Annotated in this window: 44 protein-coding genes; 14 read left to right on the top strand and 30 right to left on the bottom strand. The window is 71.3% G+C overall.

What is annotated here, in order from left to right; all coding sequences use genetic code 11:
- Positions 1-97: 97 nt before the first annotated feature.
- From AB0E14_RS29490 to AB0E14_RS29470, 5 genes are all read right to left on the bottom strand, one after another.
- Positions 98-1,294: a glycosyltransferase gene (locus tag AB0E14_RS29490; RefSeq protein ID WP_362424750.1), complete on the bottom strand. Its 1,197-nt coding sequence runs from the start codon at positions 1,292-1,294 to the stop codon at positions 98-100.
- Positions 1,295-1,361: 67 nt separating this feature from the next.
- Positions 1,362-2,036, bottom strand: coding sequence for a response regulator transcription factor (locus AB0E14_RS29485; protein WP_362424747.1), 675 nt, complete (start codon positions 2,034-2,036; stop codon positions 1,362-1,364).
- Positions 2,033-3,310, bottom strand: coding sequence for a histidine kinase (locus AB0E14_RS29480; RefSeq protein WP_362424742.1), 1,278 nt, complete (start codon positions 3,308-3,310; stop codon positions 2,033-2,035). The genes AB0E14_RS29485 and AB0E14_RS29480 overlap by 4 nt, the downstream gene beginning before the upstream one ends.
- A 10-nt stretch (positions 3,311-3,320) precedes the next feature.
- Entirely contained in the window at positions 3,321-4,106 is a 786-nt protein-coding gene (locus AB0E14_RS29475; protein ID WP_362424740.1) for an ABC transporter permease, read from the bottom strand.
- Complete coding sequence (locus AB0E14_RS29470; RefSeq protein WP_362424736.1) at positions 4,103-5,005, bottom strand: ABC transporter ATP-binding protein; 903 nt, start codon at positions 5,003-5,005, stop codon at positions 4,103-4,105. Before AB0E14_RS29470 ends, AB0E14_RS29475 begins: the two co-directional genes overlap by 4 nt.
- 246 nt (positions 5,006-5,251) lie before the next feature.
- Here AB0E14_RS29470 and AB0E14_RS29465 point away from each other — a divergent pair, with 246 nt between their 5' ends.
- Positions 5,252-5,812 (top strand): GNAT family N-acetyltransferase, encoded by a 561-nt coding sequence (locus AB0E14_RS29465; RefSeq protein ID WP_362424733.1) that lies wholly within the window; start codon positions 5,252-5,254, stop codon positions 5,810-5,812.
- A gap of 128 nt (positions 5,813-5,940) precedes the next feature.
- Positions 5,941-7,407: a serine/threonine-protein kinase gene (locus AB0E14_RS29460; protein WP_362424730.1), complete on the top strand. Its 1,467-nt coding sequence runs from the start codon at positions 5,941-5,943 to the stop codon at positions 7,405-7,407.
- Between the two features lie 31 nt (positions 7,408-7,438).
- Here the strand turns inward: AB0E14_RS29460 and AB0E14_RS29455 are convergent, their stop codons facing one another.
- The 7 genes from AB0E14_RS29455 to AB0E14_RS29425 all read right to left on the bottom strand — a co-directional run bounded on the left by AB0E14_RS29455 (position 7,439) and on the right by AB0E14_RS29425 (position 15,415).
- Positions 7,439-9,001, bottom strand: a complete 1,563-nt coding sequence (locus tag AB0E14_RS29455; protein ID WP_362424727.1) for a type VI secretion protein — start codon at positions 8,999-9,001, stop codon at positions 7,439-7,441.
- A gap of 2 nt (positions 9,002-9,003) precedes the next feature.
- Positions 9,004-10,407: an ATP-binding protein gene (locus tag AB0E14_RS29450; RefSeq protein WP_362424724.1), complete on the bottom strand. Its 1,404-nt coding sequence runs from the start codon at positions 10,405-10,407 to the stop codon at positions 9,004-9,006.
- 55 nt (positions 10,408-10,462) lie between these two features.
- Positions 10,463-12,016, bottom strand: coding sequence for an SCO6880 family protein (locus AB0E14_RS29445; RefSeq protein WP_362424721.1), 1,554 nt, complete (start codon positions 12,014-12,016; stop codon positions 10,463-10,465).
- Positions 12,013-13,362 carry a hypothetical protein gene (locus tag AB0E14_RS29440; protein WP_362424718.1) on the bottom strand — a complete coding sequence of 450 codons (1,350 nt, stop codon included), beginning with the start codon at positions 13,360-13,362 and terminating at the stop codon, positions 12,013-12,015. The genes AB0E14_RS29445 and AB0E14_RS29440 overlap by 4 nt, the downstream gene beginning before the upstream one ends.
- Positions 13,352-14,197 carry a hypothetical protein gene (locus AB0E14_RS29435; RefSeq protein ID WP_362424757.1) on the bottom strand — a complete coding sequence of 282 codons (846 nt, stop codon included), beginning with the start codon at positions 14,195-14,197 and terminating at the stop codon, positions 13,352-13,354. The genes AB0E14_RS29440 and AB0E14_RS29435 overlap by 11 nt, the downstream gene beginning before the upstream one ends.
- A gap of 62 nt (positions 14,198-14,259) precedes the next feature.
- Positions 14,260-14,568, bottom strand: a complete 309-nt coding sequence (locus AB0E14_RS29430) for a hypothetical protein (RefSeq protein WP_260230621.1) — start codon at positions 14,566-14,568, stop codon at positions 14,260-14,262.
- Between the two features lie 268 nt (positions 14,569-14,836).
- Positions 14,837-15,415 (bottom strand): TetR/AcrR family transcriptional regulator, encoded by a 579-nt coding sequence (locus tag AB0E14_RS29425; RefSeq protein ID WP_362424715.1) that lies wholly within the window; start codon positions 15,413-15,415, stop codon positions 14,837-14,839.
- Between the two features lie 105 nt (positions 15,416-15,520).
- On the opposite strand from AB0E14_RS29425, the gene AB0E14_RS29420 reads away from it, so the two are divergent.
- From AB0E14_RS29420 to AB0E14_RS29400, 5 genes are all read left to right on the top strand, one after another.
- Positions 15,521-16,420: an NAD(P)-binding domain-containing protein gene (locus tag AB0E14_RS29420; RefSeq protein ID WP_362424712.1), complete on the top strand. Its 900-nt coding sequence runs from the start codon at positions 15,521-15,523 to the stop codon at positions 16,418-16,420.
- Between the two features lie 160 nt (positions 16,421-16,580).
- Positions 16,581-17,561, top strand: coding sequence for a bifunctional lytic transglycosylase/C40 family peptidase (locus tag AB0E14_RS29415; RefSeq protein WP_362424753.1), 981 nt, complete (start codon positions 16,581-16,583; stop codon positions 17,559-17,561).
- 157 nt (positions 17,562-17,718) lie between these two features.
- Positions 17,719-18,432 carry a phosphatase PAP2 family protein gene (locus AB0E14_RS29410; RefSeq protein WP_362424709.1) on the top strand — a complete coding sequence of 238 codons (714 nt, stop codon included), beginning with the start codon at positions 17,719-17,721 and terminating at the stop codon, positions 18,430-18,432.
- A gap of 282 nt (positions 18,433-18,714) precedes the next feature.
- Positions 18,715-19,527, top strand: a complete 813-nt coding sequence (locus AB0E14_RS29405; protein WP_362424706.1) for a hypothetical protein — start codon at positions 18,715-18,717, stop codon at positions 19,525-19,527.
- 133 nt (positions 19,528-19,660) lie between these two features.
- Positions 19,661-19,834, top strand: a complete 174-nt coding sequence (locus AB0E14_RS29400) for a hypothetical protein (RefSeq protein WP_362424703.1) — start codon at positions 19,661-19,663, stop codon at positions 19,832-19,834.
- A 36-nt stretch (positions 19,835-19,870) separates the two neighbouring features.
- On the opposite strand, the gene AB0E14_RS29395 is transcribed toward AB0E14_RS29400, so the two are convergent.
- Positions 19,871-20,233: a metal-sensitive transcriptional regulator gene (locus AB0E14_RS29395; RefSeq protein WP_362424700.1), complete on the bottom strand. Its 363-nt coding sequence runs from the start codon at positions 20,231-20,233 to the stop codon at positions 19,871-19,873.
- Positions 20,234-20,426: 193 nt separating this feature from the next.
- Between AB0E14_RS29395 and AB0E14_RS29390 the strand changes: the two genes are divergently transcribed.
- A complete protein-coding gene (locus AB0E14_RS29390) occupies positions 20,427-21,047 on the top strand; it encodes a DUF47 family protein (protein ID WP_030495503.1) in 621 nt (206 codons plus the stop codon).
- Positions 21,048-21,053: 6 nt separating this feature from the next.
- Entirely contained in the window at positions 21,054-22,052 is a 999-nt protein-coding gene (locus tag AB0E14_RS29385; RefSeq protein WP_362424695.1) for an inorganic phosphate transporter, read from the top strand.
- 275 nt (positions 22,053-22,327) lie between these two features.
- Here AB0E14_RS29385 and pstB read toward each other — a convergent pair whose 3' ends face one another.
- The 12 genes from pstB to AB0E14_RS29325 all read right to left on the bottom strand — a co-directional run bounded on the left by pstB (position 22,328) and on the right by AB0E14_RS29325 (position 35,788).
- Positions 22,328-23,104 (bottom strand): phosphate ABC transporter ATP-binding protein PstB, encoded by a 777-nt coding sequence (gene pstB / locus AB0E14_RS29380; protein WP_362424692.1) that lies wholly within the window; start codon positions 23,102-23,104, stop codon positions 22,328-22,330.
- A 28-nt stretch (positions 23,105-23,132) separates the two neighbouring features.
- Positions 23,133-24,212 carry a phosphate ABC transporter permease PstA gene (pstA, locus tag AB0E14_RS29375; RefSeq protein WP_362424689.1) on the bottom strand — a complete coding sequence of 360 codons (1,080 nt, stop codon included), beginning with the start codon at positions 24,210-24,212 and terminating at the stop codon, positions 23,133-23,135.
- A complete protein-coding gene (pstC, locus tag AB0E14_RS29370) occupies positions 24,209-25,186 on the bottom strand; it encodes a phosphate ABC transporter permease subunit PstC (protein WP_362424686.1) in 978 nt (325 codons plus the stop codon). The genes pstA and pstC overlap by 4 nt, the downstream gene beginning before the upstream one ends.
- Positions 25,187-25,296: 110 nt before the next feature.
- Positions 25,297-26,433, bottom strand: a complete 1,137-nt coding sequence (pstS, locus tag AB0E14_RS29365; RefSeq protein ID WP_362424683.1) for a phosphate ABC transporter substrate-binding protein PstS — start codon at positions 26,431-26,433, stop codon at positions 25,297-25,299.
- 652 nt (positions 26,434-27,085) lie between these two features.
- On the bottom strand, positions 27,086-27,505 hold the full coding sequence (locus tag AB0E14_RS29360) for an NUDIX hydrolase (RefSeq protein WP_362424680.1): 420 nt from the start codon (positions 27,503-27,505) through the stop codon (positions 27,086-27,088).
- The gene (locus tag AB0E14_RS29355) at positions 27,502-28,548 is read right to left on the bottom strand and encodes a CHAD domain-containing protein (RefSeq protein WP_362424677.1); all 1,047 of its coding nucleotides are present in this window, start codon (positions 28,546-28,548) and stop codon (positions 27,502-27,504) included. The genes AB0E14_RS29360 and AB0E14_RS29355 overlap by 4 nt, the downstream gene beginning before the upstream one ends.
- A complete protein-coding gene (locus AB0E14_RS29350) occupies positions 28,535-30,886 on the bottom strand; it encodes an RNA degradosome polyphosphate kinase (RefSeq protein ID WP_362424674.1) in 2,352 nt (783 codons plus the stop codon). Before AB0E14_RS29350 ends, AB0E14_RS29355 begins: the two co-directional genes overlap by 14 nt.
- Before the next feature lie 368 nt (positions 30,887-31,254).
- Positions 31,255-32,184: an ABC transporter permease subunit gene (locus AB0E14_RS29345; RefSeq protein ID WP_362424671.1), complete on the bottom strand. Its 930-nt coding sequence runs from the start codon at positions 32,182-32,184 to the stop codon at positions 31,255-31,257.
- A complete protein-coding gene (locus AB0E14_RS29340) occupies positions 32,181-33,071 on the bottom strand; it encodes an ABC transporter ATP-binding protein (RefSeq protein ID WP_362424667.1) in 891 nt (296 codons plus the stop codon). The genes AB0E14_RS29345 and AB0E14_RS29340 overlap by 4 nt, the downstream gene beginning before the upstream one ends.
- A complete protein-coding gene (locus tag AB0E14_RS29335; RefSeq protein ID WP_362424664.1) occupies positions 33,068-33,451 on the bottom strand; it encodes a GntR family transcriptional regulator in 384 nt (127 codons plus the stop codon). The genes AB0E14_RS29340 and AB0E14_RS29335 overlap by 4 nt, the downstream gene beginning before the upstream one ends.
- 109 nt (positions 33,452-33,560) lie before the next feature.
- Positions 33,561-34,487, bottom strand: a complete 927-nt coding sequence (mshD, locus tag AB0E14_RS29330) for a mycothiol synthase (RefSeq protein ID WP_362424661.1) — start codon at positions 34,485-34,487, stop codon at positions 33,561-33,563.
- Complete coding sequence (locus tag AB0E14_RS29325) at positions 34,484-35,788, bottom strand: transposase (protein ID WP_362424658.1); 1,305 nt, start codon at positions 35,786-35,788, stop codon at positions 34,484-34,486. The genes mshD and AB0E14_RS29325 overlap by 4 nt, the downstream gene beginning before the upstream one ends.
- Positions 35,789-36,014: 226 nt before the next feature.
- On the opposite strand from AB0E14_RS29325, the gene AB0E14_RS29320 reads away from it, so the two are divergent.
- Together AB0E14_RS29320 and AB0E14_RS29315 are read left to right on the top strand one after the other, a co-directional pair.
- Positions 36,015-37,838: a bifunctional metallophosphatase/5'-nucleotidase gene (locus tag AB0E14_RS29320; protein WP_362424655.1), complete on the top strand. Its 1,824-nt coding sequence runs from the start codon at positions 36,015-36,017 to the stop codon at positions 37,836-37,838.
- 104 nt (positions 37,839-37,942) lie between these two features.
- Entirely contained in the window at positions 37,943-38,794 is an 852-nt protein-coding gene (locus AB0E14_RS29315) for a phosphatidylinositol-specific phospholipase C (RefSeq protein ID WP_362424652.1), read from the top strand.
- On the opposite strand, the gene AB0E14_RS29310 is transcribed toward AB0E14_RS29315, so the two are convergent.
- From AB0E14_RS29310 to AB0E14_RS29290, 5 genes are all read right to left on the bottom strand, one after another.
- Positions 38,759-40,177 (bottom strand): HAMP domain-containing sensor histidine kinase, encoded by a 1,419-nt coding sequence (locus tag AB0E14_RS29310; RefSeq protein WP_362424649.1) that lies wholly within the window; start codon positions 40,175-40,177, stop codon positions 38,759-38,761. The genes AB0E14_RS29315 and AB0E14_RS29310 overlap by 36 nt on opposite strands.
- 8 nt (positions 40,178-40,185) lie before the next feature.
- Entirely contained in the window at positions 40,186-40,914 is a 729-nt protein-coding gene (locus AB0E14_RS29305; RefSeq protein WP_362424646.1) for a response regulator transcription factor, read from the bottom strand.
- A gap of 20 nt (positions 40,915-40,934) precedes the next feature.
- Positions 40,935-41,987 (bottom strand): trypsin-like peptidase domain-containing protein, encoded by a 1,053-nt coding sequence (locus AB0E14_RS29300; RefSeq protein WP_362424643.1) that lies wholly within the window; start codon positions 41,985-41,987, stop codon positions 40,935-40,937.
- Positions 41,988-42,102: 115 nt separating this feature from the next.
- Complete coding sequence (locus tag AB0E14_RS29295; RefSeq protein ID WP_362007758.1) at positions 42,103-43,131, bottom strand: LacI family DNA-binding transcriptional regulator; 1,029 nt, start codon at positions 43,129-43,131, stop codon at positions 42,103-42,105.
- Positions 43,132-43,155: 24 nt separating this feature from the next.
- A complete protein-coding gene (locus tag AB0E14_RS29290; protein WP_362424640.1) occupies positions 43,156-43,953 on the bottom strand; it encodes a response regulator transcription factor in 798 nt (265 codons plus the stop codon).
- Between the two features lie 254 nt (positions 43,954-44,207).
- Here AB0E14_RS29290 and AB0E14_RS29285 point away from each other — a divergent pair, with 254 nt between their 5' ends.
- From AB0E14_RS29285 to AB0E14_RS29275, 3 genes are all read left to right on the top strand, one after another.
- Positions 44,208-45,011: an alpha/beta fold hydrolase gene (locus AB0E14_RS29285; RefSeq protein WP_362424637.1), complete on the top strand. Its 804-nt coding sequence runs from the start codon at positions 44,208-44,210 to the stop codon at positions 45,009-45,011.
- A 45-nt stretch (positions 45,012-45,056) separates the two neighbouring features.
- Entirely contained in the window at positions 45,057-45,311 is a 255-nt protein-coding gene (locus tag AB0E14_RS29280) for a MoaD/ThiS family protein (RefSeq protein ID WP_315896192.1), read from the top strand.
- Between the two features lie 10 nt (positions 45,312-45,321).
- On the top strand, positions 45,322-46,248 hold a 927-nt coding region (locus tag AB0E14_RS29275), incomplete at its 3' end, for a hypothetical protein (protein WP_362424633.1).

The raw sequence follows: 46,248 nt of genomic DNA, 5'->3' as shown, positions 1-46,248 counted from the left end.
CAGGGGGGACCCTGTGGGAGAGTAGGACGCCGCCGAACAATCATTGTGGGAAAGCCCCGCACCATCTGGTGCGGGGCTTTTCTGCGTTCACGGCCGATTATCGGGAAGCCGCTATCAGCATGTTCGCCGCCACCGTGGCGCCGTCCGTGGGGATCAGGGCGGCCACCGCCTTCGCCCGTGCGCTGGTTTCGGGGGCCAGGGCCGTTCTGAGGGCGGTTGTCAGTGAGTCGACGGTCGGGGTGGGGCCGTCGTGGGCGGCGCCGGCGCCGAGCTGAGCGATCCGGGCCGCGAAGTACGGCTGGTCGACGAACTGGGGGACGATCACCTGAGGGGCGCCTGCCCTGGCGGCCGTTGTCGTCGTGCCCGCGCCGCCGTGGTGGACGACGGCGGCGACCCGGCCGAAGAGCGCCTGCTGGTTGACCTCGCCGACGACGAAGCAGTCGCCGTCCGTGTCGATCACGTCCAGGTCCGCCCAGCCCCGGGCCATCAGGACCCGGCGGCCCTGGGAACGGACGGCCTCGACGGCCACGCGGGCGATGTCCTGGGCGCCCAGCATGGGCATGCTGCCGAAGCCGACGTACACCGGTGGTGTGCCGGCGTCGAGAAACTCCACGAGCTCGGGCGGGAGGGGGCGTTCGTCGTGGTGGATCCACGCGCCGGTCTGCACGACCTGGAGGTCGGCGGGCAGCTCCCAGGGGCTCAGGACCGGGTCGGCGGCGAGCCACGGGCGATCGGTGAAGACGTGGTCGCGGACCCGGTCCACGGGCGGGAGACCGTGGGCGGCGCGGTGGGTGTTGAGGGGCGGGCCGTACAGCGCGTTCACGCTCTCCGCGTCCAGCTCCCACAGGACCCGGTTGTCGGTCTCGTCCGGCGGGAGGGGGTGACCCGGGCGCGCGGCGGGGGTGTAGTGCGGTGAGGGCAGGGTCACCGGCTGGAAGGCGGCGTAGACATAGGGGATGCCGAGCATCTCCGCGACGGAACGGCAGCCGGTCGGCATCGCGCCCGTCGCCAGGAGGACATCGCACCCCTCCGCGGCCCTGGCGATGGTGCTGAAGTGTTCGGCGACGAGCTCGGCCGCACGCTGGGGTACGCCTCCGGGCGCGTGCGGCACCTCGCCCCTGACGAGTGCACGGACCGGCCAGCCGAACGGCACCGTTTCGGCGCCGGTTCCTGCCAGCAGTTCGGCGAACTCGGTGTCCGGCGGCGCGCACACGCGTGCCTCGGCGCCGAGTCTCCGCAGAGCCACCGCGAGGCCCGCCAGCGGTTCGATGTCGCCGCGGGACCCGTATGACATGAGCAATGCGCGCACTTCGTGACTCTCAATTCCGTTGGTTCCGGCTGGAGTCGACGATTGTGCCGGGTCAGCGCTCCGGGGTCACGAGGCGGGCGTCGTAGGCCAGGATCACCGCTTGGACGCGGTCGCGGGCTCCGGTCTTGGCGAGGACGCGGCTGATGTGGGTCTTCACGGTCGACTCCGCGAGGTGGAGGCGTTCGGCGATCTCCGTGTTCGTCCAGCCCTGGCCGATGACGGTGAGGATCTCGCGTTCCCGGTCCGTGAGGGACGTCAGGCGCGTGTCCTCGCGTGGTTCGGCCGGTGTGTCGGTGGCCGAGGGGAGGTGGTGGATGTACGCGTCCAGGAGGCGGCGGGTCAGGCTCGGGGCGACCACCGCGTCCCCGCTCGCGACCGCGCGGATGCCGGCGAGCAGCTCCTCGGGCTGGGCGTCCTTGACGAGGAAGCCGCTGGCGCCGGCGCGCAGGCCCTCGTAGGCGTACTCGTCCAGGTCGAAGGTGGTGACGATGAGGACGCGGGTGCGGGCGCCGGCGGCGACGATGCGGCGGGTGGCCTCGATGCCGTCCAGGCCGGGCATGCGGATGTCCATCAGGACGACGTCCGGGTGGTGCCGGTCGACGAGGCGGATCGCCTCCGTGCCGTTCTGCGCCTCGCCGACGACCGTCATGTCGTCCTGGCTCTCCAACAGCATGCGGAAGCCGAAGCGTTGCATGGCCTGGTCGTCCGCGATCAGCACCGTCGTCACGAGGGGGAGTCCTCCAGGGGGAGTCGGAGTCGTACGCGCCAGCCGCCGCCGTGCGGGAGCGGTCCGGCTTCGAGTGTGCCGTCGTAGAGCTTGGCGCGCTCGCGCATTCCTGTGATGCCTTGGCCGGGGGCCTTGTTCGCTTCCGTGGGGTGGTGGGTCGTGTTCGTTACGTCTGTCGTCACCTCTGTCTCGGTGTACGCGAGGCGGACCGTCGACTCCGCGCCCTGCCCCGCGTGCTTGAGCGTGTTCGTCAGGGCTTCCTGGACGACTCGGTAGATCGTCAGTTGAGTGCCGGCGGGGAGGGGTGGCGTGGTGCCCTTGGTCTCCACGTGTACCGGCAGGCCCGCCTTCCGTACGCCGGCGATCAGGGTGTCCAGGTCGTCGAGGGTGGGCTGGGGGTCGCGTACCGCCTCGCCCCGGAGGAGGCGGCGGAGTTCGGCGAGGGCCTGGCGGCTGGTGGTGCCGATGGCGTCGAGGGCCTCGGCGGCGCGCTGGGGGTTCTTGGCCGCCGCGTAGCGTCCGCCGTCGGCGAGACCGGTGATGACGGAGAGGTTGTGGCCGATGATGTCGTGCATCTCGCGGGCGATCCGGTTGCGTTCGGCGGCCGCGGCGAGTTGGGCCTGCTGGTCCCGCTCGATCTCCAGGCGGTGGGCGCGGTCGACGAGTGCGGCGGTGTAGTCCTGGCGGGAGCGGACGGCGATGCCGAGGAGGGCGACCATCGCGTACGCCCACAGGGCGGGGACGATCTGCTGGTCCCAACTGCCCTGCGGGAAGCGGATCGCCCCCATGACCAGGGGCGGCGCGAGGAGGGCGAGGGTCCACAGGAGGGTGCGCGGGGGGCGGCGGAGCGCGATGTGGAAGACCACGATCATCTGGAGGAGGCCGGCCTGGAGGAAGGCGCCCGTCCAGTTGCTGACGAGCGCCGCGCCCGCCATCACCGCGAGGGCGGTGAGGGGGCGGCGGCGGCGCCAGAGGAGGGGGAGGGCGAAGGTCAGGCTCAGGGCCAGGACGAGGCCGACCGGCACGGACGGGTCCCGGGCGATGTTCCGCCAGCCGCCCGACGCGTCGACCAGCGCCGCCGCCGTCCAGAAGGCGGTGAGCAGCCCGTCCCAGACCCGGGGGCGGCGCGCGTCGAAGGCCCGTACGCGCTGGGCCTGGCGCTGGAGGTAGCGGCTGAGCCGTTCGGTCTGCGGTTCCGTTGGCGGTTCCGTTTGCGGTTCTGAGTGTGGGGCTGTCCCTGGGGCTGTCCGTGGTGCGTCGGTGTACGGGCTCACCTGCTCATCCTCATACGTCCCGTCGCCGCAGCAACAGGGCCGGAACGATCAGCGCCGCGGCCGCCCACAGGCACAGGGCGAGGAGCGCGGCGCCCGGGGAGGCCGCGTTCGGCATCGGGGTGGCGGAGCCGAGGGCGCCGGCCGCCTGGGTGGGGAAGTACCGGATCGCCGTCTCCATGGCGTCGTACGGGAGCATCCCGAGGACCTCCGGGAGCACCATGACGCCACCGATGAAGGCGCCGATGCCGCCCGGCACGGAGCGGAGCGCGGCGCCGAGGCCGAGGGCGACGAGGCCGAGCAGCGTGACGCCCGCGGCGTTGCCCGCGATGGCGGCGAGGACGGCGTCGTCGGTGAGGGAGGCGGCCTGGTCGGTGTCGGAGAGGAAGATCTGCGCGACGAGGAAGGTGAGCAGGGCGGTCACGAGGGAGATCGTGAAGACGGCTGCCGTGAAGACGGTGGCCTTCGCCCAGAGGACGGGAGTCCGGCGCGGTACGGCGGTGAGGGAGGCTCTGATCAGACCGGTGGAGTATTCGCCCGCGGTGACCAGGATGCCGAGGACGGCGAGGCAGATGGCGCCGAGCTGGGAGCCGTAGAGGGTGAGGACGACGGTGTCGACGTCGGAGTCGCCGCCGTCCGAGGTGTACGTGGCGCCCATGAGGATGCCGACGCCGAGGAGGAAGGCGACGGCGGTGAGGACGGTGATCCAGGTGGAGCGGACCGTCCACAGCTTGTGCCATTCGGAGCGGAGGACGCGGGTGGGGGTGACGCGGTACGCGGGGGTGGTTGCCGTGGTCATGCTGCTGCTCCCTGGTATTCGACCGAGTCGTGGGTGAGGTCCATGAACGCCTGCTCCAGGGAGGCGGTCTGGGGGGTGAGTTCGAGGAGCGGTACGCCGTGGGCGGCGGCGGTGCGTCCGATGTCCGCCGCCTCCATGCCGGTGACGCGGAGGGTGTCGGTGGCCTCGGTGACGATCCGGGCCTGCGGCAGGAGGGCGCTGAGGCGGTCCGCTTCGGGGGTGACGACCTTGACCGAGGCGCCGCCGGACTCCCGTACGAGCGCGTCGACGGTGGTGTCCGCGAGGAGCCGGCCCTTGCCGATGACGACGAGGTGGTCGGCGGTCAGGGCCATCTCGCTCATGAGGTGGGAGGAGACCAGGACCGTACGGCCTTCGGCGGCGAGGGACCTGAGCAGCGTACGGACCCACAGGACGCCCTCGGGGTCGAGGCCGTTCACGGGCTCGTCGAGGACGACCGTCTCGGGGTCGCCGAGGAGGGCGGCGGCGATGCCGAGTCGCTGGCCCATGCCGAGCGAGAAGCCCTTGACGCGTCGGCGGGCGACCTCGGTGAGGCCGGTGAGGCCGAGGACGTGCTCGACGCGGGAGCGCGGGATGCCGTGGGTGTGGGCGAGCGCCATGAGGTGGTGGTGGGCAGAGCGGCCGGGGTGGAGGGAGCGGGCTTCGAGGAGCGCGCCGACCTGGGTGAGGGGCGCGGGGTGTGCGGCGTAGGCGCGGCCGCCGATGGTGGCGCGGCCGCGGGTGGGGGCGTCGAGGCCGAGGAGCATGCGGAGGGTGGTGGACTTGCCGGCGCCGTTGGGGCCGAGGAAGCCGGTGACGGTGCCGGGGTGGACGGTGAAGCTGAGGTCCTGGACGACGGTCCTGGTCCCGTACCGCTTGGTGAGTTCGTCAGCTCGGATCATGTCCACGACGCTACGGAGCGGGCCGCGGGGGATCGTCCGACCGGGGTGGGGCGTGGGGGGAGGGGCGTAGTACCGGGGTACGACGGTCCGGGCGTTGCGACGGGGCGGGAGGGGGCGGGACGGGGCGGGGCGGTCCGGAGTGCGAGGGCCTGGGGTGCAGCGGTTCCGGCGTTCGACGGTCGTGCGGCGGCCGCGGCGCGCGAAAGGAGTTGTCGGGGGTGGGCGGCTGCGCGGAAGATCGGGGGCATGCGCTATCTGATACGTACGATCCGTGCCGACGAGTGGGAGCGGTGCCGTGAGATCCGGCTCGCGTCCCTGCAGGACCCGGTGGCGAAGATCGCTTTTCTCGACACGTACGAGGACGCCGTGCAGCGGCCGGACGCCTTCTGGCAGGAGCGGGCGGAGGGCGCGTCCGAGAGCGGGACGAGCGTCCGGCAGTTCGTGGCCGAGGCCCCGGACGGGAGCTGGGCGGGCACGATCACGCTGCTCGTGGAGCGACCGACGGACGAGGTTCGCTTCGGGGAGCCGGCGAAGAGCGACCAGACGCACATCGTGGGCGTCTACGTGCGGCCGGAGGCGCGCGGTACGGGCGTGATCGACGCGCTGTTCCGGGCGGGTGTGGAGTGGTCCTGGTCGCTGGCGGAGCCGGAGATCGGGCGGGTGCGGCTGTACGTGCACGAGGACAACGCGCGGGCCGCCGCGTTCTACCGGCGGTTCGGGTTCGTCGCGACGGGCGAGGTCGTGGCGGTGCCGGGGGACGACGTGGCGCGTGAGGTGGAGTACGAGGTACTGCGGCCGGTGGGTTAGGGCAGCTGGGGTCGGCGCTGGGGTAGGGGCCCCGGTGGGCTGGGGTCGGTTCGGGTGGGCTGGTCCTGCGGGGTGCGCCCTGGGAAGCTGGTGGCTCCAGCGAACTCGGGGGAAGCCTGCAGGAGTTGATGCCGGGCGACCCGGCGGCGATCGGTCCGTACCGGCTGACGGCGCGGCTCGGGGCCGGCGGGATGGGGCAGGTCTTCCTGGGCCATTCGGTCAGCGGGCGGCGGGTGGCCGTGAAGGTGGTGCGGCCGGAGCTGGCGGCGGATCCGGGGTTCCGGCTGCGGTTCCGGCGCGAGATCGACGCGGCGCGTACGGTGGGCGGCTTCTGGACGGCGCCGGTCGTGGACGCCGATCCGGAGGCCGCGGCGCCGTGGGTGGCCAGTGCGTACATCGAGGCGCCCGACCTGGGGAGGCTCGTCGAGGACGAGGGACCCTTGGGGGAGGGGGCGTTACGGGGGCTTGCCACGGGGCTCGCGGAGGCGCTTGAGGCGATCCACCGGGCGGGGCTCGTGCACCGGGACCTGAAGCCGTCGAACGTCCTCGTCACGGGGGACGGGCCGCGGGTCATCGACTTCGGCATCTCGAAGGCCCTGGAGGGCGGGATGACGCTCACCGGGACCGGTCTCGTGGTCGGCACGCCGGGGTTCATGTCGCCGGAACAGGCGACGGGGGAGCGGGTGGGGGAGCCGAGCGACATCTTCTCGCTGGGCGCGGTCCTGGCCTACGCGGCGACGGGCGACGGGCCGTTCGGGGTCGGCAGCGTGCCCGCGCTGCTGTACCGGGTGGTGCACGACGTGCCCCGGCTCGACGGTGTTCCGGACGGGCTGCGGGGTGTGGTGGCGCGCTGCCTGGAGAAGCGGGCGGAGGCGCGGCCGACGGCGGGTCAGCTCCTGGACCTGCTGGGCGAGGTGGCGGCGGAGCCCGTCGTCGCGCCTACGGCGGTCCTTGGCGCGGAGGACGCGGTGCCCGTACCGTCCGTTGCCCACGAGCGGGCGGGGCGGGCCGGGCAGGACCCGGGCGCAGGGCAGGCCGGGCGGACCGAGCGTGTCGGGCGGGAGGCGGACGGTGGTCCGCAGGCAGTGGTGAAGGCCACCACGCACACCCTGACGGCGAAGAACTGGCTGCTCCTCGGCGCGTCGCCGATGATCCTCGGGCTTGCGGCGCTCCCCGTCTTCGAGGCGGGCTTCGCGGCCGGGGGCATCGCCGGTGTGGTGGCCGCGGTGGGGGCGGTGGTGCTCGGGCTGCGGAGGCAGGAGCGGGAGGTCCAGGTGCGGGCGGACGCACGGGGGCTCGTGGTGATCCGTGACGGGGTGCGGTGGAGCGACGCGTGGGACCGGGTCGACTTCGTCACCCTGGTGCCCCGGGGTGGTGCGGGGCACGAATGGTCCCTGCTGGCAGCTGCCCGCGGCGGCGGTGGCAGGCCCGTACCGGCGGCCCTGAAAGGCGGGGCCGAGGCGGGCTCGCTCCGGATCGACCTGACGTTCCCCGACGTGAGGACGGCGCGGGCACGGATCCGATCGCTCCACCTGGCCCTCGAGCGGTTCGCGGGGGCCGCCTACGAGGCCGACCGGGCGGTCCTGAGTCGTTGAACGGGCGGCCCGTCGGGGCCCGTCGGCGCGACTACGGCGTGAGGAGCCGCTCCGGCCAGCGGGTGCGGGCCTGTTCCTGGGAGCGGAGGAGCGCCAGGGTGGGCATGCCGGTGTCCTCGCCGTCGGCCAGGAGCCCGGGGAGCTGGGGGAGTGGTGCCACGGCCGCGGCGTCGTCGAGGACGAGGGTCAGTGGTGGGTCGAGCCGACCGTCGGATGACCGTGCGGCCATGCGGCGGCCGTGCTCGACCACGCTTGCGGTGAGGGCGGTGAGCAGCGGCATCGCGCCGGGGCGGCTGCGCGGGTCCTCGATCGGCTCACCGACCACATAGAGCGTGCCCCCTTCGGCGACGAAAGATTCCAGCGTCAGCGAATCAGTTCGATTCGGGGTGCAGGCGTCCCTGATGTGGATCGAGGAGAGTGCGGAGAGCGCCCGCGCGGTCAATTCCTGGGCGATCTCGCGCCGTTCCGGGTGCGCGGTGAGGGCGGACTCCAGGAGGCCGGCGTGTCCGGCGGCGGCCTTGGGGTGGGTGCGGAGGATCCGTACGGGCTCGTGGGCGCCGGTGCCCTGGGCCCAGCGGTGGACCTGCTTGAAGGGGCGGTCGTCCAGGGCGGCGGCGTGCAGCCAGCAGCGCAGGAGCGTTTCCGCGGTGTCGGCCACGGCGGCGTCCAGGCGGGACGGCGGGCGTACGGGGGCGAGGAGGGCGATCGCCCGTTCCTGGGCCCTGGCCGGGTCCTCGCAGCCGGCGGACGGGGACCAGTGGAGGCGGGCGGGGGTGTCGCAGAGGTGACCGGGGTCGTAGACGAGGACGGGGCCGAGCTTGCCGCGGGCGTCCTTGGTGTCGGCCCACAGGTCCGGGTCGGAGGTGACGACGAGAACAGCGCCCTCCGCGTCCTGGAGGGCCTGCAGGGCGGCGGGCCGGCGGGTTGCGGGGGTGCCGTAGACGAGGCCGGTGCGTGGGGACGCGGGGGGGACCACGGCGGGCGGGGCGGTGGCCGCGTCAGCGGTCATCGCCGCACGGGCGGTCAACGCCGCGTCGGCGGTCGCCTCCCGCACCTGCGGCTCGTCCAGGGGCTGCCTGGGCGCGGGCGCCACGACCTCCGTACGTTCCGTACGTCCAGACCGTCGCGGGGTCGGCGTCTTGGCGACCGCCCGCGCGTCCGCGTCCCTCTCCGCCTCCCTCGCGCCGTACTCGCCGTACTCGCCGTACTCGCCGTGCGCCCCGCGTCGCCTGTCCGCCCGTACCGCCCTCCAGCGGGCCAGCGTCCCCACCAAGAACACCGTGAGGACCACAAGCACCATCAGCTCGCCGATGAGCAGGCCCCAGAAGAGCCCGTACCCCGACAGCTCGCCGGCCGGGGTGTCCGGCCAGGCGGCTGCCAGGTCCTGCGGTCGGCCGAGCAGCGAGCGGACGGCCATCGGGGTGCGGGTGAAGGTGACCCCGTCCGGCCAGGCGCCCTTCGCGAGAAGGGCCGCCAGACCCGTCGCCGTCCAGGCCAGCACCGTCAGGCCGACAGGGACCCCGACCAGGGCCAGGACCAGGCCGTCCGGGACTCCGCCCTGCTGCCGCTCCTGCGGCCCCTTCGGCGTCCGCACGCTCACGCCACCCCGGACCTGGAGGGGTCGTTCAGCTGCTGCTCCATGAGGGCCGCGCGCTGTTCCGTCTCCCACTCCAGCTCCTGGTCGACGGCCGGGCGGTCGGACGACTCGGTCATGGCGCGGTCGGTGTAGACGAGCGGGCGTTCCTTCTCGGTGATGAGGTGTTTGACCACCTGCACATTGCCGTTGACGTCCCAGACGGCGATGCCGGGGGTGAGGGTCGGGATGATCTCGACCGCCCACCGGGGCAGGCCGAGGACCCGTCCCGTCGCCCGCGCCTCGTCGGCTTTCTGGGCATAAATGGTGCGGGTGGAGGCCATCTTGAGGATCGCCGCGGCCTCCCGGGCCGCCGCGCCGTCGACGACGTCCGAGAGATGGTGGACGACGGCGACGAACGACAGACCGAGCCGTCGGCCGAACTTGAGCAGCCGCTGGAACAGCTGCGCCACGAACGGGCTGTTGATGATGTGCCAGGCCTCCTCGACCAGGAAGATGCGCTTCTTCCGGTCGGGGCGGATCCAGGTGTGCTCCAGCCACACGCCGACGATCGCCATGAGGATCGGCATGGCGATGGAGTTGCGGTCGATGTGGGACAGGTCGAAGACGATGAGCGGCGCGTCGAGGTCGATGCCGACGGTGGTCGGGCCGTCGAACATGCCGCGCAGGTCGCCGTCGACCAGCCGGTCCAGGACGAGCGCGACGTCCAGGCCCCAGGCGCGGACATCGTCTATGTCGACGTTCATCGCCTCCGCCGACTCCGCCTCCGGGTGCCGGAGCTGCTCGACGATGTCGGTGAGGATGGGCTGGCGGTCGGTGATGTGCTCGTTGACGTAGGCGTGGGCGACCTTGAGCGCGAAGCCGGAGCGCTCGTCGAGGCCGTGGCCCATCGCGACCTCGATGATCGTACGGAGCAGGGCCAGCTGCCCGGTCGTGGTGATCGACGGGTCGAGCGGGTTGAGCCGGATGCCGGCGTCGACGGCGACCATCGGGTCGAGGCGGATGGGAGTTATCCCCAGCTCCTGGGCGATGAGGTTCCACTCGCCGACGCCGTCCTCGCCCTGGGCGTCGAGGACGACGACCTGCCGGTCGCGGAACCGCAACTGCCGCAGGACGTACGTCTTCTCCAGCGCCGACTTGCCGTTGCCGGACTCGCCGAGGACGAGCCAGTGGGGGGCGGGGAGCTGCTGGCCGTACAGCTGGAAGGGGTCGTAGATGTACCCCTTGCCGCTGTAGACCTCGCGGCCGATGATCACGCCGGAGTCGCCGAGGCCGGGGGCGGCCGTCGGCAGGTAGACGGCCTGGGCCTGGCCGGTCGAGGTGCGGACGGGCAGGCGGGTCGTCTCCACCTTCCCGAAGAGGAAGGAGGTGAAGGCTTCGGTGAGGGCGGAGAGTGGATCTCGCATGTGCACGGGCCCCTTAGCGGCTGGCGTGGCGTGGCTGGCGGCTAGTGGCGGGTGGCTAGCGGCGGATGCCGGTCGCGAACGGCAGGGTGTTCACAAAGGCCCGGTGGTGCTCGCGGTCGCACCATTCCAGCTTCAGGTACGACTTGCCCGCGGAGGCCCTGATCGTGCGCTTGTCCCTGGCCAGGGCTTCGGGGGAGCGCGACGACACAGTGATGTACCCGACGAGGTTGACTCCTGCCGCGCCGCTGGCGAGATCTTCACCCCGCTGGTCGAGCCGGCCGTGGGCGGCGATGTCGCGCGGGTCGACCGTGCGGTTCATCTTGGCCTGGCGGGAGGCCTCGGCCTCGTCGTTGGTCTTCTCGGTGAGCATGCGCTCGATGGCGACCTCGGTGGGTTCGAGGTCCATCGTCACCGCGACCGTACGGATCACGTCCGGGGTGTGGACGAGGAGCGGTGCGAGGAAGTTGACGCCGACGGGGGTCATCGGCCACTCCTTCACCCAGGCGGTGGCGTGGCACCAGGGGGCGCGGGTGGAGGACTCGCGGGTCTTGGCCTGGAGGTAGGTGGGCTCCATGGCGTCGAGTTCGGCGGGCCAAGCGTTTCGTTTCGTCATGGCCTGGATGTGGTCGATGGGGTGGTCCGGGTCGTACATGGAGTGCACGAGGGACGCGAGCCGGGACTGGCCGAGGGGCTGTCGTACGCGGATGTCGGCCTCGGCGAGCCGGGCGCAGATGTCGGTGAGCTCGCGGGCCATGACGACGGCGAGGCCGGCGTCGCGGTCGAGCCGGCGGGCGCCGGAGGTGTGGCGGGCGGCGCGGGCCATGGCGTTGGCCTCGGCGGCGAGTTCGCGGGTGTAGTGCATGCACGCGACGAGGTAGGCGCGGTGCTGCTCGCTGGAGGTGGAGACCATCGACTGGAGCTGTTCGTACGACTCCTGGAGCCAGCCCGGGGCCTGGGCGTCGCCGCGCAGGGCGACGTCCTTGGCGTGCGCGTCGGGGTCGGCGGGGAGCGTACGGGCGAGCATCTGGAGGCGGGTGACGAATCCGTCCCCGTTGGCGACGTGCTTGAGCAGCGTGCCGAAACGGTCCACCAGGGCTTCCTGGTCCTCGCTGTCGCGCAGGCCGACGCCGGGGCCCTCGATCTCGATGGCGGCGGTGACGGTGCGGCGGTCGGCGTGCAGGAGGACGGCGATCTCGTCGGGCCCGAAGGGCGCGGAGAGCCAGTTGATCCGGCCGATGCCGGGGGGCGGGCCGATCTCGACCTCGCGGCCGTCGAGGCGTACGCCGGCCTCGGCGGCGGCGGAGCGGTAGGCGGTGCCGCGCTTGAGGGACCGCTTGTAACTGCGGTTGATCTCGAACCACTTGTAGAAGGTGCGGTGCTTGTACGGGACGTACACGGCGGCGAGCGCGAGGACGGGGAAGCCGACGAGCAGCACGATCCGCAGGGTGAGGGCGGGGACGAGGAGTCCGCTCATCATGCCGAGGAAGGCGCCGGCGATGATGAGGGCGATCTCGCCGGTCTCGCGGTTCTTGCCGACGATCGCGTTCGGCCGGGCTCGGCCGATGAGATACGTACGGCGGGGCGCGACCGGCTGGGACTGGGTCGTCAACGCCCTCCACCTCCTGTGCTTCCTGTGGATCCGGTGTTCCTGCGGCTGCTGTGCGGGGTGCCCGCGGTGGGGCTGCTGCTACGCGGCGGGGGTGCGGCGGAGGGGACAGGTCCGCCGCCGCCCCCGGCGTTACCGGCGCTGCCGCGGCTGCTGTGCGCGGCGACTCCGCCGGAGAGCGGGTTGGCGGGGCGCGGGGCGCCGCCGCTGTTCTGGTTGCCGCCTCCGCCGTCGCGGGTGCTGTGGGTCTTGATGCCCTGCGAGACGAGGGAGGCGGGGGAGGAGAGGACGGCCGCGGCGGCGTTCTCGCCGGCGCGGTGGATGCGGTTGTTGCGGGAGGCGACGATCTCGTCGCCGAATCCGGGGACGAAGCGGTAGATCATCGCGGAGGCGAAGATCGCCAGGAGGATGATCGCGAGTCCGGAGACGACGGCGGAGAAGGAGTCGGGGCCGGTGCCGGAGGAGAGCGCGCCGGCGAGGCCGAGGACGATCACGATGACCGGCTTGACCAGGATGATCGCGATCATGATCCCGGCCCAGCGGCGGACGTGGCCCCACATGTTCTTGTCGACGAGGCCGGAGTAGACGACGACGCCGAGGAGGGCGCCGACGTAGAGCATGACGGCGCGCAGGAAGAGTTCGAGGTAGAGGACGCCGGCGGCGAGGATGCTGACGAGCGAGACGATGATCAGCATGATCGGCCCGCCGCCGATCTGATCGCCCTTCTGGAGGGCCTCCTTGAAGCTGCCGAAGAAGACGTCGGTCTGCTGACCGGTGCCGGCGGCGATGACTTCGGTGACGGCGTCGGTGGCGTTGACGACGGTGTAGAGGATCAGCGGGGTGAAGGCGGAGGCGAGGACGGTCAGCCAGAGGAAGCCGATCGCCTCGGAGAGCGCGGTGGTGAGGGGCACGCCGCGCATGGCCCGCTTGGCGACGGCGAGGAGCCAGAGGAGGAGGGTGAGGAAGGTGGCGGCGGCGAAGACGATGGCGTAGCGGCCGAGGAACTCGAGGTTGGTGAAGTCGACGTCGGCGGTCTCTTTGACGGCCTTGGAGAGCGCGTCGACGATCGACACGGCGGCGTCGGCGCATCCGCGGGCGAGGGAGGCGAGGGGGTCGAGGGAGGCGGTGGGGTCGGGGGCGGTACGGCCACCACCGGTGCCGGGTTCGCCGTTCTCGCAGTAGTCGCGGGCGGGGCCGCGGATCAGGTCGCAGGGGTTGTTGCTGGGGCTGGGCGTGGGGGTGGGCGTCGGATCTGCGAAGGCGCGGCTGGACCACACGATGGCGATCGTCTGGACGGAGCCCGCTACCGCGGCGACGGTGAGGGCTCGGCTGGAACGCTCAACGGGCATAGGTGAACCCTCCGAACTGGTCGACGGCGTCCGCCATCTCCTCCGCGCTGGACGCCGTTTGGTCGCGGCCGACCGGCACGGGCCCGTCCTTCTGCTCGAAGTCCATGACCTTCCAGTCGCCGCCGACCCACCGGAGCTGGTACGTCGTCGTGTACCAGCTCTCGCTCACGGGGTTCTGCGAACCCTCGCCCGCGAGGCCGAACAGCGAGGAGTACCAGACGGCGACGGTCGCCCGGTCACCGTCGAAGCTCTCGATCTTCGAGCCGACGGGGATGACACGAGAGATGAACGTGAGCCCGTTGGGCGCCTTCCCGTCCTCCTGGAGGCCGATACGCGTCAGGAACCCCTTGTCGGCGTACACCTTGTCGAGGGCGCCCTGCCGCGAGGCGGCGATGTCCGGGGCGTACACCGCGTCGACGATCTCGTGGCGGCGAGCGGTGTCGAACATGTCGGCGGAGCCGAGAGGAATCGCATAGTTCGACGCCGCGCTCTGCGCCCCCTGTTCGTCCCGGGCGAACCCCGTCGGGATCGTGCCGTTCTTGCCGGTGACCGGGGGGACGCCGGTCGCGGCTGTGGGGGCCTGTTTGCCCGGGGTGTTGGAGGAGCCGGAGGTGTTGTCCGTGCCCGCCTCGCCGTCGCCTCTGTTCGCGAAGGCGATCGCGGCGATCAGCAGGACCACCACGCCGACCGCCGTGATCAGTGAGCGTGAGCCGCGCGGGCGGCGTGCGGGGGCGTACGGGTCGCCCGTGCCGCCCTCGGGGAGGCGTGTGCGGGTCTGGCCGGAGCCGCCCATGCCGCTGCTGCCGAAGCCGTCGTTGTCGTCGCCGAGGCTCATGGCGAGCACGCCCTCTCAACCCTGTGGTGACTGGACATCAGGTAAGGAACCGACCTCGGAAGTCAGACGGCCATCCCGTACACGATCGTGAAGAGCGTCCCCAGCGAGCCGATGATGAAGACGCCGGTCAGGCCGGCCACGATGAGGCCCTTGCCCTGTTCGGCGCTGAAGGTGTCGCGGAGTGCGGTCGCGCCGATGCGCTGCTTGGCCGCTCCCCAGATGGCGATGCCGAGGCAGAGCAGGATGGCCACGGCCATCACGACCTCGATCATCACCTTGGCTTCATTGCCGAGGCTCCCGAAAGGCCCCCAGTTCGGGGCGATTCCACCGATGATGGTGGTGATGTCGCCCTCTTCGGCCGCCAGGTACATGTAACTCACCGCCCCTGTTGGGTAGTTCGTCGACCCTGCCCGATGGCATGGGTCATCGCCCTATCTTCGCTGATGAAACCGCTCGCGTGTGACGGCTTGACGGCTCTCTTTACCCGATCCCCGCACATCTGACCGATCCGACCGTCTTGACCTGCGGCGGCGTGGCCGGTTTCTATGCGAGGAAGCGTATGGTCACTCTGTGTATCACGGAGGGTGACTCCGGGCAATGACTGTCGTTGTTGCACTCTTGGGGTGGTGGCGCGGCAGGTCAGGCGTACGACGCGACCAGGCGCGAGAGGTGACGGCCCGCCAGGAGCAGCGGGGTCTCCGAGTGGGTGACCTGTGCGGTGACCTCGGCGCCTTCCAGGGTGTTGATGACCGTCTGTGCGAGGTCGCGGGCCTCGGGGTCGGGGAAGCCGCAGCCGAGGAGCTTGTCGGCGACGACGCGCTGCCAGGCCAGGAACGCCTCGGCGCAGGCGCGTTGGATGGCGTTGTCCGTGCCCAGGGTCTCCAGGGCGGCCGCGGTGACCGGGCAGCCGTCGATCCAGCCGGAGTCGCGGAGCTCGCGGGCCAGGAGGCGGGCGCAGGCGTCGACCGCGGCGGCGGGGTCGTCCTCGCCGTCGAGCGCGGTGCGCAGCAGCGCGGCGAACTCCTCCTGGCTGTGCGTGAGCGCCTCGACCGCCACGGCCTCCTTGCCGCCGGGGAAGAAGTGGTACACGGAGCCGAGGGTGGCCTCGGCCTCCTGGGCGATCTGCTTGATGCCCGTGCCGACGTAGCCCTGGCGCTGGATGAGGCGGGCGGCGGTGACGACGATCCGCTCGCGGGTGCCGGTCGTGCTGGTCTGCATGCGGTGATTCTAGCGAGGTCCGCTCGATAAGTAGAGCGTTCGTTTTAGAGGTGTGCTAGCGTCCCGTCTCGTTGCTGGATAGAGCGTTCGTTCTAGGGAGCTTTCATGCGTCAGAACTCCGTCACCGTCATCGGCCTCGGCCCCATGGGGCGCGCCATGGCCGGCACGTACCTCGACCAGGGGTACGACGTCACCCTGTGGAACCGCACCCCCTCCCGCGCCGACGAACTCGTGCGCCGGGGCGCCGTGCTCGCGGCCACGCCCGCCGACGCCGTCGCCGCCAACGAGGTCGTCCTGCTCAGCCTCACCGACTACCAGGCCCTGTACGACGTGCTCGGCGGCGTGGACCCGGCGCTCCTCGCCGGGCGCGTCCTCGTCAACCTCAGCTCCGACACCCCGGACCGGGCGCGCGAGGCCGCGGACTGGGCACGCGAGCGCGGGGCCGTCCAGCTCACCGGCGGGGTCCTCGTGCCGCCGTCCGGGATCGGCAGCCCCGGCTCCTCCACCCTCTACAGCGGCCCGAAGGACGTCTTCGAGGCCCACCGCGCCACCCTCGAAGTCCTCACGGAGGCCGACCACCGCGGCGAGGACCCCGGGCTCGCCGCGCTGTACTACCAGCTCAACATGGTCATGTTCTGGACCTCCCTCAGCGGTTACTGGCAGGCCCTCGCCCTCGCGGACGCGTACGGCATCACGGCCAAGGACCTCCAGCCGTACGCCCTGCGCGCGCTCGACCTGCAGCAGTTCGTGGAGTTCTACGGGTCCCGCGTCGACGCCGGGGACCACGCGGGAGACGTCGACCGCCTCGCGATGGGACTCGCCAGCGCCGAACACGTCGTGCACACCGTCGCCGACGCCGGCGCCGACACGGCGCTCCCCGCCGCCGTCGCCGAGCTCTTCCGGCGCGGCGTCGACGCCGGATACGGGGATGCCAGCAGCTCCAGCCTCGTGGAGCTGCTCAAGGGCAAGGGCAAGGGCAAGGGCCGGGAGGGGGACGCCGCCTGACATTTGTCCGAAACGGGTGACCGGCGGCCCGTCCACCGGGCGGGTGCCGCACCTAGACTTGTCGCTCGATGGGCTGGTCCATGGACTGCCAAGACCCCAGGGGTGGTTGACGGTGCGTAAGGCGCGCAAGGCCTGGCTGCTGGCCGGTGGGGTCTTCGGCATGTGCCTCGGCTTCGTCGCGCTGCTCGTCGTCGGCACGTACTCCGCGGCCGCCGGGCTCATCGGCGGCGCGGGGGACGCCAAGAACGGCACCGTCGCCCTGGCCAAGGGCGCCGTGCCCGCCGCGTACCAGGGGCTCGTCCAGCAGTGGGGGAACCTCTGCCCGGCCATCAACCCGGCCCTGCTCGCCGCCCAGCTCTACCAGGAGAGCGGCTGGAACCCGAGGGTCGTCTCGCCCGCCAACGCCATGGGCATCGCCCAGTTCATCCCCGGCACCTGGGCCGGGCACGGCATCGACGGGGACGGCGACGGCGACCGGGACGTCTGGGATCCCAAGGACGCGATCCCCTCCGCCGCCAGCTACGACTGCGAGCTCGCCGGCTATGTGAAGAACGTGCCGGGCGACCCGACGAACAACATGCTCGCCGCGTACAACGCGGGCGCCTACCGGGTCATCAAGTCCGGCGGTGTGCCGCGGATCAGCGAGACCCAGAACTACGTCCGCATCATCCGGTCCCTGGAGAAGAGCTTCGCCCGGCCCGTCGGCCGCGTCGAGCCCTCGCGGCAGGCCGCGGGCGCGATCTACTTCGCCCAGCAGAAGCTCGGCACCCTCTATCTCTGGGGCGGCACCGGCACGGCGGCGCAGAATGGCCGATTCGACTGCTCCGGGCTGACTCAGGCCGCGTACGAGTCCGTCGGGATCCAGCTGCCGCGCGTCGCCAACGACCAGTACAACGCGGGCCCCCACCCCTCCCGCGACGAGCTGCTCCCCGGTGACCTGGTCTTCTTCTCCGACGACCTCACCAACTCCCGCGCCATCAGGCACGTCGGCATCTACGTCGGCGGTGGCTACATGATCGACGCCCCGCGCACGGGAGCCGTCATCCGCTTCGACAAGATCGACACGCCTGACTATTTTGGTGCCACCAGGGTGACGAAGGACGGCGCCGCGGCGCTTCCCACTCATCTGCCGCAGGCCTGACGGACCGTAGGCCCCTGGCCGGAACTCTCCGTTAAGCACAGGCCCTGAGCTGCGACGACGTATCACTCTTCGGTAACGTCAGGGCGATCATCGACGGTGAGCGGAACGCACGCGTCAGACGGTTCGTTCGATTCACGTGACAAGGCAAGGGGCAGCAGTGGCTGAACTCGCATCGGACGGTTCCAACCCCGATGTCAGCCTGCTCTACGACATCAACGGGCTGGCGCGGGACGCCCCGCCCTGGTTCGACCGTGTCATGGGCTTCGTGGGCGAGTACGGAATCATGCTCGCCCTCGTCCTCGTCGCGCTCTGGTGCTGGTGGAGCGTCCGCCGCAGGGACACTCTCGGCGACTCCGTGAGCGGCGTCGCCTCGCTCCTCTGGGCCCCGCTCGCCGCCGCCGTCGCCGTCCTCGTGAACGTCCCGATCCGCGGCTTCGTCGAGCGGCCCCGGCCCTTCAACGACCACCAGGGCCTAGAAGTCCTCGTCTCCGGCAAGACCGACTACTCCTTCGTCAGCGACCACGCCACGCTCGCGATGGCCATCGCCGTCGGGATCTTCATCGCGCACCGCAAGCTCGGCCTCCTCGCGATCGCGCTGGCCTTCGCCGAGGGCTTCTGCCGGGTCTACATGGGCGTCCACTACCCCACCGACGTCATCGGCGGCTTCGCCCTCGGTACGGCCGTGGCGCTGCTGCTCGCCCCCGTCGCCCACGCCCTGCTGAACCCGCTCGTCTCCGCGATCGCCCGCTCCCGGCACGGCGCGCGCCTGGTCCGCTCCCGCAGCGCCGCCCGCTCCGCCGTCCCCGAGGCCCTCGACATCCCCGAGCCCCGGATCGGCTCCGGGCCCGAGGAGAACGACCTCGCCGCCTAGGCGCCCCCGAGGAGGGCCCGCCTAGGCCGACTGCCCCGCCGACTCCGCGTGGGCCGACGCGTCCGTCCGGGCCTTGTCCCGTGATCTTCGCGCCGGGCCCGCCCAGCCGCAGCTGCACCGGGCGACTGCGAAAGAGCCGCGCTCCGTCGTGGTGGCGTGATGCGGGGCCTGCTGCTCGTGCACGCATCCACGGTACTGCGCGTGACGGGTGGCCCGAGCCGTCGTTATGCGGATCGGGCGGTCCCGGACAGGCAGCGGTAAGGCGTTGGGGGTTGGCAGGCGATGGTGGTGCGGCGGCGGTACGGGCACAGAGGCGGGGCGTGGGCCGTCGCCGCCGCGCTGATGGCCGGCGGATGCGCCGGACCCGAGGACCCCGCGCCCCCCGGCGGCGACCCGACCGAGACCGTGCGGGGCGCGGCCGAGGTGCTCACCCGGGTGGGCACCGCCAAGACGAGCACCAGCATGGAGATGGCCACCGGCGGGACCCGGGTCACCATCCGCGGCGAGGGCGGTTACGACTTCCGGCGCCGTACCGGACGGCTCCAGGTCGTCCTGCCCAAGGACGCCGCAGGAGCGGACGAGCACCGGCCCGTCACCGAACTCCTCGTCCCCGGCGCGCTCTACATGAAGAACCGTGGCGCGGGCGTCCCGGCCGACAAGTGGGTCCGGGTGGACACCACCACGCTGGACGACGGCAACCTCGTCACCGGCGGGGCCACCGACCCGGGCGCCGCCGCCGAGCTGCTGCGCGGCGCGCAGACCGTGACGTACGTCGGCCAGGTCGACCTGGCAGGGGTGAAAGTCAGCCACTACCGCGGTGTCGCCGATCTCGCGGCGGCCGCACGGGCCGCCTCGCCGCAGGTGCGCGGCTCGCTCGCCGCGGCGGCGAAAGGGTTCGCCAAGGACACGGTGCCCTTCGACGCGTACCTCGACGCGGAGGGCCGGCTGCGGAAGGTCCGGCACCAGTTCAGCTTCGCCAACAAGGACCGTACGGTCGGGGTCGCGTCGACGACGCTGCTGTACGGGTTCGGCACCCCCGTCGACGTACGGCTGCCGAGTCGCGCGGACATCTACGCCGGGAAGATCGAGGTGTAGCGAGGGCGGCCGCAAGCCGTCCGCAGGCCATGGGCAAGCAGGCCATGGGCAAATGGTCCGGACGAGTCATGCGCGGTGCGTGGCGCGCTCCCTACGCTGGGAGACCGACGCCGGCAGGAAGAGGTGAACGCGCGTGGCCCCGCCCAGTACCGCGACCGTGCCCACGGAACAGGACCGCGTCGCTCTCGCCGAGATCGAGCTGTGCGGTGAGCTGATCATCGCCGCGTCGGCGGCCGACGGGGAGCGGCTCAGCGCGGACCGTATCGACGAGGTGCTGCGGGTCGCGGAGCGGGCGACCCCTTCCTGATCGGCCGGATCCTGATCGGCCGGCCGCCCCTGACCGTCAGGTGCGCAGCATCCGCGCGATGGCCTTGGTGGCTTCCTCGACCTTGGCGTCGATCTCGTCGCCGCCCTTGGTCGCGGCGTCGGCGACGCAGTGCCGCAGGTGCTCCTCCAGGAGCTGGAGGGCGAAGGACTGGAGGGCCTTCGTGGAGGCCGAGACCTGGGTGAGTATGTCGATGCAGTACGTGTCCTCGTCGACCATCCGCTGCAGACCGCGGATCTGGCCCTCGATCCGGCGCAGCCGCTTGAGGTGCTCGTCCTTCTGCTTGTGGTACCCGTGCACGCCGTGATCGTGGTCGGTCATGGGTGCCGTGGCGGGTGCGGTGCCGTCGGGGGTGACCTCGGCCGCCTCGGTGGTCGTCATCGCGTCCTCCCGTTGTCCAGAAAGGGTGTGTATACCCCTCGTGGGTATATGGTACCGATCCCCGCCGATCCGGGCGGGGGCCCGTGCAGATCACTGTGCCTGATGGGCGACACTGAAGGGACGCCGGTTAGCCGTGGCCGGATGATGCGCCTAGCATCAGCCTGACCGAAACCCAGCACCCCGAGGACCCCACGTGCGATTTCGTCTGACCCCCAGGGAGACGAGCTTCTATGACATGTTCGCCGCGTCCGCGGACAACATCGTCACGGGCTCGAAGCTCCTGATGGAACTGCTCGGAGCGGAGCCTTCCGCCCGGGCCGAGATCGCGGAGCGGATGCGGGCGGCGGAGCACGCGGGTGACGATGCTACCCATGCGATCTTCCACCAGTTGAACTCCTCGTTCATCACGCCCTTCGACCGTGAGGACATCTACTCCCTCGCGTCCTCCCTCGACGACATCATGGACTTCATGGAGGAGGCCGTCGACCTGGTCGTCCTCTACAACATCGAAGAGCTCCCCAAGGGTGTCGAGCAGCAGATCGAGGTTCTCGCGCGGGCGGCGGAGCTGACCGCGGAGGCGATGCCGAACCTGCGGACGATGGACAACCTCACCGAGTACTGGATCGAGGTCAACCGGCTGGAGAACCAGGCCGACCAGATCCACCGCAAGCTGCTCGCCCACCTGTTCAACGGCAAGTACGACGCCATCGAGGTGCTCAAGCTCAAGCAGGTCGTGGACGTCCTGGAAGAGGCGGCCGATGCGTTCGAGCACGTGGCGAACACGGTGGAGACCATCGCGGTCAAGGAGTCCTGAGGCTTCGTGGACACCTTCGCGCTGATCGTGACCATCGGTGTCGCGCTCGGCTTCACTTATACGAACGGCTTCCACGACTCGGCGAACGCCATCGCCACCTCGGTCTCGACCCGGGCGTTGACCCCGCGGGCGGCCCTGGCGATGGCCGCCGTGATGAACCTCGCCGGCGCGTTCCTCGGCAGCGGGGTCGCCAAGACCGTCAGTGAGGGCCTGATCGAGACGCCGCACGGCGACAAGGGGATGGGCATCCTCTTCGCCGCGCTCGTCGGCGCGATCATCTGGAACCTGGTCACCTGGTACTTCGGTCTGCCGTCCTCCTCCTCGCACGCGCTGTTCGGCGGCATGGTGGGCGCGGCGCTCGCGGGCGGTACGGAGGTGATCTGGTCGGGCGTGCTCGACAAGGTCGTCATCCCGATGTTCATCTCGCCGGTCGTCGGTCTCATCGCCGGTTACCTGGTGATGTGCCTGATCCTGTGGATGTTCCGGAAGGCCAACCCGCACAAGGCGAAGCGCGGTTTCCGCATCGCTCAGACGGTGTCGGCGGCGGGCATGGCCCTCGGCCACGGTCTGCAGGACGCCCAGAAGACGATGGGCATCGTGGTGATGGCCCTGGTCATCGCCGATGTGCAGCAGGCCGGCGACGACATCCCGGTGTGGGTGAAGATCGCGTGTGCCGTGATGCTCTCGCTGGGTACGTACGCGGGTGGCTGGCGGATCATGCGGACGCTCGGCCGGAAGATCATCGAGCTGGACCCGCCGCAGGGGTTCGCGGCGGAGACCACGGGCGCGACGATCATGTTCGGCTCCGCGTTCCTCTTCCACGCGCCGATCTCCACGACGCACGTCATCACGTCCGCGATCATGGGCGTGGGTGCGACGAAGCGGGTGAACGCGGTGCGGTGGGGTGTCGCGAAGAACATCATCCTGGGCTGGTTCATCACGATGCCGGCCGCTGCGATCGTCGCTGCGCTCAGCTTCTATGTGGTGCAGCTGTTCTTCGGCTGACGGGCACAGGCGCGGGGCCTTGGGGTGGACGGCCTTGGTGGCGTGCACCGGTCACGTGGCGTTGTGCCCACCCGTTCCGCCCTGCGGAACGACTGCCCACAACGGGGCGTACGAAATGGTTGGGCCCGGCTCTCCTGTTGGAGAGCCGGGCCCATTCGTCTTGCGGTGGCACCGCCATGCAGCACCGCAGGACGTGTTGTCCGGAGCCGTGGTGACCCTGTGCCGGGGGCGTCGGTGGTTGCCCCCGGTGGTGGGTTACACGGGCCGGAGCCTGTTTATCCGAAGCGGCCGGAGATGTAGTCCTCGGTCGCCTGGACGCTCGGGTTGGAGAAGATGCGCTCCGTGTCATCCAGCTCGATGAGCTTGCCCGGCTGGCCCACGGCCGCCAGGTTGAAGAAGGCCGTGCGGTCCGAGACGCGGGCGGCCTGCTGCATGTTGTGCGTGACGATGACGATCGTGAAGCGTTCCTTCAGCTCGCCGATCAGGTCCTCGATCGCGAGGGTCGAGATCGGGTCGAGGGCCGAGCACGGCTCGTCCATCAGCAGGACCTCGGGCTCGACCGCGATCGCGCGGGCGATGCACAGACGCTGCTGCTGACCACCGGAGAGGCCGGAGCCCGGCTTGTTCAGCCGGTCCTTGACCTCGTTCCAGAGGTTCGCGCCCTTGAGGGAGCGCTCGACGATCTCGTTGAGCTCGGACTTCTTGTAGCTGCCGTTGAGGCGCAGGCCCGCGGCCACGTTGTCGAAGATCGACATGGTGGGGAACGGGTTCGGGCGCTGGAACACCATGCCGACCGTGCGGCGCACGGCGACCGGGTCGACCCCGGCGCCGTACAGGTCCTGGTCGTCCAGGAGGACCTTGCCCTCGACACGGCCGCCCGGGGTGACCTCGTGCATGCGGTTGAGGGTGCGGAGGAACGTGGACTTGCCGCAGCCGGAGGGGCCGATGAAGGCCGTCACCGAGCGGGGCTCCACGGTCATGGAGATGTCGTCGATCGCCTTGTGGGCGCCGTAGTACGCGGAGAGGCCGCTGACGTCGATTCGCTTGGCCATATCAATTCACTTCCAGGGGTGGCCGCGGTCAGCGGCTGGTCTTGGGGGCCTTCCAGCGGGCGATGCCGCGGGCCACCAGGTTGAGGATCATGACGAAGGCGATCAGGACGAGCGCGGCGGCCCAGGCGCGGGCCACGGCGGCGTCGGTGCCGACCGCGTACTGCTCGTACACGTAGAGCGGCAGCGAGGACTGGGCGCCTTCGAAGGGGTTCGGGTTGATGAGCTTCGTACCGAACACGAGGAGCAGGACGGGGGCCGTCTCACCGGTGATACGGGCGACCGCGAGCATGACGCCCGTGGTGATGCCGCCGATCGCGGTGGGCAGGACCACCTTCAGGATCGTGCGCCACTTCGGGATGCCGAGGGCCAGGGAGGCCTCGCGCAGCTCGTTCGGGACGAGCTTGAGCATCTCCTCGGTGGAGCGGACGACGACCGGCATCATCAGGATCGCGAGGGCCATCGCGCCGGCGAATCCGGAGGGCCCGAAGCCCAGCATCAGATTCCAGGTGGCGAGGATGAACAGACCCGCGACGATCGACGGGATGCCCGTCATGACGTCGACGAAGAAGGTGACGGCCCGGGCGAGCTGCCCCTTGCCGTACTCGACCAGGTAGACCGCGGTCAGCAGGCCGATCGGCGCGGCGATCAGCGTCGCGATGGCGACCTGCTCGATGGTGCCGAGCAGTGCGTGGTAGACACCGCCGCCGGCCTCGGCGTCGAGGACGCCGTTCATCGAGTGGCTGAGGAAGTACGGGTCGAGGACCTCGAGACCCTTGCTGATCGTGACCCAGGCCAGCGAGAGCAGCGGGACGACGGCCAGGATGAAGCAGACCCAGACGAGGCTGGTGGCGACGCGGTCCTTGGCCTGGCGGCTGCCCTCGACCTTGGAGGTGACGGCGTACGTGCCGAGGACGAAGAACAGCGCGGCGATCAGGCCCCACTGGATGCGGCTGTGCCAGCCGGCCGCGAGGCCGAGGCCGACCGCGGCGGCGATCGAGCCGACCGCGATGGCGAACGGGGTCCACTTGGGGAGCCGGGAGTGGCTGAGCGGATCGCGCTTGACGGTGACCTTCACGGGCGGGCGATCCTGTATGGCGTTGTGGCTCATGCGTTGGCCCCCGAGTACTCCTTGCGGCGACCGATGATCCACCGGGCGGCGCCGTTGACCAGCAGCGTGATGACGAAGAGGACCAGGCCGGAGGCGATCAGCGCGTCACGGCCGAAGGTGTCGGCCTCGTTGAACTTCGCCGCGATGTTCTGGGCGAAGGTGCCGCCGCCCGGGTCGAGGAGGTGGCCCGAGAGGAGGAAGCTCGGGGAGAGGACGACGGCGACGGCCATCGTCTCGCCGAGGGCGCGGCCGAGGCCGAGCATCGAGGCGGAGATGATGCCGGAGCGGCCGAAGGGCAGCACCGACATCCGGATGACCTCCCAGCGCGTGGCGCCGAGGGCGAGGGCGGCCTCTTCCTGCATCTGCGGGACCTGGAGGAAGACCTCACGGGTGACGTTGGTGATGATCGGCAGGATCATGATCGCCAGCAGGATGCCCACGGTGAAGAGGTTGCGGGCGGGGCCGTCGCTGGCCTTGTCGAAGATGTAGGTCCAGCCGAAGTACTGGTCGAGCCACTTGTTGAGGCCGTCGAGGTAGGGGACCAGGAAGATCGCGCCCCACAGGCCGTAGATGATGCTGGGCACGGCGGCGAGCAGGTCGACCACGTACGCGAGCGGCTTGGCCAGCTTGCGTGGGGCGTAGTGCGAGATGAACAGCGCGATGCCGATCGCGACCGGCACGGCGATGAGCATCGCGATGATCGACGAGACGATCGTGCCGAAGGCGAGGACCGCGATGCCGAACACCGGCGGGTTGCCCGACGGGTTCCACTCGAAGGTGGTGAAGAAGTTCGTGGAGTCCTTGGAGATGGCAAGGATGGCGCGGTAGGTGAGGAAGCCCGCGATCGCGGCCATGATCACCAGGAGGGTGATGCCGGATCCTCGGGACAGTCCGAGGAAGATCTTGTCTCCCGCGCGCGTCGCGCTCTTGGCGCGGCGGCTGTTTCGTATGGGTGGCGTGGTTGTCGTAACCATCGGTCTCTCCGGTCTGCGGAGCCGTGACTGCGTACGGCTCCTGGCGGCGGTGCACCGGATGCCGGGGCCGGTCCGTCACCCGTGGGTGGTGGACCGGCCCCGGCCGGGGATCAGGACAGGGTGGGGACGATCTCGCGGACCTTGGCCGCGATGTCGGCCGGGAGCGGGGCGTAACCGGCGTCGGAGAGGATCTTCTGACCCTCCTCGGAGACGGTGTAGTTCAGGAACGCCTTCAGGGTCGGCAGGGTCTCCGCCTTGTTGCCCTTGTCGCAGGCGATCTCGTAGGTGACGAGGATCAGCGGGTAGGCACCCTCGGCCTTGGTGGCGTAGTCGAGGGAGAGCGCCATGTCGGAGCCCGTGCCCTTGACCTTGGCGGCGGCGATGGCCTTGGAGGCGTTCTCCGAGGTGGCCGCGACCGGGGCAGCGGCGCCGGTGTTCAGGCTGACCGTGCTGATCTTGTTGGCGGTGGCGTAGGAGAGCTCGAAGTAGCCGATGGCGCCCTCGGTGTCCTTGACCGCGGTGGCGACACCGGAGGAGCCGTTGGCGGCCTGGCCACCCTGGGCCGGCCACGACTTCGACTTCGGGTCGTGCTTCCAGTCGGCGGCGGCGGCCGTCGAGAGGTACTTGCCCAGGTTCTGGGTGGTGCCGGACTCGTCCGAGCGGTGGAAGGCCTGGATCGTGCTGTCGGGCAGCTTGGCGCCCGGGTTCAGCTTGGCGATCGCCGGGTCGTTCCACTTGGTGATCTTGTTGTCGAAGATCTTGGCGAGGGTGGAGGCGTCGAGGACCAGGTTGTCCACACCGTCCAGCTTGTAACCGATGGCGATGGGGCCACCGACCATCGGGAGGTTGACGCCCTTGCCGGTCTTGCAGATCTTCGCGGACTCGGCGACCTCCTCCTCCTTCAGCGCGGAGTCGGAGCCGGCGAACGCGACCTGGCCCTGGTTGAACTTGGTGATACCGCCGCCCGAGCCGATGGCCTGGTAGTTGACCTCGACACCCTCACAGGCCGCCTGGAAGTTCTTGACCCAGAGGTCCATCGCGCCCTTCTGCGCGGAGGAGCCCGCGGCGAGGAGCTGGCCCTTGGCGCCGTCGCACTTGATGTTCGACGCGGCGGCCGAGGTCTTCTCGCCGTTCGCGGGGGTGCCGGTGTTGTTGTCCGAGCCACACGCCGAGAGGACGAGGGCACCGGAGACGACGAGGGCACCGATCGCGGAGGCGCGAAGCCCGTTCATGCGCGAAAGCTTCACTTTCGGGTGTTCCTTCCAGAAGCCGCCAGCCGCGGACCGGGTGTCCTGAACGTTGTACGGCGGTGTGTGTCGGGTTGTGGGAGCGGCGCTGTGCCTGTGCACCCCGTACGACCGAAATTAGGCAGAACAGGTGAAGCGGCCGACGGTTGAGAGTGAACGGAAAGTGAACCGTGCTGTAAGGGCGGGTGCGGTGCCTCTGGGCCGGGCGGGCGGCTGGGGGAGCGCTGGGGGCCGGCTCTCTGCGGATTCCGCGCGGCCCACGTGCCTTTTGGGTGGTACGGCTCGTTGCGATGGTATCGACGGCGCGGTGAGGAGAGGCTGACCCGGCTCCGCACGACGCGGCGCGGGATCGAAACGGCGGTTGTCACGGGGGAGGCATCATGGGGAGACGGCCGGCATCTGCTCGCGCGAGTCGACCGGGCCATCGCGAGTCTGGAGGCGGAGCGCCACGCGTACATGGAGGCGCAGACGGCCGAGAACCTCCTGCGCGGGTGGGCCCCCGAGAAGTGGGCTCGGATGAGTTCGCGTGAGAAGCGTGAGGTGATCTCTCAGGTGCTCGCTTCGGTACTCGTCCTGCCCGTGCCTGCGGGCGTCAGTGACAAGGCGCCCTTTGACCCCGGCCTGCTCAAGCCCTCGTGGCGACCTACCGGGCCTACGCGCCCTTCCGCGCCGTGAGAAAGGCGTCGAGGAGCTCCTTGTCCCGGGTCCGGGTCAGTCGTGCCCGTGCGGCGGTCGGCGAGAGCCAGAGCAGCCGAGTGACTTCCCGGTTCGGTTCGAACCAGCCGCCCGTGGCCTCAGCCGCCCAGTAGCGGACCACCTTGGGGCGGCCTTGGACTTCGTACCGCACGCTGGACAGCTCGATGCCCAGCTCGCACGTCATACCGGTCTCCTCCAGCACCTCTCGTAGGGCACCGGCGCGAGGATCCTCCCCGCGCTTCAGCTTTCCCTTCGGGTGGGACCAATCGCGCCACTTTGGCCGGAAGATCACGGCGATCTGCGTGCCGCCGCCCCCGTAGGGCATGCGCCGCCACAGTACGCATCCCGCCGCGAGGATCGGGTCGGCTGCGGTCATGACAGGCTTGCCGTGGCGTGCTGCCAGGTGCGCTGGAAGGCGAAGCGGGCGGCCTCGACCTCGTGCCGCTGGTCCGCGTGCAGGACGCCCAGGGCGTACGCGGTCGCCGGGGCGATGCGCGGGGTGCGGGCCGCACCGGCCGCCGCCGCGGCCGCCTCGGAGGCGTCGCGGTGCCGGTTCAGGGCCCGGCCGGCCTCGTCGAGGACCGGGTCGGGCGGGGCGTCGCCCTGCAGGACCTCGCAGGCGTACCGGTGCAGGCGGAGCAGCAGGCGGGCCTGGTGCCAGGGCGCGTCCTGGGTCTCGCCGGCCGCGAGGGCGAGCGCGTCGGCGTTGTACGGGTGGGCCGCGCGGGCCAGCGGCAGGCCGCCGACCGCGTCGAGGAGGCGGCGCTCGACCACCGCGGCCGGCGCGTCGAGGACGTCGACCGCCCGGGCCGCCCCCGCGGGGCCCAGTGGTACCTCGGAGGCCAGCAGGGCGACGGCGTCCGCGACCGCGTGGAAGCGGGAGGAGCCGAGCGCCTGGAGCGCGGCGGAGTGGGCGCGCGTACGGGCCAGGGTGAGCTGGCGCTCCAGGAGGGCGCCGGCCCGGGCGGCGCCGACCGTCAGGCCGGAGCTCTCGGCGCCGCGCGCGGCCGGTACGGGCCCTCCGGAACCCTGGCCGGCGCTCGACAGGCGGGACAGCGCGTCCACCAGCCGGACGAGCCGGGCGGTGCAGGCGTGTTCGAGGGCGAGCGTCCCGGAGAGCCAGGCCAGCTCCGTACGGAGCTGGTCGGCCCAGGGGGCGTCGAGGAGCGGCCGGAAGGTGTGCAGCGTGCCGCCGATGCGCCGGGCGGCCGCCCGCAGCGCGCGGGCGGCCTCCTCCGCGCCGGTCGTGTCCGCCCCGGCCTCGGTGTGCAGGCGCAGGGCGCGCAGGAAGTCCCCGGCCCGCGCCTGGAGGTAGGGGGAGAGGACCTCTCCCGCCGAGACGCCCGCGGTGACGCCTGTGACGCTTGTGGCGTCCCTGGTGGTGTCCGCGGTGGCCGCGAGGTGGTCAGGGTTGTGCACGCCGGCGCCTCCGCGCGTCGATGAGCATCTCCTGGACGTGCCGCAGAGGCTGGCCGTCGGGGTCGGTCGCGTGCCGCGTCCAGTTCCCGTCCGGGCCGAGGTGCCAGGAGGAGGTGGTGTCGGACATCCCGGTCTCCAGGAGCCGGGTCAGGGCCGCCCGGTGGGCCGGGTCGGCGACCCGGACCAGGGCCTCGATGCGCCGGTCGAGGTTGCGGTGCATCATGTCGGCGCTGCCGAGCCAGACCTCGGGCTCGCCGCCGTTGCCGAAGGCGAAGATCCGGGAGTGCTCCAGGAAGCGGCCGAGGACCGAGCGGACCCGGATGTTCTCGGAGAGACCGGCGACGCCCGGGCGGAGCGCGCAGATGCCGCGGACCCAGATGTCGACCGGCACGCCCGCCTGCGAGGCCCGGTAGCAGGCGTCGATGATGGCCTCGTCGACCATCGAGTTGACCTTGATCCGGACGTACGCGGGGCGGCCCGCGCGGTGGTGGGCGATCTCCTTGTGGATCCGGGAGACCAGACCGTCGCGCAGCGACTTCGGCGCGGTGAGCAGCCGGCGGTAGGTCTCGCGGCGGGAGTAGCCGGAGAGCCGGTTGAACAGGTCGGAGAGGTCGGCGCCGACCTGCGGGTCGGCGGTGAGCAGACCGAGGTCCTCGTAGAGCCGGGCCGTCTTCGGGTGGTAGTTGCCGGTGCCGACGTGCGAGTAGCGGCGCAGCACGTCGCCCTCCTGGCGGACCACGAGCGACAGCTTGCAGTGCGTCTTCAGCCCGACGAGGCCGTAGACGACGTGGCAGCCGGCCTCCTCCAGCTTCCGCGCCCACTTGATGTTGGCCTGCTCGTCGAAGCGGGCCTTGATCTCGACGAGGACGAGGACCTGCTTGCCGCTCTCGGCGGCGTCGATCAGCGCGTCGACTATCGGCGACTTGCCGGAGGTCCGGTAGAGCGTCTGCTTGATCGCGAGGACGTCCGGGTCGGCCGCCGCCTGCTCCAGGAAGGCCTGGACGGACGTGGAGAAGGAGTCGTACGGGTGGTGCAGCAGCACGTCCCGCTCGCGCAGCGCCATGAAGATGTCGGGCGCGGACGCCGACTCGACCTCGGCCAGGTCGCGGTGGGTGCCGGCCACGAACTTCGGGTACTTCAGCTCCGGCCGGTCCAGGGCGGCGATCCCGAAGAGGCCGGTCAGGTCGAGCGGGCCGGGCAGCGGGTAGACCTCGGCGTCGGAGATCTTCAGCTCGCGGACCAGCAGGTCGAGGACGTACGGGTCGATGGACTCCTCGACCTCCAGGCGGACCGGCGGGCCGAAGCGGCGGCGCAGCAGCTCCTTCTCCAGGGCCTGGAGCAGGTTCTCCGCGTCGTCCTCCTCGACCTCCAGGTCCTCGTTCCTGGTCACCCGGAACATGTGGTGCGCGAGCACCTCCATGCCGGGGAAGAGCTCCTCCAGGTGCGCCGCGATGACGTCCTCCAGCGGGACGTACCGCTCGGGGGAGGCCTCCAGGAAGCGGGAGAGCAGCGGCGGGACCTTGACGCGGGCGAAGTGGCGGTGGCCGCTGACCGGGTTGCGTACGACGACGGCCAGGTTGAGGGAGAGGCCGGAGATGTACGGGAAGGGGTGCGCGGGGTCGACGGCCAGCGGGGTGAGGACCGGGAAGATCTGCTGGCGGAAGAGGGTGAAGAGGCGCGCCTGCTCCTTCTCCGTCAGCTCGGGCCAGCGGATCAGGTGGATGCCCTCGTCGGCCAGGGCGGGGGCGATGTCCTGCTGGTAGCAGGCGGCGTGCCGGGCCATGAGCTCGCGCGAACGGGTCCAGATCAGCTCCAGGACCTCGCGGGGCTGCAGACCTGAGGCGGAGCGGTTGGCGACGCCGGTGGCGATACGGCGCTTGAGACCGGCCACCCGGACCATGAAGAACTCGTCGAGGTTCGACGCGAAAATGGCGAGGAAGTTAGCCCGTTCGAGGAGGGGTGTGCTGGGATCCTCGGCGAGTTCGAGCACCCGCTCGTTGAACGCGAGCCAGCTGCGCTCCCGGTCGAGGAAGCGACCCTGGGGCAGCTCGCCGGAGGAGTCGTCCTCGTAGCCGTCGAGGTCGGCGTCCAGGTCCGGGTCGAGGTCGGCGCCCTGGCCGGGCGAGCCGACCGTGTGCGGGCGGTGAGCGGCTATGGAGCCGACGGTGGGCTGCGCGGGCGCCTCGCCCTTCTTCTCGCCGGTCGCGGGCTTCTTCCCGGACGTCCTGGCGGACGCCTTGGCGTTCTTCCCGGCCGGCGTCGCGGAGGCTGTCGCGGACGTCGGGGCGGAAGGGGTGGCGGACGGCTGGACCGGGACCTCGGCGGGCTGCTTGCTCATGGCCCCATTCTTCCGCGCGAAGGGCTGGTCGGGCGCGTCGGAGCGGGCCGTGGGCGCGGGCAGTCTCCCCTTCGGGAGCGCCTGGGCGGGAGGAGGCACGGCGGGCTTCATTGCGTGAGCGTCGCAAGCGCGTCTGAATGGCCGGTAACGAGGACATGTCGTGCGGGAATCGGGGGTGGGGCCCCTGAAGGGCCCCACCGGCCGATTTTCCGTGGCCTGATTCGTACGGTACGGGTTCGGGCCGCTCCCGTACATGCCGGGCGCGGTGGCCGGGTGCGCCGGCCGAGCGTGCCGGGTGCGCCGGACGAGCGTGCCGGGCGGGGCGGCGACCCGTGCCGGGCGGGCGCTAGCCGTGCCGGGCGGGCCCGCTAGCCGTGCCGGCGGCGCAGGATCCGGAAGGCGGCGAAGAGCGCGAGCGCGGCGAGGGCGAGGCAGACGCCCGTCTCGATGAGCTGGAGAGGCCAGTACTGCGAGACCGGGTGGTAGTCCGCGAAGTGGCTGGTCACGCTGACGTCGCTGCGGCACAGGGCCGGGTTGACGGGCTCGGAGCAGTACCAGCCCTCCAGGCGCTCGCCGGTGGCGGTGAGCAGCCCGGAGTCGCCGGGGGCGGCGCTCTCGGGGATGAGGGCCACGATCCCGTCGCCCGCGGTGAAGTCCGCGGTGGCGGTCCGGACGGGCAGCCACTCCCAGCGGAGACCGTTCAGGGCCAGCAGGACGGCGCCGGTGACGACCCCGGAGGCGGCCATGGCGACGACGGTACGGCGGATCAGCTGGCCGAGCACGGCGCCGATCCCCAGGGCGAGCAGGACGTGGGCGACGAGGACGGGGCCCGAGGCGTCGAAGACGCCCTGGTCGTACCACTGGAAACGGAAGGATCCGGCGACGCCGCCCCAGCCGAGCCGGAACGCGCCGACCAGCACGAGCGTGCCCACGACCGTGACGACACCCGCGACCAGCAGCTTCGACGCCAGCCAGCGGGTCGGTGTGACGGACTGGGTCAGGGCGAGCTTGTACGTCCCCGACTCCAGCTCGCGGGCGATCAGCGGGCCCGCGACGAACACGGCGACGAGGAGGGGGAGGAAGTGGAGCGTGGTGGCGGCCAGGTCCATGGCGGCCCGCAGCGGCCCGTGGCCGGGGTCGTCGAGGCCGACCGAACGGGAGTCCCAGAAACGGACCCAGGCCATGGAGGCGAGCCCCAGCACCACGGCGATGCCCGCGAACCTCAGCGTCCTGCGGTGCTGTCGGACCGTGGCCCAGTACGGGCCCTTCGGCGTGAGGCCGCTCATCAGCGTGCTCATGCGGAGGCTCCTTCGGTGGTCGTCCCGGCGGTCGATCCGGCGGTCGTCCCGGTGGTCTTCGACGCGCGGAGGTGGGCGAGGAGGAGGTCCTCCAGGGTGGGCCGGGTGGTCTCCCACGGGCCCTCGACGCGGCCCTCGCGGCGGACCAGGGCGGTGAGCTGACGGCCCGTCGTGCGGGAGTCGATCACCGTGTGCGGGGCCAGGTCGGCGACCGGGCCGCGCAGCAGCACATGGGCGCCGAGGAGGTCGTCGATCGCGCCGGCGAGCCGGACGCGGCCCTCGGCCACGAACAGCAGGTGGTCGCAGGCGCCCTCCAGTTCGGTGAGGACGTGCGAGGACATGACGACGGTCGTGCCGCGCTCGGCCGCGTCGGCCATCAGGACGCCCATGAGCTCATGGCGGGCCAGCGGGTCGAGATCGGCCATCGGCTCGTCCAGGAGCAGGAGTTCCGGGCGCTTGCCGAGGGCGAGCGCGAGGGCCACCCGGGTGCGCTGTCCGCCGGAGAGGGAGCGGATCTTGGCGCCCGGGTCCAGCGGGCCCGCGGCGACGACGCGGTCCGCGATCGACGCGTCCCAGCGGTCCGGGTTGAGCTCCCGGCCCATCCGCAGCGTCTCGGCGATCGTGAGCTGCGGGTAGAGCGGCTTGTCCTGGGCGACGTACGCGAGCCGCTCGCGGTCGGGGGCCCGGACGGTGCCCTCGGTGGGCCTGAGCAGGCCCGCCGCGAGCGCCAGGAGCGTGGACTTGCCGGCGCCGTTGGGGCCGACGAGCGCGCAGATCCGGCCGGCGGGGAGGGCGAAGGAGCAGTCCTTCAGCGCCCAGCGGCCGCCGCCTCCTCCGCCGTACCGCTTGCCGAGGCCCTCGGTGCTCAGGGCCGTACCACTGGTCATGCGTCCCCCTCGAAGAATTCCTTCAGTACGGAAGTGAAGAGCGCGGACACGTCCTCGCGCTCCAGGCCCTCGGTGCGGGCCCGGCGCGCCCAGTCGGCGAGTTCGCCGCGCAGCGGCGACTCGGCGGGGGCGGCCCCGAGCGTGGCCCGGACGAAGGTGCCCAGGCCCCTGCGCGCCTCGACGAGGCCGGCGCGCTCCAGTTCGCGGTAGGCCTTGAGGACCGTGTTCGGGTTGATGGCCGTCGCCTCGACGACCTCGCGCGCGGTGGGCAGCTGGTCGCCCGGCTCCAAAAGGCCCATGCGCAGGGCCTGTTCGGTCTGCTGGACGATCTGGAGATAGGTGGCGACCCCGCTGCGCCGGTCGATCCGGTACTCGAGCACGTTCCTTCCACCACCCTTTCACTAATCAAGTAGTGAAAGGGTGGTGGAAGGAAGGGGGCGGTGTCAACCGCCCCCTTCCGAAAGCTGGTTCAGGGCTCCGTGCGGTACGTCACGACTCGGTCCGGTACATCAGGTCCACCTCGTGCGTCACGAAGCCGAGCCGCTCGTAGACCGTCACGGCCGCCGTGTTGTCGGCGTCCACGTACAGCATCGCCGTCGGCAGCGCCTGCGCCGCGAGGTGCCGCAGGCCGATCGCGGTCAGCGCCTTGCCGAGGCCGCTGCCCTGGGCGTCGGGCAGGATCCCGACCACGTACACCTCGCCGAGCTGCTCCTCGGCGTGGGTCTTCGTCCAGTGGAAGCCGATCAGCCGGCCCTCCTTCTCCGCCAGGAAGAAGCCCTTCGGGTCGAACCACGGCTCCGCCGTCCGGTCGTCCAGGTCCCGCTGGGTGAGCGAGCCCTGCTCCGGGTGGTGGGCGAAGGCCGCCGCGTTCACGGCCAGCCAGGCCGCGTCGTCCTGACCGGGCACGAAGGTGCGGACCGTGACGCCCTCGGGCAGCACCGGCTCGGGGATGTCGAGCGGGACCAAGGGGCGGCGCAGCTGGCGCAGTTCGCGGAACAGGGTCAGGCCGAGGACCTGCGCCAGGTGCCGGGCCGCCGACTTCCCGCCGTGCGCCCACACCCGCAGCCGCTTGCCCGAGGTGGCGAGCAGCGCGCTGCCGAGCGCCCGCCCGTGCCCGCGGCCCCGGTGCGACGGGTGGACGACGAGCTCGGCGGCCGGGGCCTCCACGGGGTCGGTGTCCTCCAGTTGGGCGTAGCCGTAGAGGTTCGAGCCGACGGTGAGCAGGAAGTGCCGTACACCCTCGCGCCGCCCGTGCCGGAGATAGAGCCGCCCCTGCTCGGACACGGCATGCACGCCGTCCGCACGGTCGGCCGCCTCCAGCAGGTCGAGGACGTCGCTCACCTGCTCGGCCGAGAGCTCGTCGAGAGTGTGGATCTGCCGGCCGGGTTCGAGGGCCGGTGCCGCGTCAGGAGTCATGATGCGAGCCTACGGATTGACTTCCTCCTCGCCTCGAAGGACGAGGATTCCCCATGGGGTTTTCGGCCGGTCGCCCGGCTTACGGGTTCCTGCTTCGCGGACCGGCCGATGCCGAGGTCTCCACAGGCTGACACGACATGTCCTGCCGCGTTACGGAGGTTCTTGGCCGCGTTCACGTCGGCGTGCTCCAGGTGTCCGCAACCTGGGTTCTTGCACCGGAACACCGCTTGGCTCTCGCGGTTGCCTTCCGACATGAACCCGCAGGCGGAACAGCGCTGCGACGTGTACGCGGGGTCCACCTTCACCACGGTCGTGCCCGTGTACCGGGCGGCGCCGGTGAGGGCGAGTTCGAGCCGGTGCCAGCCCTTGTCGAGAATCGCCCGGTTCAGACCCCGTTTCTGCGCGACCCGGCGACCGGGCTCGGTCGGGGTCCCGGCGGCGGAGGCGGTCATACCGCGGATCCGGAGGTCTTCCAGCACCACGAGCGCGTTTCTCTTGACGATCCGGGCGGCTGTCCGGGCGCAGAAATCTCCGCGCCGGTCGGCGACCCGGGTCATGATCGCGTTCATCGCCGTGACGATCTTGGCCCTGTTGGCGCTCCCCGGGGCCGACCGGGAATGACGCTGCTGCAACCGTCGGTACCGCGTCGCCTCGCCTGCGGTGATGAACGGTCGGTCGTAGAAGTCCCCGTCCGAGGTGACGGCGGCTGTCCGCACGCCCCGGTCGATCCCGACCACCGTGCCTGGTGCCGCGTGCCGCTCCGGCGTGACGGCGCCGTCCTCCACGAGGAACGACACGAACCAGCGCCCGGCCTTCCGGCTGACGGTCGCGGAGCGAATCTCGCCGCCAAGAGGGCGGGACCAGCGGAAACGGACCCATCCGAGCTTCGGCAGCTTCACCCGCCCCCACTTGCGCCCCATGCGTTCCACCGCGATCAGGGTCCCGGCTGGGAATCGGAAGGAAGGTGCCCAGCGCGCCTTGGACCTCCATCGCACACGGAAGGTGCCGTGCTCCCGGCACGCCCGGTCCAGGTCACGGAGGGTCTGCTGGAGCGCGTGCGACGGCGCCGCCTTGAGCCACGGATGGTCGTGCTTGGCAGCGGCCAATTCCGCGGCCTGCGGCACGTAATCCATCCACGCCCCGCGCCGTCGATACTCGCGGCGCTGTTCTAGTCCGGTGTTCCACACGGAACGGCAGATATCGGCGAACTCCTGGCACTGTCCGGCCTGTTCAGTTGTCAGCTCAAGTCGGTACTTGCGACCGGAAAGCACTGAAGCGCCCCTTCCAAGCGATGTGTCCACGCTAGTGGGAGCCACTGACAAGGCGGGGGAGTCGGCCGCTTGGCCAAGGGCGTGGCAACCCCTGTTGAAGGAAGGGAGCCGGGGGCGGGCCGTTGTTTCAACCTAGTTGTAACCCGGTACCCCCTGTTGCGCTACGCGCGTTGACTCTAGGCTGCGCTGGCACGATCAGCAGTCGAATGAGCAGTCGAGTGGCGCCGCACGACGGGGCGCGGGGACAAGGGGAGCGATGGCAGCGACAGCGAAGAAGAAGAGGACGGCGGGGCGGATACTCGCCGTCGGCGCGGGGCTCGCCACCGTCGGCGCGCTCGTGGCCGCGCTGCCCGCGGGCGCTTCGGGGACGAAGAGCGACGGCCGTGGGCAGGGCAACGGATACGGCTACGGGCGCTATGTCGACGTCCAGCTGCTCTCCTTCAACGACCTGCACGGGAACCTGGAGCCGCCGACGGGCTCGGCGGGCCGGGTCACTCAGATCCAGCCCGACGGGACGACGAAGACCATCGACGGTGTCGGTGGCGTCGAGTACCTGGCCACGCACCTGCGCGAGGCCCGCAAGGGCAACCCGTACTCGGTGACCGCCGCCGCCGGCGACATGATCGGCGCCTCTCCGCTGGTCTCCGGGCTCTTCCACGACGAGCCGACCATCGAGGCGCTGAACAAGCTGAAGCTCGACGTCAGCTCGGTCGGCAACCACGAGTTCGACGAGGGCGCGCGCGAGCTGGCCCGGATGCAGAACGGCGGCTGCCACCCGACCGCCGGCTGTTTCGAGGAGGGCAAGCGCTTCAAGGGGGCGAACTTCCCGTACCTCGCCGCCAACGTGACCGACGAGAAGACCGGCCGCCCGATCCTGGACCCGTACTTCATCTGGGAGCGCAACGGGGTCAAGGTCGGCTTCATCGGCGTCACCCTGGAGGGCACCGCCGACATCGTCTCCGCCGAGGGCATCAAGGGCCTGAAGTTCGGCGACGAGATCGAGGCGATCAACAAGTACACCAAGGTCCTGGAGCGCAAGGGCGTCAAGTCCATCGTCGCGCTGCTGCACGAGGGCGGCGTGCCGGCCTCGGGCTCGTACAACTACGACTGCGACAGCCCCGGCCCCGGTGACGGCATCTCGGGCCCGATCGTCGACATCGCGAAGAACGTCAGCCCGCAGGTCGACGCCATGGTGACCGGCCACACGCACCAGGCGTACGCGTGCACCATCCCGGACCCGTCCGGCAAGCCGCGCACGGTCACCTCGGCCGCCTCCTTCGGCAAGCTGTACACGGACACGACGCTCACCTACGACCGTCGTACGAAGGACATCGTCCGCACGGCCGTCTCCTCCGCGAACCACGTCGTCACCCGTGACGTCGCCAAGGCCGCGGACATGACCTCGCTGATCGAGCGCTGGAAGACGCTGGCCGCGCCGATCGCGAGCCGTCCCGTCGGCTACATCTCCGGTGACATCGACAACCCCTTCGACGCGCCCGAGAAGCCGCTCGGCAACCTGATCGCCGACGCGCAGCTCGAGGGCCTGGCCCCGGCCGACAAGGGCGGCGCGCAGCTGGCGCTGATGAACCCGGGCGGCGTGCGCGCGCCGCTGGTCCACAAGGCGTCGGCCGGTGAGGGCGACGGCGTGGTGACCTACGGCGAGGCGTACACCGTCCAGCCGTTCACCAACATGATGACCGCGGTCGACCTGACCGGTGCCCAGCTCATCACCGCGCTCCAGCAGCAGGTCAGCGGCCCGAACCAGGCCGCCCCGAAGATCCTGCAGGTGTCGAAGGGCTTCACGTACACCCTGGACCTGACGAAGACCGGCGCCGACCGGATCGTGGTGTCCTCGGTGAAGCTGAACGGCGAGGCGATCGACCCGTCGAAGACCTACCGGGTCGCGATGAACGAGTTCCTGGCCGGTGGCGGTGACGGCTTCGCCGTCCTGAAGGAGCACAAGAACAAGCTGGTCGGCGCCTCCGACCTGGACCTGTTCACCGCCTACCTCGGTGCCCACTCCTCGGCGAGCGCCCCGCTGGCCCCGCCGGCGACGGGCCGGATCACTGTCGTGAAGTAACGTCGCGACGCCCAGGGGCGGTGGATCGTTTCTACGGTCCGCCGCCCCTTTCGCGTCCTCCGCACCCCTGGCGTGGATTGACGCGTACGCGTCATACTCCGCGCATGGACCGACGACGCTTTCTCGCGGGAGCCGCAGCAGCCGGTGCCGTCCTCCTGGTGGGAGCCCCGCCCGCGCGGGCGCTCAGCACCCAGGACTGGATGGCCGGCCACGGCGACCCCACCCCGCTCCAGAAGCTCACCATCCCCGGCACCCACGACTCAGGCGCCCGCTTCGGCGGCCCCTGGGCCGAGTGCCAGAACACCACGATCGCCCAGCAGCTCGCCGCCGGAATCCGCTTCCTCGACATCCGCTGCCGGGTCACCGGCGGCTCCTTCGCCATCCACCACGGCGCCGCCTACCAGAACATGATGTTCGGCGACGTCCTCATCGCCTGCCGCGACTTCCTCGCCGCCCGCCCCTCCGAGACCGTCCTCATGCGGGTCAAGCAGGAGTACTCCTCCGACTCCGACGCCACCTTCGGCGCGATCTTCACCGACTACCTCGACAACCGCGGCTGGCGCTCCCTCTTCCGCATCGGCGACACCGTGCCCACCCTCGGCGAGGCCCGCGGCAAGGTCGTGCTCATCGCCGACAACGGCGGACTTCCCGGCCTGAAGTGGTGGGACGGCGGGGCCATCGCGATCCAGGACGACTGGAACGCCCTGCCGAACGCCAAGTACCCGAAGATCGAGGCCCACTTCCGCAAGGCCGTCGAGCAGCCGGGCAAGCTCTACATCAACTTCGTCTCCACCTCGGCCTCGCTGCCGCCGCGCTGGAACTCCGACAACCTCAACCCGCGCGTCCACGGCTTCCTCGACGGCACGGCGAACGGCTGGAAGGGTCTCGGGATCGTCCCCATGGACTACCCCAACACCCGCTCAGGCCTGATCGAGTCCCTCATCCGCCACAACTGACGGCGGGGGCGTCGGCGCCCCCGGCAGCCGCAGGACCGCCGCCGTGCCGCCGCCCTCCGCCGCCGTCAGCTCCACCGTGCCGCCGGCCTGCTGCACCGTACGGGCCACGATCGACAGGCCGAGCCCCGAGCCGGGCAGGCTGCGGGCCGACGGAGAGCGCCAGAAACGGTCGAAGACATGCGGGAGTTCCTCGGGCGCGATCCCCGGACCGTGGTCGCGGACCGTCAGCTCGCCGCGCATCAGCCGCACCTCGACCGTCGCCCGGGGCGGCGAGAACTTCACCGCGTTGTCCAGGACGTTCACCAGCGCGCGCTCGAGAGCGGCCGGCTCCGCACGGACGTACCAGGGCGCCAGCTCGGTGACGAACGTCAGCTCGGGTCCGCGCAGCCGCGCCCGGTCCAGGGCCGAGCGCAGGATCGTGTGCAGCGGTACGACCTCCAGCGGTCCCGGCTGTGCCGCGTCCGGGCGGGCCAGCTCCTGGAGGTCGCCGATGAGGGCCGCCAGCTCCGTCATCTGCGCCTTCACCGACGCCATCAGCGCCCGCCGGTCCTCCGTCGGCAGGGCGCGGCCGGTCTCCTCGCTGCGGGCGAGCAGTTCGACGTTGGTACGGAGCGAGGTCAGCGGCGTCCGCAGCTCATGGCCCGCGTCCGCGATCAGCTGCGCCTGCCGGTCACGGGAGACCGCGAGCGCGGCCGTCATCGCGTTGAAGGAGCGCGAAAGACGGGCGATCTCGTCCTCGCCCTCGGCCGGGATACGGACCGTGAGGTCCTCCGTCGCGGCCACGTGCTCGACCGCGTCGGTGAGCCGGTTCACCGGTTCGAGCCCGGTCCGCGCCACCCACAGTCCGGCCGCCCCCGCGCCCACGACACCGATCCCGGAGACCAGCAGCAGCACCCAGCGCAGCGTGGCCATCGAGTTGTCGATCTCGGACAGCGGGCGGGCGACCGAGACGCCGACCACGTCCTGGAAGGCGGGCTGCCGGTAGGTGTAGACCCGCATCTCGGTGCCGTCCTCGGCGTTCGCGGTGTGCAGCGAGTCCGGCAACTGTCCGCGCGCCACCGCCAGGTCGCCCGCCTGCACCGGAATCGGCGAGGGACCGTAGGTGCACGCCTTGCCGTTGCTCAGCACGATCTGGACCGTGGCCGTGTAGGAGCCGGTCAGCTGGACCGGCGAGTCGTCACCGCGCGCGCAGGCAAGCGACAGCGCGGTCACCGAACGCTCGTCCACCTTGATGCTGCGCAGCGAGGAGTCCAGCTCGGCCTCCAGCTGCGCCCGCGTCACGAACCAGCACGCCAGCGACACCGCCGCCACGGCCACCGCGACCGCCGTCGCCGTCAGCAGCGCGAGCCGGGACCGCAGGGGCCGCGACCGGAACCACGACACAGGACCACTCACTCAGGACCCCCACCGCGCAGCACGTAGCCCACGCCGCGCACGGTGTGCACGAGGCGCGGTTCGCCGCCCGCTTCCGTCTTCCGCCGCAGATACATCACGTACACGTCGAGCGAGTTCGAGGACGGCTCGAAGTCGAAGCCCCAGACCGCCTTCAGGATCTGCTCGCGGGTCAGCACCTGGCGCGGGTGCGCCAGGAACATCTCCAGGAGCGTGAACTCCGTCCGCGTCAGCTCCACCGTCCGCCCGGCCCGCGTCACCTCGCGGGTCGCCAGGTCCATCCGCAGGTCCCCGAAGCGCAGGCTGTCGTCGCCGTCGGCCGGGGCCCCGGCGGTGCTCGCGTACGAGCTGCGCCGCAGCAGCGCCCGGATCCGGGCGAACAGCTCGTCCAGCTCGAAGGGCTTCACCAGGTAGTCGTCGGCGCCCGCGTCGAGCCCCGTCACCCGGTCGCCGACCGTGTCCCGCGCGGTCAGCATCAGGATCGGCACGGTCGAGCCGGACGCCCGGATCCGCCGCGCCGCCGTCAGCCCGTCCATCCGGGGCATCTGCACGTCGAGCACGACGAGATCGGGGGCGTACGACTCCATGCGGGCGAGCGCGTCGACTCCGTCGACGGCCTCCTGCGTCCCGTACCCCTCGAACGCGAGGCTGCGGCGCAGCGCCTCCCGTACGGCGGGTTCGTCGTCGACGATGAGGATGCGGTCGCCTGCGTTCTCCGGGCCAGTCATGGTGTCAGCGTCGCACGCGTTCAGTTCGAACCGCCGTCGCGGAGGCTGTCGAGGTCGGCCTTGAGAGTGTTCACGGGGATCGCGAATCCGAGCCCGACGCTGCCGGCCGAAGAACCGTTCGAAGAACTCGGCGCATACATGGCCGAATTGATTCCGATGATCTCGCCGTTCATATTGATCAGCGCGCCGCCGGAATTCCCCGGGTTCAGCGAGGCGTCCGTCTGGATCGCCTTGTACGTCGTCTTCGACGAACCGGTGTCGCCGTTGAACTCCTGACCGCCGAACTCGAAGGGCCAGCCCTGCCGCGGGTCGTACTGCGGGCGCTGCTGCTGGTCCTGGCCCTCGTCCTTGGCGACGGTGACATCACGGTCGAGCGCGGAGACGATGCCGCTGGTGACGGTGCCGGTCAGGCCCTCGGGGGAGCCGATCGCCACCACCTCGTCGCCGACCTTCACGTTGTCGGAGTTCCCGAGCGTGGCCGCCTTCAGACCGGACGCTCCCTCCAGCTTGATCAGCGCCAGGTCCTTGTCCGGGTCGGTGCCGACGACCTTCGCCGGGTACGTCTTCCCGTCGGACAGCCGCACGCTGATCTCGGAGGCGCCCGAGATCACATGGTTGTTGGTGACGACCTCGCCGTCGCCGGTGATGATCACGCCGGAGCCGGTCGACTTGCCCGAGGTCGAGCTCGCGGAGATCTCCACGATCGAGGGGGAGACCGCCTCGGCGACTCCGGCGACCGTGCCCTTGCTGCTCGCGGAGACGTTCGTGCCGCTGACGCCGCCCGCGGTGGAGGTGGAGTCCGCGGTCAGCTGCTGCACGAGGGTGGCCGTGCCGCCGCCGACCGCCGCCGCCGCGATGGCGACGGCGGCGATGAGCCCCACGCCTCGCTTGGCCCGCCGGCGCGGGGCCGGGGCGCCGGCGTGGGACGGCGGGGCCGCGGGCGGCACGGGAGGCATGTGACCGCCGGACGGCCAGATCGTCGTACCCGGGTCGGTCGTGACCGGCTGCGTGGGGTCGTACGGAGGACGCGGCGGGTAGTACGGCTGCTGCGGCTGCTGCTGGAAGTCCGTCATGGCTATGACTCTCGGAGCCGAACATGAGAGCACCCTGAGGACGACCTGAGAAGCCCGACAGAACCCTGTATGCCCGATATAAAGGCCCGGGGGAGTGGGGGGCGGGAGGCGCCCGTCAGCCGCCGTCGCAGCCGCAGGAGCGGCGGACCACGAGCGCCGACGGGAACAGCTTGACCCGCTCGCGCTTCGACCCCGCCACGCGCAGCCCGTCGTCGAGGACGAGATCCACCGCCGCCCGGGCCATCGCCGGTCGGTCCGAGGAGATCGTCGTCAGCGGCGGATCCGTCAGCGCCGCCTCCTTGACGTCGTCGAAGCCCGCCACCGCGAGCTCCGTCGGCACGTCGATCCGCAGCTCCCGCGCCGCCCGCAGCACACCGAAGGCCTGGTCGTCCGTGGAGCAGAAGATGGCCGGCGGCCGGTCGGGACCCGACAGCAGCTTCAGCGCGACCTGGTAGGCGTCGTAGCGGTTGTACGGGGCCTGGAAGAGCCGGCCCTCGATCGAGCGGCCGGACTCCAGCATCGCGCGCCGCCAGCCCTCCTCGTGGTCCGCGACCGGGTCGCCGACCGCCGGGGTGTTCGGCACGCCACCGAGACAGGCCACGTACTCGTGCCCGTGCTCCAGGAGGTGGCGGGTGGCGAGCTGCGCGCCGCCGATGTCGTCCGTGACGACCGCCACGTCGTCCAGCGCCTCGGGCCGCTCGTGCAGCAGCACCACGCGCGCGTCCCAGGCCTCGATCTCGCTCGCGGCCCGCTCGCTCATGCCCTGGCTGACCAGGATCAGACCGGAGACCCGCATCCCGAGGAAGGCGCGGAGGTAGTGGACCTCGCGCTCGTCCCGGTAGTCCGAATTGCCGACCAGGACCATCTTGCCGCGCTCGGCGGCGGCCTGTTCGACCGCGTGCGCCATCTCGCCGAAGAACGGCTGGCGCGCGTCCGGGACGATCATGCCTATGAGATCCGTGCGCCGGGACGCCATGGCCTGCGCCACCCGGTCCGGGCGATAGCCCAGCTCCTTGATGGCGGCGAGTACACGCTCGCGCGTGGCCGGGGCGACCGGCCGGGGTCCGTTGTTGATGACGTAGCTCACGACGGCGGTCGAAGTACCCGCCAGTCGCGCCACGTCGTCCCGCGTCACCTTGGCCACGCGCGGCAGTCTACGCGGGGTGACCTACCTACCGGCAGGTCGCGCTGTGGCCTCTGCCACGTTCCTGTCCCCCGAGGGGGTGACATCGCGCGCGGTGGCCTTGACCCGGGCCTCTTCCTTCGCCCGCGCCTCCTCGGCCGCCCGCTCCACCTTCTCGGGCGTGACGAAGCGGTATCCGACGTTACGGACGGTGCCGATCAGCGACTCGTGCTCGGGTCCGAGCTTGGCGCGAAGCCGCCGCACATGGACGTCGACCGTACGGGTGCCACCGAAGTAGTCGTACCCCCAGACCTCCTGGAGGAGCTGGGCGCGGGTGAAGACCCGGCCCGGGTGCTGCGCGAGGTACTTGAGGAGCTCGAACTCCTTGAAGGTCAGGTCCAGGACCCGGCCCTTGAGCTTGGCGCTGTACGTCGCCTCGTCCACCGAGAGATCGCCGTTGCGGATCTCCATCGGGGAATCGTCGGCGACGATCTGCTGCCGCCCCATCGCGAGGCGCAGCCGCGCCTCGACCTCGGCGGGACCCGCGGTGTCGAGCAGCACGTCGTCGATGCCCCAGTCGGCGGTGACGGCCGCGAGGCCGCCCTCCGTGACGACGAGGATCAGCGGACAGCCGGGCCCGGTGGAGCGGAGCAGCTGGCAGAGGCTGCGGACCTGCGGGAGGTCACGCCGGCCGTCGACCAGGATGACGTCCGCCCCGGGGGTGTCCACCAGCGCGGGGCCCTCGGCGGGGGCCACCCGCACGTTGTGCAGCAGCAGGCCGAGGGCGGGAAGCACCTCGGTCGACGGCTGGAGGGCGTTGGTGAGGAGCAGCAGAGAACTCATCGCATCCCACCTGCCTGCGCCGTCGGCCGCGCTGTCGGTCGGGTCGTCGGTCGGTCGTGCTCGGTTCGCTCGTCCATGACGTCGGTTCCTCCTCGGTCCCTGCGAGGACTACTGCGGCACTTGCTCACAGCTGCATCACTGCTGGCTCTCGCGCCCTGAGAGCTTTTGTTCATCCGTCCGTAACAACGGACGGAAAACGCAAAAGGACCCGGGGGCTGCGTCGCCCGGATCCTCTGGCAAGCAGAATAGCCCACATGAGTTCCGAGGCAGAGGGCCGATTTCACATCGTGGATGTCTTCTCGACCACATCCCGATCCCAGCGTGCCACTTTGCTCACCGGGGACGGTGTCCGTATCGAGGCCGTTTACGAACCGTGTACGCGCGGTGTCACCGATACGGCCGTCGTCCTCGCCCACGGGTTCACCGGGTCGGCCGACCGCCCCGCCGTCCGCCGCGCCGCCCGGGCCCTCGCCGAGCACGCGGCCGTCGTCACCTTCTCCTTCCGGGGACACGGCCGATCGGGTGGCCGCTCCACCGTCGGCGACCGGGAGGTCCTCGATCTGGCGGCCGCGGTCCGCTGGGCCCGTGACCTCGGCCACGCGCGCGTGGCGACCGTCGGCTTCTCCATGGGCGGCTCGATCGTCCTGCGCCACGCCGCCCTGGAGCGGGACACCGGCGGGCACACCGACGCCGTCGCCGCCGTCAGCGCGCCCGCCCGCTGGTACTACCGGGGCACGCCCTCGATGCGCCGCGTCCACTGGGTGATCACCCGTCCCGTGGGCCGGCTCGTCGGCCGCTACGGGCTGCGGACCCGCATCGACCACCGCGACTGGGACCCCGTACCGCTGTCCCCGGTCGAGGCGGCCCCGCTGATCGCGCCGACCCCGCTGCTGATCGTGCACGGCGACCGCGACCCGTACTTCCCCGTCGACCACCCGCGGACGCTCGCGGCGGCCGCCGGGTGCGAGCTGTGGCTGGAGCCCGGCATGGGGCACGCGGAGAACGCGGCGGACGAGGAGCTGCTGCGCCGTCTGGGGGACTGGCTCACGCGCGGATAGCCCATCATGGACAGCGGCGCGCACACGAACGAAGGGAGCGCCGCTATGGCAGCGGGAACCATCCGCTACTGGGCCGCGGCCAAGGCCGCCGCCGGTGTCGCCGAGGAGCCGTACACCGCCGAGAACCTGGCCGAGGCACTGGACGCCGCCCGTGCGAAGCACCCGGGCGAGCTGGTCCGCGTACTCCAGCGGTGTTCGTTCCTCATCGACGGTGACCCCGTCGGGACCCGCGCGCATGAGACCGTACGCCTTGCCGAGGGCGGCACGGTCGAGGTGCTCCCGCCGTTCGCAGGAGGGTGAACCGCACAGCATGAGCAGCGATCAGCAGCAGCCGTACGACCCGGGCTCGGGCTACGACCCGTACTACGGGAACCAGCAGTCGTACGGGGAGCAGCAGCCGTACGGGCAGCAGGAGCACGGACAGCGGGAGTACGAGCAGCAGCAGTACGGACAGCAGCACGGGAACGGGCAGCCGTACGGGCAGCAGCAGCCGTACGGGCACCAGGACCCGCACGTCACACAGACGTGGGAGGGCCAGACCTGGGACACGCAGTACCAGCCGGTGGTCCAGCAGCCCGCGCCCGCGCCGCAGCCGTTCTCCGCCGACACCGCGTACCTGCCGCCGCAGGCCGCCGCTCACCCGCTGCCCGAGGAGACGCCGGCGTCGGCACCGGCGGCGGCTGAGGCTCCCGCCGCCCCGGGCACCGCCTCCGCGGGCGGGCCCGACTGGTCCTCGCCCACCACCTCCGGCCACACCCGCCTCACCGACGCCCAGCGCGCGCGGGCCGAGGGCCGGTCGCCGATCATCCCGCCCGGGATCCAGCCGGCCGCGCTCACCGCCGGTCTCGGCGCCCTGCTCGCCGTCGGCGCCGCCCTCGGCCCGTACGGCCTGCTCCTCCCGCTCGTGCTGCTCCAGGCCGTCACCGCGGCCGGCTGGTTCCGGCTCAACGGCATGTGGCCGGCCCGGCAGGGCATCGCCCTCGCCTTCGCAGGCGGCCTGACAGCCGACGTCGTCCTGCTCGCCGCCGGCCGGGAGAACGCGCCCGCCGCGATCATGGGCACCCTCGGCGTGTGGGTGCTGCTCACCCTCGTCCTCCAGCTGCGCAGCCACGCGGACCCCGACGAGCGGATGTACGGCCTGATGGCGACGGTCGCCTCCGCCGCGCTGACGGTCGTCGCCGCGGGCCACCTCGGCGCCGCGCCCGACGCCGTCGTCGTCGGTGGCCTCGCGGTCGCC

Origin of the sequence: Streptomyces sp. NPDC047981, from assembly GCF_040653315.1 — a bacterium.
Classification (GTDB): domain Bacteria; phylum Actinomycetota; class Actinomycetes; order Streptomycetales; family Streptomycetaceae; genus Streptomyces.
This window is presented reverse-complemented; position numbering and strand designations above follow the sequence as displayed.

What these genes read in the sequence shown, in the direction of transcription:
- AB0E14_RS29490 (WP_362424750.1), bottom strand. Translation starts at nt 1,294, where the DNA reads ATGTCATACGGGTCCCGCGGCGACATCGAACCGCTGGCGGGCCTCGCG.
- AB0E14_RS29475 (WP_362424740.1), bottom strand. Translation starts at nt 4,106, where the DNA reads ATGACCACGGCAACCACCCCCGCGTACCGCGTCACCCCCACCCGCGTC.
- AB0E14_RS29470 (WP_362424736.1), bottom strand. Translation starts at nt 5,005, where the DNA reads ATGATCCGAGCTGACGAACTCACCAAGCGGTACGGGACCAGGACCGTC.
- AB0E14_RS29465 (WP_362424733.1), top strand. Translation starts at nt 5,252, where the DNA reads ATGCGCTATCTGATACGTACGATCCGTGCCGACGAGTGGGAGCGGTGC.
- AB0E14_RS29460 (WP_362424730.1), top strand. Translation starts at nt 5,941, where the DNA reads ATGCCGGGCGACCCGGCGGCGATCGGTCCGTACCGGCTGACGGCGCGG.
- AB0E14_RS29450 (WP_362424724.1), bottom strand. Translation starts at nt 10,407, where the DNA reads ATGCGAGATCCACTCTCCGCCCTCACCGAAGCCTTCACCTCCTTCCTC.
- AB0E14_RS29440 (WP_362424718.1), bottom strand. Translation starts at nt 13,362, where the DNA reads ATGCCCGTTGAGCGTTCCAGCCGAGCCCTCACCGTCGCCGCGGTAGCG.
- AB0E14_RS29435 (WP_362424757.1), bottom strand. Translation starts at nt 14,197, where the DNA reads ATGAGCCTCGGCGACGACAACGACGGCTTCGGCAGCAGCGGCATGGGC.
- AB0E14_RS29430 (WP_260230621.1), bottom strand. Translation starts at nt 14,568, where the DNA reads ATGTACCTGGCGGCCGAAGAGGGCGACATCACCACCATCATCGGTGGA.
- AB0E14_RS29425 (WP_362424715.1), bottom strand. Translation starts at nt 15,415, where the DNA reads ATGCAGACCAGCACGACCGGCACCCGCGAGCGGATCGTCGTCACCGCC.
- AB0E14_RS29420 (WP_362424712.1), top strand. Translation starts at nt 15,521, where the DNA reads ATGCGTCAGAACTCCGTCACCGTCATCGGCCTCGGCCCCATGGGGCGC.
- AB0E14_RS29415 (WP_362424753.1), top strand. Translation starts at nt 16,581, where the DNA reads ATGTGCCTCGGCTTCGTCGCGCTGCTCGTCGTCGGCACGTACTCCGCG.
- AB0E14_RS29405 (WP_362424706.1), top strand. Translation starts at nt 18,715, where the DNA reads ATGGTGGTGCGGCGGCGGTACGGGCACAGAGGCGGGGCGTGGGCCGTC.
- AB0E14_RS29395 (WP_362424700.1), bottom strand. Translation starts at nt 20,233, where the DNA reads ATGACGACCACCGAGGCGGCCGAGGTCACCCCCGACGGCACCGCACCC.
- pstB (WP_362424692.1), bottom strand. Translation starts at nt 23,104, where the DNA reads ATGGCCAAGCGAATCGACGTCAGCGGCCTCTCCGCGTACTACGGCGCC.
- pstA (WP_362424689.1), bottom strand. Translation starts at nt 24,212, where the DNA reads ATGAGCCACAACGCCATACAGGATCGCCCGCCCGTGAAGGTCACCGTC.
- pstC (WP_362424686.1), bottom strand. Translation starts at nt 25,186, where the DNA reads ATGGTTACGACAACCACGCCACCCATACGAAACAGCCGCCGCGCCAAG.
- AB0E14_RS29360 (WP_362424680.1), bottom strand. Translation starts at nt 27,505, where the DNA reads ATGACCGCAGCCGACCCGATCCTCGCGGCGGGATGCGTACTGTGGCGG.
- AB0E14_RS29350 (WP_362424674.1), bottom strand. Translation starts at nt 30,886, where the DNA reads ATGAGCAAGCAGCCCGCCGAGGTCCCGGTCCAGCCGTCCGCCACCCCT.
- AB0E14_RS29345 (WP_362424671.1), bottom strand. Translation starts at nt 32,184, where the DNA reads ATGAGCACGCTGATGAGCGGCCTCACGCCGAAGGGCCCGTACTGGGCC.
- AB0E14_RS29340 (WP_362424667.1), bottom strand. Translation starts at nt 33,071, where the DNA reads ATGACCAGTGGTACGGCCCTGAGCACCGAGGGCCTCGGCAAGCGGTAC.
- mshD (WP_362424661.1), bottom strand. Translation starts at nt 34,487, where the DNA reads ATGACTCCTGACGCGGCACCGGCCCTCGAACCCGGCCGGCAGATCCAC.
- AB0E14_RS29320 (WP_362424655.1), top strand. Translation starts at nt 36,015, where the DNA reads ATGGCAGCGACAGCGAAGAAGAAGAGGACGGCGGGGCGGATACTCGCC.
- AB0E14_RS29315 (WP_362424652.1), top strand. Translation starts at nt 37,943, where the DNA reads ATGGACCGACGACGCTTTCTCGCGGGAGCCGCAGCAGCCGGTGCCGTC.
- AB0E14_RS29305 (WP_362424646.1), bottom strand. Translation starts at nt 40,914, where the DNA reads ATGACTGGCCCGGAGAACGCAGGCGACCGCATCCTCATCGTCGACGAC.
- AB0E14_RS29300 (WP_362424643.1), bottom strand. Translation starts at nt 41,987, where the DNA reads ATGACGGACTTCCAGCAGCAGCCGCAGCAGCCGTACTACCCGCCGCGT.
- AB0E14_RS29290 (WP_362424640.1), bottom strand. Translation starts at nt 43,953, where the DNA reads ATGAGTTCTCTGCTGCTCCTCACCAACGCCCTCCAGCCGTCGACCGAG.
- AB0E14_RS29285 (WP_362424637.1), top strand. Translation starts at nt 44,208, where the DNA reads ATGAGTTCCGAGGCAGAGGGCCGATTTCACATCGTGGATGTCTTCTCG.
- AB0E14_RS29280 (WP_315896192.1), top strand. Translation starts at nt 45,057, where the DNA reads ATGGCAGCGGGAACCATCCGCTACTGGGCCGCGGCCAAGGCCGCCGCC.